The following is a 54517-nucleotide window of genomic DNA, read 5'->3' on the forward strand; positions in this document are numbered from 1 at the left end:
ATCTTATTATTTCTGGACTATGGCTTGAAAAGATGACATAAACCCCATTTTCAGATAAAGTTTTAAGTATATCTATCAATTTAAATCTCAATGAAGGGTGAAGATGAACTTCAGGTTCTTCAATGATAAGAAGTGAGTTTTGTGAGATGAAGTTTCTTTCTATTAGAAGCTGAAATAAACCGAAGAGTTTAATTCCTGAAGCAACAAGATTTATGTGAAACTTGTATTTGCCTTTGCGAAAAATAAGTCCTTCTTTCTGGTCATATTCAAAACTTCCTCCTATTAGGTTCTTTATCATTTCGTATATATTTTCAAGTTCTATTGTATCAGCGACTCCAACATTTTTTATATCGTGCAGTATATCCCAGTAAATGTCAGGGATTCCATAATTATTAGGATACATTGATCTGTAAAGAGAAATTCCTTTTTCTATATCTAAAATTATTGGTGTCGCTATAAAATTTGAGAATCTTATGGTTATATCTGGTAAAATTTCCTCATCCGAGTAGGTTATTTTTCTTTTAAATGTTGGTAAAATAGTGATTGAGCACTTCCTTTTTGAAGATATTACCTCTATAATAGCCCTTTTCTTCTCCGAGCACTTGTTAACTAAATTTCCTAAATTCTGCTGAAATATCCATCTGAATTTTTGCTCTACATTTTTTAATGATATGCCTCCAACTGTAAACTTACCATAAGTAAGATTTTTATCTCCAACCTTATGATAAGCTGAGAAAATTCCATAAAGAGCCCGTAATATAAAGGATTTGCCAGTTTCGTTCTTTCCTGCAACAACCGTAAAAGGTTTTATCTCAAGCTCAGCTTCCTTAATAGGGCCGAAGTTGGTGAACCTAAATTTCATAATTTAACTATCCTAATCTGATTTGATTGATAAATTGATGTAATATTAACAAATCTATCTTGTCTTTCAAGAGCTATACGTTCCTTGCTTTTTTGAGGCGGTTTTGGACGAGTTCGGCAACTGCGTAGTAAACTTCTTTCCTTTCTTCTTCGGTTAGGCCGAGGGAGTCAAAAACTATGTCGTCAAGGGCTTTCCTGTCTGGGAGAGGATTCGGTTCCTGTTCTCTTATCGGTTTATCCGGGTCAAAGCCGAGCTCAGTGAAGATGGAGTAAATAGGTCTATATAAAATATCAAGTTTCTTTGTAATTCCTTTTACCAGAAAAGTGAATTTGTTTCTAACATCTTCTACAGGCAATTCAATTATTGTTATAGCTCCTGTCATTTCTCGTGCCATAGTTTCTATAAATATTCTATCAAGTGTAGCGTTTAGAGAAACGACAAAATCAAGGTCTGCAATCTGAGTGTTAGTTAACTCAATATAATAGTTTCTCTGGTCTGTAGGATAATTGTTGATATTCCAAAAGAAAGCGTATCTTTCGCCAATACTCTTCCACCATAAAAATTTCATGTTGTTTTTTTCGTTTAATTGATACCAAAATTCTCGGGTTTTACAAGTTGGCCTATTATGAAACCCCTGTTTTTCTCCCCATTTTATATAGTCAATTGCAAAGGTTCCCGAAAGTTCACTTCTGTTCTTGTTGCACATGAAAACTCTATACTTCAGGTCTTCTTCCCGAACGATTATTGTTTTAAGTTCTCTGGGGCTTTTTATTACGGGCTTTAGGAACTCCTTTTCTACTAAAAAGAGTTTGTAGTCCCTTGCGTTCTTCCCCCATTTGCTGGGTTTTATAACTCTAAGGCCTGCTTTTTTTGTCTCTTCAATTGATTTAAAACCTCTAAGATTTTCTACTCTCTCAAGTTCTGTGTTGTCAATTCTGTCGGTTACGTCTTCAACGTAGAAGAACTCGTTGGCTCCGGTTGTAAAACCTCTTTTAACTTCAGCAATATCCCCAAGCCTTACGAGTTTCCCTTTTCCCTTTTTGAGGATTGTAAAGAAGATGTCGGGAGCTCTTAAAAACTTCCCTCCCCACTTGTTGGCCTCGTATTTGCCGTCTCTCGTTCCGTCTCTTAAAAGGTCTTTCTGTTTCACAGGGAAGACTCTAAAGTTTTCGGTGTTTATGACGTTCTCTGCAAGCTCTGTAAGGTCTTTGTCCTCAACCTTTGCCTCTGCCTTTTCTATAAACCAGATAAGGTTTTTAAACTCATTGGCGTTTACAACCTGCTCAAAGGGGATTTTCCACATTACGAACTTTGCGGTGTTTTCAAGGTTTTCTCTCTCTTTTTTCCTGTCTGTTGGAGCAGATGTAAAGACAATTACGGTGTTAACGTCTGCCTCTTTGAAACTCCTCTTGCTCTGGTTGTCGTTTATTGAGTGAATCTTTGTTCTCCTTAAGAGGAACTCCTGCAGTGATTTTCCAAAGCCGACGTCAAGCCATGAGTTTGAGGTTATAAAGGAGAGGGTTCCTTTATCGTTTAGTAGGCTCAGGGCTTTAAAGTAGAAGTAAACGTAGAGGTCTGCCTTGCCGTCGGGCTTGAACTCCTCTCCGTAGAGGTTTACAACCATTTTCTGAAGTTTCTCTTTGTATTCTTTTTTGAGCTTTTTCCACTCTGAATCTTTATAGTCTTCCTCGTTTTCCGTCGGCGGGGCTATCTTCTCCTGCCTTACGTAAGGCGGATTTCCTATAACGATGTCAAACCCCTTTTTGTCTTTATCGTAAAAGACCTCAACAAAGTCAATGTCGTATATAAAAGGCCTTTTTCCTTTGTTTAGGGCCTCTTTAACCTTTTTCCACCTTTTGAGCTCCTCTTCATACTCTTTAATTTTCCTCTTCTTCTCTTTCTCAAATAGGTCTTTTTCTCTTTTTGATTCTTTTCCAAACAGGTCTTTATCGTAGTGGTAATTCTTTCCTTTTTCAGTAAGTATTTTCCTCTCAAGCTCTCTTATCTTTTCCTCTACTATCTCTCTGAACAGGTTGAGCTCCTCTTTTTCAATTTCATCTTTTTTAGGAGCTCCCTTTTCGTTCTTTGCATACTTCAGCTTCTTCTCTTTCAGTTGGGTTATCTTCCTCTTTATTCCCGGCGATAGTGGAACGGATGAGCGGAGCTCCCTCCTTTTGCTCCTTAAGATTGAGAAATCTATCCCTCCAAACTCCTCTACAAGGCTATCTCCCGGCCTTACTTTGAATGAGAGGTTGGGCAAAAGAGGTTTTATGAGAACTTCCTGAGGTTTAAGGTCTGCTTCAACCAAGAGGAAGAGCCAGAGGCGGAGTTCTGCAATCCTAACGGCCCACTCCATTACGTCAACGCCGTAAATGTTGTTTTCTATTATCTGTTTTCTCAGAGCGTAGCTGCTCTTCCTGACTTTCGGGTCAAAACGGTAGAGCTTCTCGTAGAGTTTATAGATGGCGTCTACCATTCCTACTAAAAAGGCTCCGCTACCGCAGGCAGGGTCAAGGACTTTTAGACTGTTGAGAGCTCTCTCTAAGACCTCAAAAGTTTCCCTGTTCTCAGGTGTAAAGTCCTCGTCAAAGATGAAACTGTAAACGGTCTCTTCGGGGAGCTCCGTGTTTTTAAGCAGATAGTAGAGGAGAGATTGGGTTACCATAAACCTGATTTCAGGTTCTTTTGTATAAACGATACCTTTAAGAACTCCCTCTGCATCTATCTCCTTTTCAGGGTTATTCAGGGCGCTTGAGGAATCTATATGAACAAGCTTCTCATAAACTGTTCCTATGAATTCAGGGTTAACTGCAACGTCTCTGTCGTCTTCTAAATCCTCAACGATTGTAAAGTTGTAGCTGTTAAGAAATGGAATAACTCCCTCATTTTCTCTTCCGAAAGGGTCTTCTTTCAGGAAAAAGTCATCCGGTACTTCAAACTCAAGCTCGTCAAGTTCGTTTTCCTCAAAGAGGCCACCGTTGAGGTAGGGAGCTTGAAGTAAAACTTCTCTTACTCTCTGTGGTAGGTAGCTGTACTTTGAGTTTATTTCCCCCTTTTTACCGCTAAATGCAGAGAAAAAGAGAGGTTTCAGCCACTCTGAATAAAAAGTTCCCTCTTTTTCTGGGTTTTCAGAAACGAAATCTTTATACTCCCTTACTAAGAAGTCAATCAAGGTTTCATCGCCGAGTGGTTTGAACCACTCTTTTTTCTTCTGGATAAAGTATACAAAAGTTAACCTGTTTAGGAGCTGATGGGCAGCCTCTTTTGATTTCCTCTCCGGCTTTTCAGTTTTACCCTTTATCTGTTCGTATATTTTTGCCCAGAGTTTCCTGAAGTGTTTTAGGTACTGGGAGAAAAACTCCTCATTAAGTTTTTCAACGCTGAAGATTTCAAGGAGCTCTTTGAACGTTGGATTTTTAGAGTTGTAGAGCCTGAAAAGTTGGTTAAGAACTGTTTTAGAGGCTTCTCCTTTTCCGAGCAGAAATGAAAATCGCTTTGGAGAGGAGAGGAGCTCCTTTAGGCCGTCGCTATCGTAGATGTAGCTCTTTGCTACAAGTGACAGTTTCCAGACTTCAGATTCAGGAACGTAAAAGGCAACCAGCCCGGCATCTGAGCCGTATTCGTCTAAAACTCTTGCTACAAAATCTCTCTGTGTTTTCCTCGCCCTTTCAAGGCTTGACTCTTTTTTGAGCTCAACTGTTATGAAAAGAATTCCGTTCTGGTCGCTGTCTCTGTAAATTCCAAGAACTTCAGCACTTTCAATTATTTCTCTAAACCTTTCAGGGTATTCTTCTATAGAGATTGCAAAGTTTTTTGTAAAGTCTGCCGATTCAAAAACAGTTTTTAAGAATGACTCAAAGTTTTCTTTGTCAAAAGAATTCTCTATTAGCTCTTTAATTCTCTCGTTAAAAATCTCTGTAGACATTCTTTCTCTTCCCCACTCTCAGTATTAGAATTACAAGCTGTCTGTCATTAATTTCAAAGATGGCTCTTATCTTTCTGGCTATAATAAATCTATAAAACTTATCGCTTCCTTTAAGTTTTCTTACTTTCTTTGTTTTCTTCAAAAGCTCAAAGTTTTCTGAAAGATATTTTAACTTTTCGGCAATGAAAACCCTCTCATCAGGTGCAAATTTTTCTAAATCCTTCCTTGCAACTTCTGATAAGAGGAGTTTATACATCTATTCCAAGCTCCCTGAAGACCTCTTCAGCGTCATAGACTTTCATTTTCCCCTCCTCTACTTCTCGGCTTATCTTTTCTGCAACTTTCAGGTCTAAATAGTCAAAGTAGAAGTCAAGTGCTTTCTCTACAATTTCACTCTGGGAAATCCCAAGGAGCTTTGAAAGTGTGGAGAGCTCCTCTGCCAGCTCTCTGTCCATGCTTATGAGTTTTTTAGTTGTTGCCATAAGTCCTCCGTCAATTCCTGTTTGATATATCTGATTATATATCCTCTACTGCGGCTAAACAGTAATTTCTCATCCAAAATACTGGGATAGGATAACCTCTATGTGAGAACTTTCCTCAGCAGGCGCTTCCATACTTTTAGAGTTTTCTAAGTCAAAATTCCCTAAAAACTCTTTTACGGCTTTAAGCTTGGCCTCTATAGTTTTCGCACTTTTAACATTTTTAGATAAAGTCTTGAGGACTTTCCTGGGGAAAGTTCCCTCGTTTATCCGTTCCATCAGGTTTACAACCGCTTCCCTTTCCTCTCTGTCCTTTATGGTGTTCTTTAAGGCTTTTAACTCCTTAAGTAGCGCTTTTTCATCCCTTGATAGGGTTTTTCGTGATGCCTCTTCGGCTTTCTGCCTCTGGAGAGCTCCCTCAAAGGCTCTCCTGTTCTTATAGTACAGCTCGTAGAACCTATCGACCGGAACTTTTATTCTTTTCTCGTTCCTATCGGTTTCAAGGAGCTCCACTGCACTTAAGAAGTCAATTTCTTTAGCAGGTTCATCCCCGTAGGAAATAAAGATTTTTTTAAGTTCGCCTTTTTTAAAGAGAGTTATGAGGAATTCTCTTTTAAACTCCCTTCCTGAGCGGGCTTTTTTTGGAAGTTTTTTGATTTTCTCAAAGAGCTCAGGTTCCTCTTTCTTTATTCTTCTCAGCTCCTCTACGTACTTGAGGATTGAGCCCTCCTCTTCCTCCTCTTTAGGGTTGTTTATCCTGTTAAAGAGACCGTGGGCGTCAACCTCTTCTTCTTCAGTTAGGTATTTTGCGTCCTCTCCAAGTGCCTGGTGAAAGGCCTGGAGCTTTGCAACTGCAGCTGCCTCAAGTCCTAACTCTCTTTCGGCTACTCCTACGGGGAAAAAGTTGTAGATGTGTATCTCCTTAAACTCTGTTCCTACTCTGTTAATCCTTCCGACCCTCTGTAGAACTCTCGTTGGATTCCAGGGGATGTCGTAGTTAACTATAACGTTGGCCCTGTGGAGGTTTATACCCTCTGCAAGGACGTCTGTTGTTATCAATACTCTTATATCGTCTTCCATAACAGGTGCGTTGGGGTCAAAGTTTGCAATGATTTTCTTCCTTACGGGAGCTCCCGATTTTGAAGAGTAAACCAAAACAGAGTTTCCAAAAACGTTGCGGAGCTCCTTTCCAAGGTATTCGGCAGTTTCAGAGGATTCAGTAAATATCAGAATCTTTTTGGCTTTAGATAGAACGGGGTCTTTTCCCGTTAGGAACTCCAAGAACCTGTTAAGCTTTGGGTCTTCTTTAACCTTTTCCCACTCCTCTTTAAGGACTCTTATAGTTTCTGTATCCTCTTTAAGGTTTTTGTAGAAGTTCGGAGAAAGTTCTTCCCGTTTATACCTCTTTACCTTTCCACTCTCTACAAGCTCCATCAGTTCATCAATTGAGTCCTCCTCAAGGAGCTCGTAAACGTCCACCTCTTTACTGACGTAAACCTCTCTCCTCTCCTCAAATATACTTAAGAACTTTTCGTGGGAGTCTAAGAACCTCTCAAGGCTTTTCCTGAACGCTTCAAAACTGCTCTCAAGCCTCTTTAAGAGGAGCGTTTTCATAAGGCCGGCAAGGTTTTTTTGTGATAGAAATTCTGGGTCGTTCTCCTTTAATTTCTCCTTTAGGTAGAAAGAGGGTGTATACCTTGCGTAAGAAAGGTTGCCAATTGCTTTTATTGTTCTGTCGTAGAGATTGTCTAACTTACTATCTAGCTTATAGTATACCCTTTTAGGAGACTTTACTTTGGGAAAAGAGACTCCTTGGGTTTTCAGGTCTTCTCCGTAGAACTTCTCAACCTCTCCTCTTGTTCTCCTCACCATTACGTATTTGAGTATTTTGTCCCTTATCTCTTTTCCACAATCCTTTAAAACTTCCCTGTACTTGTGTGGATTTTTCCTCCTGTCTACTTTTTTTATCCTGTTTTCAAGATTTTTGAAGAATTCCTCAAGGTTTGTAACGCCGGGTATTGTTGATCTGTACCTGTTCTGAAAGAGGAGAAGCTGGTTCTTTATGTCTGAGGGCCTGTTGTTGTAGGGAGTGGCCGTTATCAGGATTACTTTCTTACCCTGACATATTGAGTGGAGATTAATGTAAGCTTTTGTCCAATCGTTCCTGAACCTGTGGGCTTCGTCTACAACAACAACCGGATAGTTTTTAAACTCTGAAAGCTCGCTTTTCTCTTTCCTGCTGAGGATTCCTGATGAGACGACTTTTGCAGGAACTCTGAACTCTCTCAGGATATCCTCCCAGTAGTCTGTAAGGTGGGGAGGAGCAAAGACTAAAACCTTTTTCCTGAGTTTTGAGCAGAGCATTGCAGCAATAAAGGTCTTTCCGAGTCCAACAACGTCTGAAAGGAAAACGCCGTTATGTCTTCTCAGTTTCGATTCAGCGTCTGCAACGGCTTCAAGCTGATACTTCAGTTTTTTAAATCCTGGAGGCAGAAAGATGAAATCCTCTTCTTTATCGTAATCAATCTGGTCGGAGAGGAACTCGTAGAGAAACTTTAAGTAGAGCTCGTAAGGAGAAAGAGTATCGTTAAGCCACGTTCTCTCCTTAACAGTTTTAACAACGTCTTCCGATATCTCTACAGACTCATTCCAGAGGGCTTCAAACCTTTCAATAGCAAACTCAACGTCGGCTCTGTTTTTAAGCTCTACGTTGAACTCTAAATTTTCCTTAAGTCCTGAAATTGTAAAGTTGGAGGAGCCTGTTATCACCCTTCCAACGTCTATTCCGCTCTTGCTCCTAAAGATGTAGAGCTTTGCGTGGAGAGGAGAGTGGGGGTAGTACTTAATCTCAACTTTGCCGCTCTGAACCCACTCTAAAAACTTCCTGATTGCTCTTTCTCTTTCTTCAGAGTCTTCGTAGCTTCCGCTGGAGAGCTCCCTTACTACTTCCTCTAAATACTCCTCTTTAGCCTCTTTGAGGTTTTTGGCTCTGTCTAAGAGCTCGTAAACTCTCCTCTCAACTTCCATTCCAACGATAATTCTTATCTTATCTACCTTTTCAAGCTCTTCGTAGAGTTGGTATATACCGGAAAGGTAGAAGTAACCGACTATTATGTTTAACTCTTTTGTATCCCTGAAGAGGGTTTTGAAGCGGTCTATCAGCTTTCTGCCTTTCTCGTTTGTGAAAAAGGTCAGGTCGTTAACTGCTGCAGTCAAACTGCCTCCCTGTTTTAAATCTTTCTTCCTATCTCGAGGAGCTCCCTTGAGTGAAGGGATAGGTAAGTATCTTCTCTAAATTTAAGTTCTCTGAGAGTTTCAAGTTTAAACGCTTTATCTATTGAACCGAAAGAACCTCTGAAAGCAGAAATTCCGTCCTCTCCAAGGATTTTTGGAGCGTAGAAGAGTGTCAGTTTGTCAACAAGGTTCTCAGAAAGAAGAGACCAGGAGAGGAGAGCTCCCCCTTCGCAGAGAACGGAGTAGATGCCAAACTCCTCTTTTAAGGCGGTTAGAGCCTCTTTCAGATCTAACTTTCCGCCAAGGTCAAAGACGGGTAGGAGCTTCACCCCAAGGTCTTTCAGGATTCCGGCCTTGTAGGAAAAGAGTGATTCCTGAGCTGTGATAACTATCAGCTCTTTTGCTCGCTCTTTCACAAGGTAGCAGTTTGTCGGGATTTTCAGTTGTCTGTCAACAACCACTGCAAAGGGTTGCTTCTCAACGGGAAATTCTCTAACGGTTAGCTTAGGGTTGTCCTTTAAGACTGTTCCTATTCCAACCATTACGGCGTTGTGCCAGCTCCTCAGTTTCTGGACGAACCTCCTTGAGGCCTCTCCCGTTATCCACTTTGAGTTTCCATGCCTGTCTGCAATTTTCCCGTCTAAAGTGAGGGCAAGTTTTAAGTTCAGAAAAGCTCTCTTTTTCAGCGTATTTACAACGAAATCCTCTATCAGCTCAAAACACCTCTTCTTTAAAACTCCGGTTTTTACTTTTATTCCGGCAGACCTTAACCTCTCAACTCCTCCGGCTGCAACTGGGTTTGGATCTCTTACACCGATTACGACCTCTTTTATTCCGGCCTTTATTATTTTCTCTGTGCAGGGTGGGGTTCTCCCGTAGTGGTTGCAGGGCTCTAAGGTTACGTAGAGGGTTGCTCCCTTTGCCTTTTCTCCTGCCTTTGTGAGTGCAACGGCCTCTGCGTGGGGAAGTCCCGCCCTTTCGTGGTAGCCTGTAGCGATAACTTTTCCGTTTTTTACTACTACTGCTCCAACTGCAGGGTTTGGAAGTGTTTTTCCCTTTGATTTGTAGGCTTCCCTTATTGCAAGGTTCATAAACCGGATGTCTTCAAGGGTAATCCTTTCCATCAGACGTTCCTGTGGAGAACGTAGAAGATGAGGAGCCCGATAAGGAAGATGAGAATCCCTATCTGGGCTCTGATTTTCTTTTTAGAGTTCAATTCCTACTCCGTGAGGAAGTTCATTGCCTTTCTAACCTCTTCCATCGTTTGAGAGGCTATCTCTTTTGCTCTTTTAGAGCCCTCTCTGAAGATGTCTATGAGGTCATCTCTCTTTGAGAGGAGCTCCGCCCTTTTACTCCTTATGGGCTCTAAGAACTGGTTTAGGTTCTTTGCGAGCTCCCTCTTACACTGAACGCAGCCAATCTCTCCCTTCCTGCAGGATTCCTCTATCTCTTTAACCCTCTCTGCCGGTGTGAAGATTTTGTGGTATGAGAAGACCGAGCAGACTTCAGGGTGGCCGGGGTCTGTTTTCCTTACCCTTGCCGGGTCTGTAACCATAGACATCACCTTTTTGTTTACTTCCTCTTCTGTGTCTGAGAGGTAGATGCAGTTCCCGTAAGATTTGCTCATCTTCCTTCCGTCTAAGCCTGGAAGCTTTGGAGCCTCTGAGAGGTATGGCCTTGGCTCCGGGAAAATATTGCCGAAGAATCTGTTAAAGCGCCTCGTTATCTCACGGGAGAGCTCTAAGTGGGGAAGCTGGTCTATTCCAACTGGAACCGTGTCTGCCTTGTAGAGGACTATGTCTGCAGTCTGGAGGACCGGGTAGCCTAAGAAACCGTATGTTGCAAGCTCTCTGTCTTTAAGGTTCTCCATCATCTCTTTGTAGGTTGGGTTCCTCTCAAGCCACCGAACGGGTGTAACCATTGAGAGGAGGAGGTGGAGCTCCGCGTGTTCCTTCACCCACGACTGAACGAAGAGGGTGCTCTTTTCAGGGTTTAGGCCTGAGGCCAGCCAGTCGGCCATCATCTCAACGGTGTTCTCGGATAGTTTGCTCGTGTCGTGGTAAGAGGTGGTTATTGCGTGCCAATCGGCTATGAAGAAGAAGCTTTCAGCTTTATCCTGGAGTTTCAGCCAGGTTTTGAGAGCTCCGAAGTAGTTTCCAAGGTGGAGCTTTCCCGTTGGCCTCATTCCGGAGAGAACTTTCTTTATATCCTTTGGCTCTTCGTACTTCTCAAAGGCAATCTTCATCTCTTTGTCAACGTTGCTTATAAGGAGCTCCCTCTCCACTCCTACTCCTCCACTTTCCCGTATTTTTCCATGATTCTCCTGTAAACTTCCCTGTAGCTCTCAACAACTTTACCCATGTCTTTCCTGAACCTGTCCTTATCAAGGACTTCTCCGGAGGACTTATCCCAGAGCCTGCAGGAATCTGGAGTTATCTCGTCTGCAAGGAGTATCTCTCCGTTGTGCCTTCCAAATTCTAATTTAAAGTCAACGAGTTCAATATCTATCTCGTCAAAGAACTTCTTTAAAAGCTCGTTTACCTTAAGGGCAGTTTTTGTCATGTAGCCCAGCTCTTCCCTCGTTGCCCAGCCGAAGAGGTAGACGTGGTTGGGGCAGACCATAGGGTCGTGGAGCTCGTCGCTCTTGTAGAAATACTCAACTAAAGGCTCTTTTAAAGATGTTCCCTCTGGAACTCCGTATCTTTTTGAGAAGCTCCCTGCGGCGATGTTCCTTACGACAACCTCAACGGGGATAATCTCGCACTTTTTGACAAGGAGCTCCCTGGGAGAGAGCCTCTCAACTAAGTGAGTTTTAATTCCATGTTTTTCAAGGTATTCAAAGATTGCCGTTGTTATTGCGCAGTTTATGACTCCCTTATCCTCAAGAACCTCTTTTTTGGTTCCGTCAAAGGCGGTTGTATCGTCTTTGAAGTAGGTTATTACAAGGTTATCGCTATCTGTGGCGTATACGATTTTTGCCTTTCCTTCGTAGAGTTTTTCTCTTTTCTCCATTTTTCCTCCAAGTAATGTTTCCCTAATTATAAGCTATTGATAGGTGTATAATAGTTTGCTCCACAACCTTTAGAGAGAGGAGATATGAAGGAGTTCTGCGGAATCTTTGGCATATACAACAACCCCAACGCTGCTTACTACACCTATTTAGGCCTTTACGCCCTTCAACACAGAGGACAGGAGAGTGCCGGGATTGCCGTAACAAACGGTGAGAGGATAACCTACTACAGAGACTTTGGTCTTGTCTCCTCGGTTTTTACAGATGAAAGTTTGAAAAAACTTACGGGCCACGTTGCAGTTGGACATAACAGATATTCAACTTCTGGTGCTTCAGACTCTCCCGATAACATCCAGCCGATAGTTGTTTCCTACAAACACGGTCAAATGGCAATAGCACACAATGGAAACCTTGTTAACGCCTTAGAGCTCCGCGAACAGTTAGAGGAAGAAGGTTCAATCTTCAGAGGGACTTCAGATTCAGAAGTAATCGTCCACCTGATAGTTAAGTCTAAAAAGAAGAAATTTTTAGAGAGGCTCATGGACGCCCTTTCAAAGCTGAAAGGCGCCTACTCTCTTTTAGTTATGACAAACAAAAAGCTCATTGCCATTAGAGACCTGTGGGGATTCAGACCTTTATGTATGGGGGAGCTTGACGGAAGCCCTGTTTTTGCTTCAGAAACCTGTGCCTTTGACCTTATAGGAGCCCGTTACATAAGAGATGTTGAACCGGGAGAGGTAATTCTTATAGAAAACGGCCAGATGAAAAGCTACAGAATACCAGGAAGCGAAGGTGCAAGACGTTCCCAGTGCATCTTTGAGTTTGTCTACTTTGCCCGTCCCGACAGTAAGATTTTCGGAAAGAGCGTTTACGAGGTAAGGAAGGAGTTTGGAAGGCTCCTTGCAAGGGAAAACCCCGTTGAGGCAGATATAGTCATTCCCGTTCCAGATTCAGGCGTTGTTCCGGCTCTGGGGTACTCTCAGGAGAGCGGGATTCCCTTTGAGATGGGACTTATCAGGAACCACTACGTTGGAAGGACTTTCATAAAACCCCAGCAGAAAATGAGAGATATTGGAGTTAAGGTGAAACTCAACCCGGTGCCGGAGCTCCTTAAAGGAAAAAAGGTTGTCGTTATAGACGACTCCATCGTTCGTGGAACTACCAGCCGTAAGATAGTAAGAATGCTTAGAGAGGCTGGGGCAAAAGAGGTTCACATGAGGATAAGCTCTCCGCCAACCAGGTGGCCTTGCTACTTCGGAATAGATACGCCAACCAGGGACCAGCTTATAGCCTCAAGCCATTCAGTTGAGGAAATTTGCAGATATATTGAGGCCGACTCTTTGGGATACCTTTCCCTTGAGGGAATGATAAACGCGGCCGGTGGAGATGGAATGGGCTACTGTACGGCCTGCTTCAACGGAGACTACCCTATAGAAGTTCCAGAGAGAATAGTTGAACAGGCAAAGAAGGAGTAGTGGTGCGCCTGGCGGGACTCGAACCCGCGACACCAGGATCCGGAGTCCTGGGCTCTATCCAGCTGAGCTACAGGCGCCTTTTGTTGAGAAATAATATAGTAGTGTAAGAGAGTTATGAGAAGTCTTCTTAGTGGTTTTTGCTTAATGGCTTATGTTGTATCTATATCGGTTTTCACTGTTTTTATCGTGAAGATAATTGATGTTCGTTCAAAATGTACAAAGGAAAAGGCAGTTATTTCAAGGCTTATTTCTGAAATAAAGGGTTTTAAGGATGAAAATAATAGATTACTTGTGAAATTCTACAAAGATGTTCGTCCAAAATTGGTGGATAAGAAAACTAAAGATTTGAAAATCCTCCACGAGAATGAGGTTAAGTACCTTAAATGAGAGCTCTTTTCGTTCTTAGAAATTTTATACAGAAGTTTTATAAATTTATAAAACCCTTTAAAGACGAGCGCTTAAATCTTTTCTTCTTAATGTCTATTTTGTTAGTTCTTATTTATGGATACAGAATTCTTGATTTATCCTACTTTAAAGGAAATTATTGGATAGAGAAAGTTAAAAACCAGTTCTATGGTGTTATAAAACTCGCCCCGCCCCGTGGTTCTATTCTGGATAGAAACGGGACAGTTCTTGCAGTTAGTGAAAAAGTTATCTCTTTTTACATAAGGCCTTCCGAGGTAAAAGATTGGAATCTTTTGAAAGAGATAATTCTCAGGAAAGACTCTGTACTGAACCAGTATTCGGCTCAGAAGAAGATTCCTTTTGAGAGGTTGAGGGAGCTCCTCTCTCCTTTTTCAGAAATTACCGAAAAAGATCTTGAAAGCGCCTATAAGAAGAAGTTTACAGTTCTTAAGAAAAACGGTAGAGTGATAAAGATTCCCTTTGTTTGGTTGAAAAAGAGGCTTCCTTTAAGTGTAGAAGAGAGTGCACGGGCTGTGAGGGTAGCTTTGAGGATCTACTATACCCTATCTGGTGAAAACAGGTTCCGTAAAGAGTATCCAGATCTTTTAGGTTTTACAACTGAGTACAAAAGAGTTTATCCCTATGAGATAGGTTCAACGGTTGTCGGTATAACCAGTCCCTTTGGAGAAGGGCTTACCGGTCTTGAGAGGTTCCTGGAAAAGAGGAACTTGATAACCGGTAAGATTCTGGAGCTCTCTGGTAGCAAAGACGCCAGAGGGAGGGTTTACCTTGGAACAGATGCAACAGTTTTCATTACGAAAGAGAAGGGTAATAACGTTGAACTGACAATAGACGGGAACCTTCAGTATATAGTTGAGAAGGTTATATCTGAGTACGGAGAGAAGTGGCATCCTCTCTTTATAAACGCTGTTCTTATGGATCCGAACACAGGAGAGATACTTGCAGCTGCTTCCTGGCCTTTCTTTAACTATGAGGATCCGAAAAAGGGTGGTCCTTTAACTCCTCGTTATGCCGTTACACCCTACGAGCCCGGTTCTGTCATGAAGCCTCTGGTTCTTGCTGCCGCCCTTAACGAGGGACTGATAACTCCAAACACAATTTTCTACTGTCCTGCCCGCTATAAAGTGGGGGATAAAGTCTTTAAAAATGAGTTCCACGGAAGGAACGTTAAACTCAGGGCCTGGGAGATTATCCAGTATTCGGACAACGTTGGAATCATCCAGGTGGCCCAGCTTCTTGGAAAGGAAAAGCTCTACAAGTATTATAGGGCTTTCGGTTTTGGGAAAAAAACAGGGGTGGAGCTCCCCGGAGAGAGCCCTGGAATCCTGAGAAACTGGAAGAAGTGGAGAGATGTTGACTTTGCTACTCTCGCCTTTGGCCACAACATATCGGTTACAACACTTCAGCTTGCAGCTGCCTACTCTGCCCTTGTAAACGGTGGAATTTACTACAAACCAACTTTTTTAAAGGCTGTTTTGGACGATAAAGGAAGAGTAATTAAAGAGTTTAAGCCCGTTGCAGAGAGAAAGGTCCTTTCTGAAAAGGTTTCCAAAGAGATGAGGAGAGTTCTCACAATGGTTGTTGAGGGAGGAACGGGAACTGCAACGAAATTTGTGAACTTCTACGTAGGTGGAAAGACGGGAACAGCTCTCAGGTACAACCCAAAGATTCACGGCTACGATAAAACGAAGATAAACGCTACTTTTGCTGGAGCCTTTCCAATGACAAACCCAAAGTACGTTCTGGTTGTTAGTGTTGTTGAGCCGAAAGTTCCAAAGAACATGCTCTGGGCAAGCAAGATTGCCGTTCCAATATTCAGGGATATTGCAGAGAGAGTTCTTCTTTATGAAAGAGTAGCTCCGGATAAAAAGTTGTATTTCATTGATAACAGCGGATGCATAGAGTCAAAAGATATAAACCAGAATTTTGTGTTTAAGAACGGTCTTCAGCAGAAGAAAAAGTAGTAGAATACGGCAGAAATTAAGGTGTGGAGAGGTTGTAAATGGTTGTCATAGAACTTCCCGACGGAAGCAGGCTAGAGTTTGAAAGGGAAACAAATGTAAAGGAGATAGCATCAAGGATTTCAAAGAGTTTAGAGAAAAACGCCGTTGGAGCTCTCTTCAACGGAGAGCTGATAGACGTCCACACTCCCATAAGGGAGAGCGGGAGGATAAAGATAGTTACCCCGAAAGACCCAGAATCCCTTGAAATACTCAGGCACAGCGCTGCCCACATCCTTGCAAAGGCCGTTAAGAACATCTACGGGAAAGACAAGGTAAAGCTTGGAATAGGACCTGCAACAGAAGAAGGTTTCTACTACGATTTTGATCTCCCAGTCTCCATCTCAGAAGAAGACCTGCCGAAAATTGAGAAGGAGATGGAGAGAATCGTTAAAGCCAAAGAGCCATTTAAAAGACAAGAAGTAACGAGGGAAGAGGCGAGAGAGCTCTTCAAGGATGACCCGTATAAGATAGAGCTCCTTGAGTCAATTCCGGAAAACGAGCAAATAACAATTTACTGGTTGGGAGAGGACTTCTTTGACCTCTGTAAGGGGCCCCACGTGGAGCACTCCGGAATGGTTAAGGCCTTTAAGCTCTTATCTGTTGCCGGTGCCTACTGGAGAGGAGATTCAAGGAACAAGATGCTCCAGAGGATTTACGGAACCGCCTTCTGGAAGAAGAAAGACCTTGACGAGTATCTCCACAGGCTTGAAGAGGCTAAGAAGAGAGACCACAGAGTTCTCGGGAAACAGCTTGACCTCTTCTCCATATACGAGGAGGCGGGTCCCGGCCTTGTCTTCTGGCACCCGAACGGAGCAATCATCCGGCAGGAGATAGAGAAGTGGGCTGAGGAGGAGCACAGGAAGAGGGGATACCAGAGGATATACACGCCTCACATAATGAAGGCAGACCTTTGGAAGACTTCCGGCCACTACAACTTCTACAGGGAAAACATGTTCTTCGTTCCTGTTGTTGAACACGACGAAGAAGAGAGGTTAGGAAACGACGAGGTCCCTTTAACCTGTGAAGAGATAGAGGAAGCACACTGGTATGCCGTTAAGCCGATGAACTGCCCCGGCCACATACTCATATACAAATCTCAGGTGAGGAGTTACAGGGATTTACCCTTAAGGTTCTTTGAGTTTGGAACCGTTTACAGGTATGAAAAGAGCGGTTCCCTACACGGTCTTTTAAGGGTTCGCGGTTTCACTCAAGACGACGGCCACATCTTCTGCCGCCCCGACCAGCTTAAAGAGGAGATTCAGGGAGTTCTTGACTACGTGATGGAGCTCCTTTCAACATTCAAACTTGACTACGTGATAAACATTGGAACGAAACCGGAAAAATATATCGGAAGTGATGAGGCCTGGGAACACGCAACGCAGGCTCTAATAGATGCCCTTACAGAAAGAGGATTTGACTACAACATAGTTGAGGGAGACGGAGCCTTCTACGGCCCTAAGATTGACATAGCCGTTTTAGACGCCATTGGCCGTAAGTGGGACGGCCCAACGATTCAGGTTGACTTCAACCTTCCAGAGCGGTTTGACCTTACTTATGTAGACAGAGACGGCCAGAAAAAGCGCCCTGTTATGGTTCACAGGGCCATAATGGGAAGCATAGAGAGGTTTATCGGCCTTCTCATAGAGCACTACGCAGGCCTCTTTCCAACCTGGCTTGCTCCAACGCAGGTTGTAATAATTCCCGTAAGCGACAAATTCTTAGACTATGCCGACGAAGTTTACAGGAAACTTAAAGAGACCGGAATAAGGGTTAAGTTAGACGATGAAAGCGCTAAAGTTGGCTACAAAATACGTAAGGCTGAAACGATGAAAATACCCTACATGCTCATAGTTGGTCAGAAAGAGCAGGAGAGTGGAACGGTCTCTGTTCGCTCTAAGCGGGAAGGAGACCTTGGAGCTATGGAAGTTTCCCAATTTTTAGATAAAATCCTGACTGAAATTAGAGAAAAACTTTAAACCGATTGAGGAGGAGGTTAGCCATCAGTAAGAAGCTTAACGAAACAAGGGTAAACGAGAGAATAAGGGCAAGAGAAGTTCTCGTAATTGATGAAGACGGAACAAAGCTGGGGGTAATGTCAACCAGAGAAGCCCTCAACATTGCAAGAGAGAAAGGCCTGGATCTTGTAGAGGTTTCTCCTAATGCCAATCCGCCTGTCTGCCGGATAATGGACTACGGCAAGTATAAGTACCAGATGCAGAAGAAGATGCACGAGGCCAAGAAGAAGCAGAAAACCGTTGAGGTTAAAACTGTTAAAGTTCGCCCAAGGACAGATGAACACGACATGCAGGTTAGGATTAAGCAGGCCAGAAAGTTCCTTGAGAAAGGGAACAAGGTTAAGGCTGTTGTTATGTTTAGAGGAAGGGAACAGGCACACGTTGATATAGGTGAAGCACAGCTAATGAAAATTTACGAGGCTGTTAAAGATATTGCAGAAATAGAGAAGAAGCCCAAGAAAGAGGGCAGAGACATGATAATGATACTTGCTCCGAAGAAGAAATAGGCCTATAATTCCAGCCTGTTTAAAAACTTTAGGAGGCTTGAGGATGCCAAAGATAAAAACCCGCAGGTCTGCAGCCAAGAGGGTGAAAGTAACGGCTACAGGTAAGATCAAGCACTGGTCTCCCGGAAAGAGCCACATCCTTACAAAGAAGAGCCGTAAGAGGAAGAGAAGGCTCAGGAAGGCTAAATACCTTGAAGGAGCCCAGGCTGCAAACTACAAACAGCTAATTATCTACATGTAATCCAGATGCTGCGCAGGCAGAAAGACCCTGAAAGGGCGCCTGCAGCTCACTAAAGGAGGAGTGAAATGAGAGTAAAGTACAGCCCGAGGAGAAAAAGAAGGAAGAAGCTGAAGAAACTGACAAAAGGTTACTTCGGCGGCCGTTCAAGGCTCTACAGGACAATGAAAATTGCCGTAATGAAGTCCCTCTTTTACGCCTACCAGCACAGAAGGACGAAGAAGAGGGATTTCAGGAGGCTCTGGATTGCCCGTATTAACGCAGCTGTTAGGCCTTTTGGTATCAACTACAGCAGGTTTATCAACGGCCTTAAGAAGGCTGGAATTGAACTTGACAGGAAAGTTCTCGCAGACATTGCTGTAAGAGACCCAGAGGCTTTCAAGGTAATAGTTGAAAAAGCTAAAGCTGCACTTCAATAAAATTCATACTAATGATATTTTAGATAGCCCGCATCTTGCGGGCTTTTTTAGTCTACGCAACCGTTTAGATACTACCAGTTCAGGTGAAACGTAGTCAAAGAAATTCCATTGGCACAATAACAAAATTTAAATTCTATTAACTAATACAGATAAAAGGCTTCTGAAAAGACATAAAAAGTTTTGCCTAGTTCAGATAAAACTACAGAAGTAGCCAGAGTTCTCAACTGCTCAAAATCTAGTTTAAATCCCACTAGTCCCACTAGTTCAGATAAAACCACTTTATAGTCCTGCACAGCTTTTGAGAAAATCATGTTTAAATCCCACTAGTTCAGATAAAACATCATTATCAAAGATATGCAAAATTATATAATCATTAGTTTAAATCCCACTAGTTCAGATAAAACCAGTTGTAAATCATATCTAAAGTAGTAACTTCATCGTTTAAATCCCACTAGTTCAGATAAAACCGTGTTCGCTCATCGTTTCTTGAGTGCTTTGAACAGCGTTTAAATCCCACTAGTTCAGATAAAACGCCCGATTTAGCTTATTCTAATAGTCAAAGAGCTACAGTGCCTAACTCCAAGTATATAGAATGGTGGAGGGACGGTCAAGTGCAGCAAATCGTCTATGAGTTTTTTATGAAAATCTAACAAATTTTGAGAAATTATTTGAGTTGCAAGGTTTTAAGCAACTTTCTTCAAATTTGTAGCTCGCCGCAGAGTTAGGTTATGCTAACAACTGAGGAAATAAAAAACCCCCGCTTCTGCGGGGGGTAAACGGTTTATTTCATAAGGCAGGTTACTTGTTGTCTTCCTTGTTATCCTCTTCCTTCTTTTCAGACTCCTCAGCAGTCTTTATCTCTGCCTGTTTGGGTGGGAGCTCCTCCTTCTCAACGTTAAACGTAAACTCTCCCTTCTCTTTGTCGTAGTCAACAACTACTGTATCTCCTTCTTTGACAGAACCTTCAAGTATCTTCACAGAGAGAGGAGTCTCTATCTCCCTCTGAATTGTTCTCCTGAGAGGCCTTGCTCCAAACTCTGGAACATATCCTCTCTTAGCAAGCTCGCTCTTGGCAGCATCTGTAAGCTTAACTTTAATACCCCTTTCCTCAAGGCGTTTATTGAGCTTGGAGATAAGAAGATCAACAATCTTCTTAATCTCTTCCTCACTGAGAGGATGGAAGATGATTATCTCATCTATCCTGTTAAGGAACTCAGGCCTGAAGCGTTTTTTAAGCTCGTTCATTATTTGCTCTTTAATCTTGTCGTAGTTCTTCTCAAACTCCTCTTTGGAAAGGTGCATCAGGTATTCAGAACCCACGTTGCTGGTCATGATTATTACAGTGTTACTGAAGTCTACAGTTCTACCTTTAGCATCTGTAAGTCTTCCATCATCAAGTATTTGAAGCAGGATGTTGAAGACGTCTGGGTGAGCTTTCTCTATCTCATCCAGTAAGATTACACTGTAAGGCTTCCTTCTAACAGCTTCTGTAAGCTGGCCGCCTTCCTCGTAACCTACGTATCCTGGAGGTGCACCGATAAGCTTGGAAACGGCATGCTTCTCCATGTACTCAGACATGTCAAGTCTGATAATGGCACTCTCATCACCGAACAGGTATTCAGCAAGGGTCTTAGCGAGTTCTGTTTTACCTACACCTGTAGGTCCTAAGAAGAGAAAACTACCGAGGGGCCTGTTGGGGGGCTGAAGGCCTGCTCTTGCACGTCTGATGGCTTCGGAGATGGCCTTGATGGCTCTCTCCTGACCGATAACCCTCTTGTGGAGCTCCTCTTCCATCCTGAGGAGTTTCTGAATCTCCTCCTCCTGGAGCTTGGAAGCAGGAATACCTGTCATTTCAGAAATAACCTCTGCAACGTCTTCGGCCGTAACAACAGGTTTCTCCTCGCCCTGCTCTTTGGCCTTCTCCATCTTCTCCTCAAGTTCTTTTATCCTCTCCTCAATCTCTTTAATCTCCTTCTTGAGCTTGGCTGCCCTGTCAAACTCTTCGTTCTTAACAGCCTCGTCAAGTTCTGCCCTTAAGGAGTGGAGCTTCTCTTTAAGTTCAGAGAGTTCTGGTGAGCTGTAAGTAGCCTCTATTTTCTTGCGGGCACAAGCTTCGTCAAGAACGTCAATAGCCTTGTCCGGCAGGTATCTTCCTTGAATGTACTTCTTGGAGAGCTTAACGGCAGCTTCAATGGCGTCGTCTGTGATTTTAACGCCATGGTGCTCTTCAAGTTTTGGCCTTAAACCCTTGAGCATGAGAATAGCAGTTTCTATGTCTGGCTCGTCAACCCATACGGGAGCGAAACGCCTTTCAAGTGCCGGGTCTTTCTCAATGTACTTCCTGAACTCGTCAACAGTTGTAGCACCGATAACTCTTATCTCTCCACGGGCAAGGGCAGGCTTCATTATGTTTGCAGCGTCCATTGAGCCTTCAGCGGCACCGGCACCAACAACGGTGTGGAGTTCATCAATAAAGAGGATGATGTTTCCTTCCTCTTTAACTGCGTCAAGAACCTGTTTGAGCCTCTCCTCAAATTCACCACGGTATTTAGTTCCAGCAACAAGGGCTGCCATGTCTAAGGCAACAATCCTCTTATCCTTAAGGTTGTCTGGAACTTCACCGTTTGCAATCTTCTGAGCAACACCTTCAACGATGGCAGTTTTACCTACACCTGCAGGTCCAACCAAAACGGGGTTGTTCTTAGTTCTACGGGAGAGTATCTGAATAACCCTCTTAATCTCGGTTTCACGGTCAATAACAGGATCAAGCTTGCCTTCTTCAGCAAGGCCTGTAAGGTCAATACCGAACTTCCTGAGAACTTCAGGAAGTTGCCTGCCACCTTTTCCAGCTTTAGCACCAATCTCACGGGAAACTTTAGTCCTGCCTTCCCTGTATTTCTTAACAGCTTTAAGGGCTTCGTCTTTTTCAAGGCCGAGCTTAAGGAGTATTCTGTAGGCCATTCCTTCAGGAACTTCGTAGAAGGCAAGGAACAGGTGCTCAAGATCTACGCTGCGGGCTTTCATCTGACGGGCTATGTCTAAGGCAGCGTCAAAGACTTTCTTTAAAGTTGGAGTGATGTATATCTCTTCGTAACCAGTGTAACTTCCGCTTGGAAGTCCTAAACGTCCTAATCTATCAACCTGCTCCCTTATGAACTTCTTGGCTCTAACAGGGTCGTAACCTGCAAGTGTAAAAATGTCAAGAATTGGTGAACCGGGAAGTTCCACCATTGCAAGGAGCAGATGTTCTGTATCTACATACCTTTCACCAAGCTGTCTTGCAATTTCCTGAGAAAGCAGAATTGCATCTTTTGCTCTGCCGCTTAAAACGTCCCAGATGTTCATCTCTCTCCTCCTCTTATCTGTTTAGTATCTGTATGAGTTTTTCTCGGTTAAGTTCGTCAAACTGGAGCTCTGAGAGGAGCTCCACAAGCACAGCTCTGGCTTCCTGGTCAAGTTTTTCGGCCAGAGCTTCAAAAAGGCGTTCAATGTCGTCTTCCATCTTCAGGATTATGCTCGTTCCAGCTACGTTAACTCCCCTCTCTCTGGTGAGAGAGACAATCCGTTTAATTCTAATTAAGTCTCTTTCAGAGTAAAGGCGAGTTTTTCCCTCCGTTCGCGAGGGTTTTATTAGTCCCTCACTTTCGTAGAATCTAAGGGTTTGAGGGTGAACTCCAGCAATTTTTGCTACGATGCTTATCATATAGACCGGAGTGTCTTTGTCAATCACCGCCCGTTCCTCCTATTCTCTTATCATAAGAATTTAGTAATCTTTAAACGGTATGTCAACTATCTTAAAAAGTTATTTTAAGTTTGGAACGGGCAGTAAAACCTCAGTAGGGTAATTTCTCCCAGTCAACGTTCTCTTTTATCCAGTTTACGTAGAGAGGAATACCCTCCTCTATCTGAACCTGGGGATACCAGCCTAAAATTTCCCTAGTTTCTGCAAGGTCTGCCTCCGTGTAGTTCTGGTAGAAGTCGTAAGGGTTGTCAAAGTATTCGGTTTCTATGTCAACCCCTAACGTTTTCTTAATTATTTCAACAACCTCGTTAAATGTTCTTGCTCTGCCGGTTCCAACGTTTACAACACCGCTTCTTTCAGCAAAAAGCCCTTTTATGTTGGCCTCTACACAGTCCATAACATAAACAAAGTCTCTCTTCTGCTCTCCCCACTTAAAGAGCCTTGGCCTTTTGCCCTTTAGAATCTGAACTGTAAGCTGGAGAACCATGCTTGCCATCTTTCCCTTGTGTGACTCCCTTGGGCCGTAGACGTTAAAGTAACGGAGGCCGATAACGGGAATTTTCGGGTTTTCTGCCATAAACCGGTAGGCGTACCTGTCCATCGCAAGCTTTGAGTAGCCGTATACGTTCTCAGGCTTTAAACCGCTGTGAACTTTCATCGGTGGTGGAGTGTTCCCGTAAACTGCGGCAGAGGAAGCGTAAACCATCCTTCCCTTTGACTCTCTCACAATTTCAAGTAGGTCTTTAAAGGCCTCGCAGTTTACCTCCATCATACGGCGCTGATTCATGTCTGTAGTGTCAACGTTTGCAGCTTGGTGGAGAATTGCATCAAAGTTGTACTTTCTCAAGTTCTCCAGGGTTTCGGGTTCGGTAATTGAACCTGTTATGACCTCTCCCTCAAAGTCTATTAAGTTTTTAAAGGTTCCTTTGGAGAAGTCGTCTAAAACGAAGATTTCCCAGTCTGGATACCGTTTTTGAAGCTCTAAAGTTAGGTTTGAACCGATAAATCCTGCTCCTCCAGTAACAAGGACTCTCATTCTCCAAGCTCCCCTTTAAGGTGTGTTTCGTATCCCTTGCTCTTAAAAAACTCCTTTAGGGCGCTGCCGTACTTTTTTGCAAGGTTCCAGCTGTGAAAGACTCCGTAAGTTGCAGCTTCTTCAAGCTCATCTCCGTTGAAACGGACTACGGAAACTCCCCACTCAAACTTCTTTAAGCTATCGTCTAAATAAACTCTTTGAACGAACACGTCGCAGATTTTCTGGTTTTCTCCTAAGTAATCTGAGAGCTCCTCAGGAGACTTTCCTAATGCATCGGCCATTAGTTCTCTGAAAAATTCGTCCATACCTCCCTCCTACTTCTCAACTATCGTCTCTTTTACCTTCATTCCAAAGTGTCTTCCAGGTTCTTCTGTGTATACCAGAACTTCGTCTCCCTCTTTCAGGTCAACAACAGAGATAGGCTCTCCTTTGGGAGATGTAAGGCGAATGGTCTCTGCGTTTTGAAGTATTGCAGACACTTTTTTGCCATCTTTTGTTTTGGCTTCTATGAGAAGCATCGGCCGTCTTTCAACTTTTGCCCTTCCAACGTAGGCTACTCTTCCCTCACCTTTGTAGTTGTAAATCATCACCTCGTCGCCGCTCTCTATCTCTGATAGGTATTTAGTTTTGCCACCGGGAAGGCGGACGTACATGTGAACGGCTCCGGCGTTTACCCTGAAAGGCCTTGCAGCAACGTAAGGGTTTGATTCTGTTTCTGCGTGGACTAAGAACATCCCGGCAGAGGAGTTTCCAACGAGAGCTCCCTCACCGCGGGTCATGTTTGAGCAGGTGTCTATGCAGACCCTGTCGCACATTCCTATGGGTTTAACCCTTGTTATTTTGGCTACTTCAAGCTGAACTTTCTCTCCTGCAAGGTTTATGGCCTCTCCTGCAGCTTTTATTTCGTTAACGTCTTCTGTGTCAAGAACTACACCTTTAACGCCCTTTTCAAGAATCGTTATTGCCGTTTCTGCCTCTTCAGCGTTCCTGACCCAGACGTAAACGTCATCTCCTTGAGCCAAAAGGTTTTCTAACGGAATAATTGTCCAATCGGTTGTTTTCACGATAACTTTCTTGCCCTTTTTGAGGAGCTCCGCAGCCCTCTCCTCATCTTCCTTCCCTTTTATCTCAACGATAACGTAGTCTTCACCTAACTTATAGTCTCCGTCTGGTGCAATCGTTTTTACCTTTGCAAGCCTTTTAACTTTTTCGCTCTCAGGCTTTTCTAAGAGAAGCGCAGAGACTCCAGATTCAAGGGCAGCAGTAACAACTTTTTTGTTCTTCGGGTCTTTAACGTAAACGATCAGTTCCTTTTTCATTCCTTCCCTCCAACATCTGCAGTTTCATAGTCTTTCAGTATCAGCGAGTAATTAAAAACCGTATCTATCCCTACTTTTTTTGAAGCGTTCAAAATCTCTATACCAACAATCCTGCCATCTCTGGTAACGTCAAGGTTAACATCTCTTTCAACTTCAACTGCACCTTCAGGTTCCAAATCGTTGAACTTAATGTAAAGAGCATCCACTTCACTATCGTAAAAAACCTTCATAGCTCTCCTCTCTTTAAACGTTTCAACGGATAGTTAGTAATAACTACAATTTGGTTTGTCTTAACATCAAACACAATTTTCACAGGTAATTCAACTCCTGGTAAATTAACTATCAACTCGTTTCTTCCTTCTTTCCATATTCTGTTAGATAGCAGTTTTTCAATATAAGGAAGTGGTAGTTTGTAAAGTTTCGCCCTCCTTTTCGCATGGCGAGAGAATTTCACGTTCACTTTAACCTCGGGCCGAAGAGCACCGTTCCTATTCTTACAATTGTAGCCCCTTCTTCAACTGCAACGGGAAAGTCGTGGGACATTCCCATGGAGAGCTCCGGGAATTTCCTGTTAAAAACTTCTTCCATTCTATCTCTAATCTGGCGGAGCTCCCTGAAGTATGGCCGAACTTCCTCAGGGTTTTCAAGGTAAGGAGGAACGGTCATGAAACCCAAAACGTTTAGCTGTGGGAACTGAAGGGTGTAGGAAAGGAGCTCCTCTACTCTCTCTGGTGGGCATCCGTGCTTTGACTCTTCAGGAGAGAGCTTTACCTCAATTAGGAGGTCTATTTCTTTAATGCTCTTTCTCTCCATTCTCTTTAAGAGTTCGTCTACAAGCTCTTTCCTGTCTAAGGTCTCTATGCAGTTGAAGAGCTCAACGGCGTATTTCACTTTGTTTGTTTGGAGGTGGCCAATCATGTGCCACTGTGCACCTGTTAGGTCTTTCAGCTGAGGAATCTTCTCCCTCGCTTCCTGAACCCTGTTCTCCCCGAAAAGCCTTACTCCAGCCTCGTAGGCTTCCCTTATCTCATCTGGGGTTCTGGTTTTTGTGGCGGCAAGGAGTTTAACCTCATCGGTTTGCCTTCCAGCTCTCAGGCAGGCCTTCTCTATCTCTTCCATTATCCGTTTGTAGTTCTCCCTAATCATTTTCTAACCTCTCGTAAACTTCATCTGCAAAGAACCAGAGGTCGTCGCTTAAGTTAGACTCGGAGTTCTCCAGAAATGACTTCCAGTTCTTTAGATAACCCAGTTTGTAGAGGTGGTAGCTGGAGTCAACAAAACCACAGTCTTCAAACGAATCCTTACCGTTAAACCTGTAAATTCTCAGGTCAACAAACTTGTCAACTCCAGATTTAAAAAACTCCTCTGAAAGTCTCCGCCAGAATTCGTAGTTAGATTCTTTCAGAAAGAGCCTCGTTTTCCTGTCGGTTATGGGCTTTCCGTTTTTTAAGAAGAATTTGTACTTAAGGTTTACAACTACGCCAATTCCCCCGTCATCGGTTTTAACTACTTCCAAGTCTGAATCTTTAACGGGAAGGGTTTTAACGTAGTATCCCAGCCTGTCGGCAAGGGGAGATGAGAGCTTTGCGCTGTTAAAGATATCTATAAGCCTGTTGGTCTTTTTAAGAATAGAATCTACGTCTAAATCGGCGTTCTTTTTCACAGGTTCAAGGGAAGTGTAGTAGTGGTTCCTGTAAAAGTATCCGCCATTTCCTTTAAGAAGGGCTGTCCCTGGCTTAATAGCAATGGAGTTTACGCCGTCTGACAGTATGGCTCTTCTGTTTATAACCACAACCGAGAAATTTCCAGACTCAACGTTTAAGTCTTTTTTGGGAACCAAGAAAGCCCTGTTTCTAAAAATGCAAACGGCTTTCCCATCTTTAACCTTTGCAACGTAAAGAACGTCATTTTCTTTCAGGTCAAGACCGTTAAGGTTTTCCGGAGAAGTTATGAGGACAAACTTTAGGGGGAGCTCCCCCATAACTTTTTCAAGGGGAAAGTTAAAACTTGTGTAGTCAAGGTTGACCCAGCCGTTTTCTGTCTTTCCCCAGAATGTAAAGAGGGATGTGAGGAGAGCTCTCTCCCCCTTATTCAAGGTCTTTTCTATCTGACCCATTGGAGTCTGTCTTACTGAAACGGCACTTGCTACAACGTTAAATTCCTGAGAGTGTGAAACAGCAGGAAGCAGGAGTAAAAGAGACAACAGAAACTTCCTCATTCTTTCCTCTCCTTAAAGACGAACATCAGTGCCTCAGCCTCTGCAACCTTTTCGCCTGAAACTTTCTTCATAACCGCTTTAGTTATCTTAAATCTTCTCCTCTCTTCTTCCACCCAGGCCTCAACTTCAACCTCTTCGCCAACGTAAAGGGGAGAGTGGAACCTAACAGCTATCTTCCCGGTGAGGAACCGCTCCTCAATCTCCTGCAGGTATGCCATAGACTCGTCTAAGATGAGTGAAATTATCCCGCCGTGGATAACGTTATTGTAGCCTTGGTAGTATTTAGGAAGGGAAAAACGGCTGTAGACTCTGTCATCCTTCCTTTCAAACTTCAGGTGCATACCCTTTGGGTTTTCCTCACCGCAGACGAAACAGTAGTTGTCCCTTCTCAGCTTTTTTCCACTCATAGCAAATGAATTATAGGTTATAAATAGAAATAGGGAGGTAGAGATGAAGAACAAAGAGCTGGCAGACATATTTGACAAGTGGGCAGATATACTGGAGTTTATGGGAGATAACCCTTACCACATAAGGGCTTACAGGAATGCTGCAAGGCTGATAAGAGATCTTTCTGAAGATATAGAAGTGCTTGCAAAAGAGGGGAAACTCTCTCAGCTTCCGGGAATAGGCCAGAGGCTTCAGGCAAAGATATTAGAGTTTCTGAGAACCGGAAAGATTGAGGAGTTTGAAAAATTAAAGCAGCAGGTTCCAGATACAATCTTCACACTTTTAGATATTCCCGGTGTAGGGCCTAAAACCGTTAAGCTCCTCTACGATGAGCTGGGTATAAGGAGCATTGAAGACCTTAAAAGGGCAATTGAGAGGGGAGATCTTTTAAAGCTTCCCGGTTTCGGCCTCAAAAAGGTTGAGAAGATAAAGAAGGGGATAGAGCTCTTTGAAAAGAGCGGCGGAAGGATACTTTTAGGCGTTGCAGTGTTCATAGCCGACAGGATAGTGAACCAGCTGAAGGAACACTCTGCCGTTGAAAGGATATCTGTCTGCGGTTCAACAAGGAGGATGAAGGAAACAGTTGGAGATATAGACATACTGGCAACCGGGAAGAACAACCTTGAGATAATTGAGGCCTTCGTCAACCTACCGAACGTTAAGGAAATTCTCTGGAAGGGGACAAAGAAGGCTACAGTAATTGTTGAAGAAGGGGAACAGGTTGATTTAAGGGTAATTGAGCCGGAGTCTTACGGAGCGGCACTCCAGTATTTCACGGGATCTAAAGCCCACAACATTCACCTTAGAACAATATGCCTCAAGCTGGGCTACAAGCTCAACGAATACGGCCTCTTCAAGGGAGATGAAAGGATTGCCGGAAGAACCGAAGAGGAGATATACAGCGCCCTTGGAATGGACACTCCGCCCCCGGAGATAAGGGAGGATACAGGAGAAATTGAAGCGGCTCTGGAACACAGGCTTCCCAAACTGGTTGGATACGATGAGATAAAGGGAGACCTCCACATCCACTCAAACTGGTCAGACGGTGCATCAACCATTGAGGAGATAGCGAAAAAAGCTATAGAGATGGGCTATAGGTATGTTGCTATAACAGACCACTCAAAGAGTTTAAAGGTTGCAAACGGCCTTTCAGAAGAGGACTTAGAGAGGAGAAACTACGAGATAGACAGACTCAACGAGAAGTTTAAAGGGAAGATTAAGATACTGAAAGGGGCAGAGGTTGACATACTGCCCGACGGAAGCCTTGACTACCCCGACGAGATACTAAAAGAGCTTGACTTCGTTGTTGCCGCAGTCCACTCAAGGTTTACTCAGGACAACACGGAGAGGATTTTGAAGGCGATAAACAACCCCTACGTAAACGTTATAGCCCACCCAACGGGAAGGGTTATCGGCCAGAGGGAAGGGTACCCCTTAGACTTAGAGAAGGTAATGAAAGCTGCAGCTGAAACGGGAACGGCCTTAGAGGTTAACTCTTACTACAACAGGCTGGATCTGAGGGACGCCCACTGCAGGATGGCTATTAAGTTCGGGGTGAAGCTGGTCATAAGCACGGACTCCCACCACGTAGACCACATGTGGATGATGAAGTTGGGAGTTGGAACGGCCAGAAGGGGCTGGGTGGAGACGAAAGATGTTGTGAATGCCGGGGGTTTGAGGGAGCTCCGCCGGTTCGTAAAGGAGAAGAGAAAAAAGTTTGGCGTCAAGTAGTTGACTTTGAAAAAAGCAGGTTTAAATTTAAAATAGGATTTTAAGTTAGCTAAAACCAGATTTTAAGGAGGGAGAGATGTTTGGAGGATTCTTCGGAAGAGGATTTGGAAGAGGAAGAAGAGGGTTTGACCCCTTTGAGGATATGTTCAGGCAGTTTCAGGAAATAGAGAGAATGATGGCTGAAATGATGAGGGGGTTTGGTGGACTTGGAAGGGAGCTCCCCGGCTTTGAAGCAGGCTTTGAACCGAGGATTGAGATGTATGAAACCCCCGACGAGATAGTTGTAAGGGCCGAAATGCCAGGCCTTGATAAAGACAGCATAGACGTTAAGGTTCGCGGAAACTACCTGATAATAAGAGGTGTTAAGAAGCAGGAGCAGAAGGAGGAGAAGGACAACGTCTTCTTCAGCGAGACCTTCTACGGAGAGTTCCAGAGGGTAATTCCTCTGCCTGTAGAGGTTAAAGAAGAAGGGATAGAGGCATACTACGACAGGGGAGTTCTTGAGATAAGGTTACCCAAGGCCGAAACCGCAAGGAAAGAGGTTAAGATTATCGTCAAAGAGCCTGAGGAGAAAGACAAAGGCAAGGAAGATAAAGGTAAAGAGGAGAAGTAGACCGTTTGGTTACAGACTTTCCGAGAAATTTGATGGTGGCCGCCCGAAAGGGCGGCTTTTTATTTTGACAGAAGGAATTTCACAGCCGATATTTAATGAGAACGATTTTCAATTAGGTAAAGGAGGTTTATGTCTGAACTTGTTGTTATAAACGAGTGCAGCCACTTACAGCTTAACCCGAACGACCTGAAGGTTCTTCTGGTCTATCCGGGAGAGGAGAAGGTAGGTTTATCAAGCCTTGCAGTTCACAGAGTTTACTCCCTTTTGAACCAGATAGAGGGAGTGAGCTGTGACCTGATATTTGAAGGGCTTGAGAACTCCTACTTTTTAGGTCTCCATCCTAAAGAGTTTGATGTTATTGCCTTTTCCATAACCTACGAGAACCACATCTTTAAGGCCGCAGAGCTCCTCTCAGGGTGGGGAATAGAGCCCTTAAGGGAGAGAAGAAAAGACTCTCCCTTGGTCATTGGAGGGGGAATAGGCCTCTACTACAACCCGGCGCCTTTCCTTCCGCTGTTTGACGCAGTTTACCTTGGAGAGGCAGAGGGGAGAATTGAGGAGGTTTTTGGGGCTCTGCGGCAGAACCCTACCCTTGAAGTTCTATCAGAGTTTGACAACGTAATAGTCAGCAGGGACTACAGCTACAGATACAACGGCCTGCTGATTGAAGAGATAATCGGAGAGAGAAAAAGAATATACAGGTCAAAGGTTTTCCCCCAAACTCCGTCCCACTCCTGTTTTCTCACAGGAGATACGGCCTTTAAAGACATGTTCCTCATAGAGCTCAACAGGGGCTGTATAGAGAAGTGTCGGTTCTGCGTTGCAACCTACATGGGGCTTCCCTACAGGGAAAAGAGCTTGGAAGTTGTTGAAAAAGAGATAGCCCTTGCGTCTAAATACGTTGATAGAGTGGGATTGATAGGTGCAGGGGTAACCGATTACTCAAAGATGGAGGAACTTCACCAAATTCTCAAGAAATACGGGGTTAAAGCCTCATTCTCTTCCCTGAAGGCCTCTTCCCCTTCTCCAGAAATCTTTGAGATTATCAGGGAATCGGGGCAGAAAACGGTTACGATAGCTCCCGAGGCTGGAAGTGAAGAGCTCCGCTTCGCAATAAATAAAAAAGTTCCAGATGAAAAGTACTTCTCCTTTGCAGAAAAAGCCCTTGAAAGCGGAGCGGAGAACATAAAACTCTACTTCTTGATAGGCCTTCCAGGTGAAACAGATGAGGATATTAAGGCCATAGCGGAAATGGCAAGGAAATTCACCGAAATCGGCCGGAAATACTGGAAGGAGAGGAGAGTTAAAGGGGAAGTTCACCTGAGCGTTAACCCGGTAATAGCAAAACCCTTTACTCCTTTCCAGTGGTATGGGTTGAACCCTAAGTCGGCAGTAGAGAAGAAACTGAGGCTGCTTCAAAGGGAGCTCCGAAAAGTAAAAGGTATGAAGCTGACTCACGAAAACGTAAGGGATGCAGTTCTTCAGGCCATAATTTCAAGGGGAGATACGAGGGTAGGAGAGGCAGCAGTAATAAGCGCAGTTAAAAGGATTCCATTTAGAAAAGTTCTCAAAGAGATGGGGCTTCCCTTTGAGGAACTCTACACCAGAGAGAGGGAAAAAGAGGAGATTTTCCCTTGGGATATAGTGGAGAGCGGTATAAACAGGGAATACCTGTGGAGGGAATACCAGTTTACCTATCATAGGAGGTCAACTCCCACCTGCTTTCCCGGCTGTAAAGTTTGCGGCCTCTGTGGAACCGTTGAGGAGAAAGAGATTGTTAAGGTTTAATTGCAAATTTGCACTTTTCTCTATTGTAGGACGGGAAAACCAACGGATATTCAGAATATAATTCCGCTGTGAGTAAAAACTGAACAGGAGAGTCAATGCAAGTTTACCAGAGAACCCTTGCAAAAGAGGTCTCCTTTAGCGGTATAGGGCTCCACACCGGAAAGAAGGTAAACGTTCGGCTTGTTCCCGCACCGGCAGATACGGGAATCGTCTTCATAAGAACGGACATCAAAGGCTCTCCTTCTATAAAAGCCTCTCCGGAACACCTGAGCAGGCTCTTTTACGCAACAAACCTATCAGATGGAAACATAAGTGTTCAAACGGTTGAACACCTTATGGCAGCCCTTTCTGCCTTTGGAATAGACAACCTCTTTGTCTACTTAGATTCAGAGGAACTGCCGATTCTTGACGGGAGCTCCGCCCCCTACATCTACCTGTTTGAGGAGACGGGTGTTAGAGAGCTCTCCAAAAAGAGGAAGTACGCAGTTCTGAAAAAGGAAGTTTTGGTTGAGTTTGAAGGGAAGAGGATTCTAGCAGAACCCTCAGACAGGCTTGAGATAGACAACACAATCTCGTTCAACCACACCTACAAAAAGGTTCGCCATCAGAGGATAGTATATATCCATACTCTTAAAAATTTTAAAGAGATAGCAAAAGCCAGAACTTTTTGCTTTTACCAGGAAGTTGAAGCCTTAAGAGCTGCAGGCCTTGCAAGGGGTGGAAGTTTAGAAAATGCTATAGTTATAGACGACTACGGAATTTTAAACGAAGGAGGCTTAAGGCTTGAGAACGAGTTTGTAGCCCACAAAACCCTTGACCTCATCGGAGACCTCTACATTCTGGGTTATCCGCTCCTTGCAAAAGTAACGGCCTTTAGAACAGGCCACGCACTGAACGCAGCCCTCGTTAAGAGGATTTACGGCGAAAAACTCTACGAGCTTGTTGAGTTTGGAGAGGGAGCAGTAGAAGGAATAGAAGGAGTAGCCTTTGGAGAAGAGGGAGCTCCCTCAGTTAATTGAGAAATACATCCTTCAGATATCAATTTCAATATTCTTCATAATCTTAATTGCCCAAGCTCCCCTTTTATACTACAGCGTCCTTCCAAACATTCAGTTCAAAATTCTAACGGTAAGGTGTTTAACTCTAAACCTGCTCTCCGCATTTCTCTTCTTCTGGTTTAAGGATGGAAGGTTCAGGGAGCTCCTTCCGTTTCCTATCTTAGGGGTTTTAATATCTCTACTCTACCTAAAAACAGGGAAATTCTTACTTCTTCCATTCTGTCTCTCTGCAACTGCAACGTCTGTGATAGACGTGGCTCTCGTTGCCTATCTTTCAATATCTGTCAGGTTTGAGAGGTAGTTTTAAAGAACCTTTCAGCAACGGTTCTTACAAAATTCTTCTCTCCTTCTGTTATCTTCTTTTCCCTTATATAAGTAAGCATTAGAGGTGGAAAAACTGAAAGAGGTGAACTCTGGAGCTTCTCTCTATACCTGTGGCAGAAGTAGAGAACGTTAAGCTTTGTTTCAAAGGGAAGATTCCAGTTAAAAGCTTTTTTAGAAAGCTCGTTCTCAACCTTTTTAAACAGGTGTTCTGGAATGTCAACCTGGCTAAGCCCGTATATGGCGGCATTAAGGTAGGCAATCTCAACTCTGTTCCTTGCAGAAACTCTCCTCATTATGGTCAAAAGCTCGTAGATGAAAGAGACAAGCTCTTTTTCGCTGAGATCTTTCTTAAGGAGCTCCTCTAAAACTTTAACCCCTTTTGGATCTCTCCTGTTGAAGTGGCTCCTGAGAGCTCTTATGGAAACCTCTTCAGCATCGGCGTCTAAGGGAAAAGCTCTTACAACTGTTCTATCAGCAGAAAAGACCTTTACGGGAACTCTGAACTTGCCGTTGACAGGCTGAAGGGAGACAAACTCCTCACCGGAAAACTCCTCAACGGGAACGGGAAAGATTTTTGATAGAGCTCTGACAAAAGGCCGTCTCAACCTTCCAACAACAACTACTCTGTCAAGTTTCAACCTTTCCCTGAAAGTCTCCTCGTAGTTGTAAAGGGCAAAAACGACAGATGAGGAGAAGTCTGAAGGTGAGGTGATAAGCTCTCCAAAAGCTGCACTTCCTATAACAGGTGTAAGGGCAAGGTTTAGCTCATACTCTGGAACTGCCCTGCTGTAGCTAAAGAGTGGAATCTCTACTCTGTCCGTCCTTCCAAAGAGAAGACGGGCAGCAGAACTCCTGCACAGGTCCAAGACTTCTCCTCTGATTCCCTCTTTTCTTAAAGTGGCGTTTGATACTCCAGACTCCCCGATAAACCTGTTAAAGAGGTAGTTCCCAAGTGTATCTACAAGGTGAAACTCACCGAAGGGAAGTTTAAAGAGGAGCTCCCCGCCTAAAGAGAGGGAGGTCTGGGTGTACCCAACGTTGATGACTACGGTTCTTTTACTGAAGAAGTTGAAATCGTAGAAAACAGAAATTCTCTTTCCAAAGGAGTTCTTAAAGAGGTTCCTTATGAGGAACGTTGACTTCCCGTAGACGTATCCGGGCAGAACAACTTCCTCAAACGTGTGGGGCTCTAAAGGGTAGAGTGCAAATTCAAGAACGTCTATGCCGTCGTAGAAAACGTCTCTTATGAAGAGGTAGTCCTTTTTATCAAGTTTCTCAAGGAGAGAGAGGAGCTTTTTCTTCACCTCAACGGGAATAGAAGAGTAGTCAACGTTTATCTCCGAGAGGAAGTTATCCTTCAGCTTAAAGCTCCCATCACGGCTGTAAGAAAGTGGATATCCGAAGTAAACCCTCAAAACCTCACAACCTCTCTGTTAAAGGCGTGGTTTTTCTGCTTTTCTGGAGGCGGGTAGCCGTGGACAAAAACGGTCTTTTCAGGGGTTAGTGTATCAAGAATTTCCTCAAGCTCTCTCCTGTCTGAGTGGGCAGAGAGGTGGTGTTTCTCTATCTGGCACCTGAAGGCCGAAAGGAGCTCCCTGCTTGAAAGGAGCCTGTAGCCGAAGCTCTCCTCAGCCATGTATCCGCTGAAGATTATGGAACTCCTGCTGTCTTTAGCAAGGAGCTTGCTGTAGATGTAAGAGGGAGTCCCCTCAACCAGCATTCCAGAGGTTGAGAGTATGCAGTCAGCTTCCCTCAGGTTCTCCCTGCAGGCCTCCTCAAAGGAAAGACCCTGATAAGAGGGAGCCGGCTGGACGTAGTAGTTAAATAGGTTCCTGTTCAGCAGGTTCTCATATATGGTTGAAACGTCCCTTGCCAGGCCGTCAACGTAAACGGTAATGGGTGGAATAGCCCCGTTTCTCATCCCTTCTGAAAGGAGAAGGAGTATCTCCTGAGCCCTTCCAAGGGCAAAAGCAGGAATAAGAACCTTTCCACCCCTCTCAACAGTTTTCCTTACGGTCTCAAGGAGCTCCCTCTCGTCCTCACCCCTTTTGAAACGCCTGTCTGAGTAGTAGTAGGTGCTCTCAAGGGTTAATAGGGAAGCCTTTTCAGGGGGGAGCTCCGCACTTCCAACTGTCCTCTGAAAAGAGAGTGAAATGTCTCCAGAGTGGAAAACCATTGAACCGTCTCCGTAGTAGATAGCAACAGATGAAGCCCCCAAAACGTGGCCCGCCGGGTAGAGGACTATCTCAACATCTCCTAAAGTTATCCTGTCGTAGAACTCCCTCCTCTCAACCCTTGATAGGGCTTCATCAAGGAGCCTGTATTCCTTCCACTCCTCGTTTGAGTTCCTGTCTGTTATGTGGCGAACCTTTATGGCATCCTCAACCATAAGGGCAAGAAGTTGAGCCGTTTCGTGGGTTGTGTAAATAGGAGTATCGGGATAAAGGCTTGAGAGGAGGTGAACGCTCCCACAGTGGTCAACGTGGGCGTGAGTGATAACTACTGCGTCAAGCTCAGGGGCTAAGGCTTTTAAGAAGTCAAAGTCGGGATAGGGCTCCCTGTTGGAGAACCTAATCCCCGAGTCAACTAAAATCCGCTTTCCGGAAACTATGTAGAGGTAACAGCTTGCTCCTATCTCGTTCCCGCCGCCTACGGGTATAAACAGGTTTTCCATAGGCAGTGAATTTATTACCTGCCGTAAAGTCCTACAAGCTCGTCCTGTGCCAGTATATGCCCCTCAATAGCTCTAAGGAACTGTGGTTTCCTGATTCCAGGGGGAAGATTTATAGACGGAACATCCAGGGCGAACAAGAGGAAGAAGTACCTGTGGGGATTACCGGGTGGGGGACAGGGCCCTCCATAACCAACCCTTCCAAAGTCGTTTAGTCCCTGCTTTATGCCATACTCAAGCTCTGGAACCGGTGGAACGTCCTCAGGCAATCCTTCAAACGTTACCGGTATATCGTAGATAATCCAGTGGGTAAAAATTCCACCTGGAGCGTCGGGGTCATCAACCAAAAGAGCAAAACTCTGGGTCTCCTCTGGAGGATCCAAAAAGAGAAGGGGTGGTGAGATATCTTCTCCGTCGCAGGTATATTTAATGGGGATAAACTCTCCGTTCCCAAAAGCCGGGCTGAAAACTCTCATCTCTCCCTCCTACACGGTTCTCTTTTAGTTTATCACTTTATCAGAAAACAAAATCAACAGGCCTTCCACACCTTGGGCACTTCCCATCTGGAGTAAAAAGAACTTCAACGTTGTAGCCGGCCCGCTTCACAAGGAGCTCCCCACACTGCGGGCAGTAGGTAGACTCCCTCTCGGGCTCAATTACATTCCCAACGTAAACATACCATAGGTACTCCTTGCTGACGTCGTAGGCCATATCTATAACTTCAACAGGGGTTGGGGGAGTATCCATCAGCTTGTAGGCTGGGAAGAAGCGGGAGTAGTGGAGTGGAACGTCTTTTCCAAGGTTCTCTGCCACCCACTTCGCGTAGCGCTCAAAGTTTTCAGGGGTAAACTCTTCAAATCCAGGAACTATGAGTTTGGTGAGTTCAAGGTGCTTGTTGGCCTTCTTTATCTCTTCACACACCTGCCAGACGTTGGGGTTGGGAAAGGAAGAGAACTTCAGGTAGTAGTCCCTGTCCATTCCTTTAAGGTCAACGTTGAAAGCGTCTATGAGTGGAAGGAGCTCCCTAAGGGCATCAATATTTATATTCCCGTTTGTAACCATAACGTTCTTAAGCCCGGCCTCTTTTATCTTTTCTGCCGTGTCTTTGACGTACTCAAACCAGATGATTGGGTCGTTGTAGGTGTAGGCTATTCCTATTGAACCGTAGCGTTTTGCGTACTCAACAGCCATCTCCGGAGTGAAAACCTGTCTGAGGTGAGGAGTATCCCTCCTTGAGATTTCCCAGTTCTGACACGACTTACAGTCAAGGTTACAGCCGTTAGTACCAATTGAGAAGATTACAGAGCCAGGATAGAAATGGTACAGGGGTTTTTTCTCAATGGGGTCATAGTTGGCAGAGGTGATTTCGGAGTAGATGGTCGTGTAAAGGGTTCCACCTTCATTAACTCTTACCAGACAGAACCCTCTTCCGCCGTTGGGAATTACACATCCCCTCGGACATAAAACACACTTTACTTTACTTTCCTCTAAAGGCTTCCAGTACTCAGCAACTGTTTTCGGCATCTCTCCCTCCTGATAAAATTCAGTTATGTTAATCCTGTTCTTTAATTCAATTTAAGCCAGTATGGAAAAGTAGCTGTAAAATTGCGTAAAAAAAGGAGATAAGATGGGGGAAAGCAGGAACCTTTTTAACATACCTGCGTACATTAAGGTTGGGGACAAGCGACTCAAAGTAATAAAGTGGGGGATTGCAGGGGCAATTATAGAGAACGTCCCTTTTTTAGAATCTGAAGAAAATATTACGGCCGACTTTGTTTTCCCCTACGATGCTTACAACGAACTGGTGATCCCTGAGGTAAAGCTCCGTTGTGCTCCGGAGAACGGTACCCTTTTCTGTAGATTTGAGAACCTGTCAAAGGAGCAGGAGAGACTTCTCAAGTTCCTCGTAAGAGAATACTTGTGGAGAAGGATAATTTCAATTCCCAGTGAATTTATGAACTACACTCAGGACAGCGAAGTAAGGAGGGAGCTCCTCTCATTTAAGAGGAACCTTACCTTAAAAAAGAGGCTTAAAAGAGTAACCTACCTTGTTGGGTTTGTCGGTTTAGCTGGAATTTTCTTATTAGGTGCTAGAACTCTGTTCTACAAGGAAAATACAGGACTTACAGTGAAATACTCCGAAACAAGTAGAATCAAGAAAACTCAGGCCAACGGGGTGAAACTGGCTATTAGAGAAGGTGAAAACGATAAAAAGGGTGGAAATAGCAACTTTCTAAAAGCACCTTATCCAAAAATTAAAGCTAAGATGGAGAAAAAAACGGACAAAGGGAAAGTAAATACAAAAGGGAAAGCTACTACAATTAATAGCTTGATTAAAAAATCAAAAACTGTAGAAACTTCCAATAAAGAAAGAGCTACCGAGAAAAAAGAACTCCTTAGAACTGGAAAATACTACTGCGTTCAGGTGGCAACAGATGTATCTGCACAAAGGCTTATAAAATTGGCCGAGGAGCTTAAGGGTTTCCCTTACGTAAGGGTAGAGAAGATTGGGAACTTTTACACCCTGAGGGTCGGTTTTGATCAAACCTACAGAGAAGATAAAAAACTCGCTGAGGAAATAAAGAGAAGAATTCACAGAAAAGTCTTTCCAAGAGTTTGCGCCTATAAGCCAGAAAGGTGGATCTACCCACAGATAGAGGTTAAATAGTTCTCAACAGTAGAAACAGCTTCATCTAAAGTTTCTACTTTGAAGGGTTTAACCTCTGAAGGTGTTGATCTGGCGTAGAGCTTGTCGTAGTAGTTAACCATCAGCTCCGAAACGGCTTCAGGGTATTTTTTCTCCTCTATAAGTTTTCTTATCTCCCTGTACTTCTCATCTCCTAAAATTTTTCTTATTCTTGAAAGAGCTTCTAAGTAAACCTCTGGAGAGAACCTATCCACTCCGTAGTCCTCCATAGAGATACGAACCCTCTCTTTTAAAGGAAGTTCAATGTAAATCTTATCTCCCTCCTGCATTGCTTTCCAGAAGGGCTCCGGTATAAATAGCTTTCCTATTTTCCTGCTTTCTCCCTCAACTAAAATACAGGGAGAGTCTTTTAGCCTTTCAAGTTCCTGCCACAGGAAAGCATCAAACATTTTCTGAGAAGGTTGGTTTAGCCCAATCCCTCCGAAAACAGAACCTCTATGGCCTGCAAGTCCTTCAAGGTCTATAACCGGATAGCCTTTCTCCTTCAGAATCCTGATTATCCTTGTTTTACCGCATCCTGTAGGGCCATAGAGAACCAAGAGTTTTTTTCCTTTAAGGATTTCGGCCATCCTCTCCAGTATGTATCGGCGGAAGGCTCTATAGCCTCCAATGAGCCTTGGAACGTTAACACCGGCAAGGTTACAGATAGCTGCAACGGCAAGGCTTCTTAACCCTCCTCGCCAGCAGTAGACAACAACTTTTCCCTCTCTATCCTTTATCTCTTTAATATCCTTCACTATTTTATAGAGCTTCGGTCCCACCAATTCCAGGGCATAGAGCCTTGCCTCTTTTTCGCCTTTTTCGTAGTAAACCTTAGATACCTTCTTCCTTTCTTCAGCAGTAAATAGAGGAACGTTGTAAGCTCCCGGAATGTGGAAATCCTCAAACTCTTCAGCCGTTCTGGTGTCTATAAACCTGTATCCCTTTTTAAGAGCTTCTTCTACAGTTATCTCTCTTACTAACTCCATTTTTCACCTTAAATAAGACAACTCCAAAAGCTCCAAAGGGCGAGTTAAAGCCCAGCTCTCTTTCCCACTCTTCCTTAATAAAAGTGCCGAGGCTTAAATTAAGCGTAGTCAGGAACTTTTCCAGTTTTAACCTCTTCCTACCTGCCTCGTTAACGTACCGAGCAAGCTTTTCAAGTTCGCTCTTCGTTATAAAGGTAGAGAGTGAATAGACGGAGCTCCCGAAATTAGATTTAAACCACCTGTACAGGTTTAAGAGGGAGTATCTGTTTAGAAAGGCAACAAGGATTCCCTTTCTTGAAACCCTTGCCGCCTCAAGGAGAGCTCTTTTCCTATCGGTGATAAACTCAAGACTTGTCACAAAGTAGGTAAGGTCAAAAGAGTCGTCTGGAAAGGGAAGTTTCAGAGCTGTTCCGTTTACGAGCTTTTTCAACCCCTTTTTCTTCGCCTGAAGGAGCATATCCATTGAGAGGTCAAGACCTACAGGTTCGGTAAATCCGTTCTTCTTCAGGAATTCCATCCAGACACCGGTTCCACAGCCCACTTCAAGGAGATCTCCTCCCCTAAACGGAGAAAGAACCTTTAAAAGGAGCTCTCCCTCTAACTTTTTTACAGTAGCTCCAAAGGAGGTTTCAAAAAATCGGTCGTATTCCCAGGCAGCCTTACCGGTAAAGGGATTACTCACCTAACGGTTCCCTCCCGGTAATCCCTTTCAGTTTTAAGATCCTTATGACTTCTTCAATGTCTTCCGAGGTTATTTTTACACTTTTGTGAACCTCAACAAGTGGGTAAGGGTAACCGGAAACAGAGTAGAAATTCAGGTATCCCAAAACTTCCTCAAAACTTCCGTTCCTTTCCGGAAGTTCCAGAACTTCAACCTTGTTAACCTGATCTTTTAGCTTTACGAAGGAAACTGTAAATTCAAAAGTCCTTAGCAAATCGTCAAACTTTCCAGGGTACTTAAACTTCTTCTCCTCGTCTACCCTCTTCCCGTATTTAGGCTCAATGTATCCTGGGGGAAGGTTTAGAAAATTTAGAACAGCAGCATCGGGAAGAAGAGTATCAAGGAAGTGAAGCCTAGAATCGGACTTTTTGGATACAGCCACCAGGCACTTTCCCTTTTCCCTAACCTCTTTCAGAAGGAGATAAATGGTGTAGAGGTACTCCAAATACTCAAGGAACCCTGCTGCAACAGCGTAATCCCTGCCGGAGAACTTCTCCTGAATCTCGTTGTAGAAATCTTTGGCGTTTATCCGGTCTGTTGAGTAAATTCTCTCCAGTTCCTGAAAGAGTTTCCACATTCTCTCTCTTATTTCGCCGTTACTGGAAACTTCATGGTAGAAGGAAGGTGGTCTTATAAGGGCTCCGATTACAGAGCCATCAAGCATTAAGAGGGAAACTTTTGGAAGAATAGAGAGAGCTCTCTTAAACTCCAATATACCCATCAGTATTCTGAGTCTTGAATCTGAATACTCTGAGGGTTTTAAAAGATCAACATCCGCATCTATTTCAATTCCTGAAGGTTTACCGCCGTTAAACGTCACAGATGCAGCACCAACTGCGTAAACAACGTATCCTGAAAACTCTTTCCTGTTCCTGCTGCCGTCAACTGCTCCAACAGAACCGGGAGAAGTAGATGGGGGGAGCTCCCGCCACACCCCCTTAACCTTCTCTAAAATCCTGTCAAGTCCGTTGGGAGAGATGGAAACTTTCCCCAACCTTCTGTAGGCCGCCTCTATAAGAACCCCTCTAATAGTCAAGCTGAACCTCCTGTAATAGTGCATATATTATATGCTGCAGCGGAGGAAGTATGAAAAGAAGGTTTAAGCTTTTTACCGTTCCGGTATTTTCAGCACTGCTTTTCCTTTTACTTGCAAGTTTTATCAACGCCATTATCCTGCCGCAGAAAGAGAAACTTGAAAACGCAGAGGCGAAAATTGAAGAAACAAATGAAGAACAGAAACCGGAACTTGTGAAGGAACTTGAAAACGACTTCAAACTTCAATACCAGCTTTTTGAGAAGGCGGAAATTGAAGGAAACAGATTTGTATACAACACTGGGAATTACAAAATCATTTTCACAGTAGACCCTCAGTTCCAGAAAATTGTTGAAAGGGAGTTTAAGAGATTCAAAGTAAAGTATGGTGCCTATGTGGCCTTAGACCCAAAAACTGGCTCAGTTGTAGCTGCAGTTTCAAGTCTTAAATATCCAAACCTTCTCTTTAAACGCTCATTTCCAACAGCCTCAACCTTCAAAATTGTAACAGCAGCTGCGGCTTTAGATACAGGGATTGCTACTCCAAAAACAGAGCTAAACTGTGGAGGGTTAGGGGACTCCTGTTCTCCCTCGGTCTGGCTCAACAGCTCCTATAGAGTTGAAAGGATCTTCTCTCAGTCTTTCGCCACTTCTGCCAACCCGTTTTTTGGGAACCTTGGAAGGCTTATAGGAAAGAAAAGGCTCATGGAGTATGCCTACCGGTTCGGATTTAACAGGAAAGGTTACGACTTCCCGTGGGGAATTTTAAGGGAACCCCTTGACGATTACGAATTAGCCCTTACGGCAGCCGGACTCGGCGATACTGTAACCAGCCCCTTCCACGAAGCACTCATTGCCCAGACGATAGTAAACGGCGGAGTGATGGTCAAACCCCACATAGTAGAGAAGGTCATAGACCTTAAAACGGGAAAGGAGTACGACTTTAAACCTGTTAACATGGGACGAGTGGTAAAAGAAAAAACGGCAGATGAGATAAAAAAAATGATGGTTTTAACCGTAAAGATTGGAACGGTAGCAAATAGAAAGTACTTCAGGCTTCTCAGAAAGTACAGCGGTCTTACAGTCGGCGGAAAAACGGGAACTCTTACGGAGCGAAGTTATCCTGAGGGAAGGTGTGAGTGGTTTACCGGGTTTATGAGCTACCGAGGTAAAACCCTTGCTGTTTCGTCTGTAGCGGTTAACAACTGGCTTTACTATCTATCAGGATATGAGATATCGGCAGTTGCAGCTGCAGACTTTGTTAAACTACAGGAGAGATACGCAAAAGGAGGGGAAAGATGTGCGTCTTCTGTAAGATAGTAAAGGGTGAAATACCTGCAAAGGTCGTTTACGAGGACGAAAAGGTTATGGCCTTCCACGACATCAATCCCCAGGCACCGGTTCACGTTCTTGTGATTCCAAAGGAGCACATCCCTACGGTTAACGATTTAAAAGAGGAACGCAAAGAACTTATAGGCCACATATTTACGGTTATCAAAGAGATAGCAAAAGAGCTGGGAATAGCCGAAAGCGGCTACCGGGTTCTGGTTAACTGTAACAGGGATGGAGGTCAGGAGATATACCACCTCCACTTCCACCTGCTGGGAGGAGCTCCCTTAGGGCCGATGGTCTGCCGTTAACCGGAGAACTTATTTAGGTACATCATCTTGTCTGCCCTATCAAGGGCTTCCTCAAAGGGCTCTTCAGGGGAGCTCCACAAACTCCAACCTGCAGAGAAGGAGATGGGGACGGGGAGCTCCCCATCTCTGTTAACATTTTCCGTGTTTAAAACAATTCTCCGAACTATTCTGTTTAGAACTCTCTCATTTGCCTTAGGGACAAGAATTAAAAACTCATCTCCTCCTACTCTGAAAACGAAATCTCCCTTCCTTACAGACGACCGGAGTATAGATGCAAACTGCTGAATGTAAAGGTCTCCAATCTTATGGCCGTAGATATCGTTAACCTTTTTTAGGTTATTCAGGTCTAAGTAGATAATTCCGACAGGAAAGTTCTCTCTGTTCCTTGAAAGAAAGTGGAGCTGTTCCTGAAGAAAGTGGCGGTTGAAAACTTCCGTTAGGGGATCTCTGAAGGCGTAGTAAACAATCCTTTTGGGGAGTGTTCTCTTTGCAAGAAACTCAAAAGAATCAACTAAATCGTTGAGGGCGTCAAGAAGAGGTTGGGCAAGAACACTCTCATCGCTGTAGATCCGCTTTACAAAGTTCCAGCCTATAACCTCCTCAATCCGGTTTAGAACCTTTAAAAGCTCCCTTGGGTAGTTTTCTGGCAGTTTTAAGCGTCTCAGAAAAGCCCTCTGGAACATTTCACACTGGAAAAGCAGGGCACTTTTCCTGCCCACTTTCGGGATGGGAAATCCCAACCGTTGACAGCCAAACTGATAGTCCTCTTCTGCCAGCCTTAAGAGAAGACCTCTATCAATACCTATCTCGTCGGCAAGTTTCTTTATTTTCTCTATCTCCCGCCGGGAGAGTTTCTCTAAACCCTGTCAGCCACCGGCAACGCCTATAAAGAACTCGTCCTTCCCTGAGTAGAACTTCAGGGGAATCACAAAGTTTAGCTTTCCGGCAAAGCAGGTGTGGAGAAACGGTTTCTTTCGCCTCTTCGCTTTTTCAAACCGTTCTCTTCTGTCTGCTTCACACCTTTCTGGAACTCTTGAACTGATGACCTCACAGTAAGGAGGCATAAAATCCACAAACCTGAGATTGCCACTTTCGTCAAATATTCCAACAGAGGCCCCAAGGTAGGAAACAAAGTTCTGTAAAAGCCTCCCTAACTCTTCTGGATTAAAGTATTTGTCTAACCTGTCTATTCTCACTACTTCATCCGCCTCTTTAACTCCTCGGCTATCTCATCGTAGGTTATACCGCTGTTTACAAGGGCAACTGTTAAGTGGTAGAGAAGGTCGGAAACCTCATAAACGGCATCTCCTCTATTTCCAGACTTAAGGGCCAGTATTGTCTCTATTGCTTCTTCTCCAACTTTCTGAAGGATTCTGTCTTCGCCAGCCTTAAAAAGGGATGCGGTGTAGGAATTTTCTGGGAGCTCCCTCTTTCTCTTCTCAACAACCCTGTAGAGCTCCTCTAAAATTTCACCTATTTTCATTTTTCCTCCGCTACTTTCCTGAAGAAACAGCTGTATTCTCCTGTGTGGCAGGCAACTCCTTTCTGGTCAACTAAGTAAAGGAGAGTGTCGCCGTCGCAGTCAAGTAAAACTTCTTTAACTTTCTGAACGTTTCCAGAAGTTTCACCCTTTTTCCAGAGCTTCCCCCTTGAACGGGAGTAGTAGTGGGCATAACCGGTTTTAAGGGTTTTCTCAAGTGCTTCTCTGTTTGCGTAGGCAACCATGAGAACCTTTTTCGTGTTGACATCCTGAACCACAACGGGAACTAAGCCGTTACTTTTATCAAAATCTATCTGGCTCAAAAGTTCTGTGTTTACCTTCAAGGTTCTTCTCCTGAATTCGTAGTCCATTATTCTACCAGCTGAGTTTAAACCGAAGCCCTGTATAGTTGATTGAGGAGCTCCCCACACCTCCAAGGAGTTCCAAACTGCACCTTTTTCCCGGTTTCAGAATAATTCCAAGACCGAACTCCTGAGCAATGTATTCTCCAGAGAACCTGTAGAGTCTGTCGTAGATTAGCCGGATTTTTGTTGAGAACCTGGGAAACTTCCAGAAGTTTAAAGGTCTTTCTAAAGAAGCTGTAGCGTAGCGGATTCCCCTCTCTCCCGGTCTCAGTGCAAGGCCAACGTCCCTGTAAAACTCCTTCAAGTTAAAGGTTGAAAAGGAGTTTGAAAAGACCCTGTATTCCACAGAAATTCCCGTTCCAAAGAGAGAACCCCTTATGCCGAAAACAGCTCCCCAGTCTCCTCTGTGGCCGTGTCCCCACTCTTTTACGCCGCCAACGGAGAAGTTCTCCCGTCTCAGGAAGAGTGAGAGGGCCGACTGGGTGGAGCTCCCGTTGAAAACCGCTACGTAAGAAAGGTTTTTGTAGGAAAGAATGGAAACTCCGTGGTCCTGACTTCCTCTCCCACTGTCAAGCCTGTGGTAAAAGAGAGAGGCTATCAAACCGTTAACCTTGTAGGAAACACCGGGAAGGTAATCTGAAAAGAGTGGTTCAACTGTAACCGGCTGAAGACCGACACTGTAGTTTCTCCCGAATGTATAGAGCTCCTCAAGGTGCCACAGTTTCCCGTGGCTCCTCTGGTAGAGGAAGTTGTCTGAAGTATTTCCCCAGACGACGTAGTCAAACTTTGAGTTCTTTCCCGTTGAAACCTTGAAACGGAAGTTGTCTGTATAGGCAGTCAGCTTATAGGCTGAGTGCCAGAACCCTACGTGCTTATACTCAGCCCAGCCCTCATACTCAAGCTGTGCGGGGTAGGGCTTACCTGGAAAGTCTGCGTATTCGCCGATAACATCAAAGTAGTTTTTCAGCTTAATGCTTAAATTCCCGTAACTCTCTGGAAGTTTCACTCCCCATCTGTAACCGCCGAAAAATGCGTAGGTTCCATCGCTGCCAAGAGCACCCTTTAAAAAGAGAGCTCCCCCCTTTACCGGGTAGTCAACCTCTCCTCCCGCCTCGTTTCCTATCAGTCTGCCAGAAGCAGTCTCAAACCTTGCAGCATAAAGGTTAATCGGCAGATTCCGGTAGCTGAAAGAGTATGAAACTTTCCCGAAGCGCAAATTTCCCAAAGTTGGCCTGAAAATGAGACCTTCACCTTTCAGGTCTTCCCTGTAACCATAAGTAGTTATCCCCTTCTGCCAGTAACCACCGGTAAATTTCAGAGAGCCCAGAGAGAGCTCCCCCCAACCGCCGTAGTTTCCGTTCTGAGAGACTACTGAAACTGTGTAGTTTTTCCCGTTTAATTTCAGGAACAGGCCGTTTTTAAATACAGCTGGAGAAGGTCCCTTAGCATCCATAATCCTGTAGCCACCAAAAGTTAAACTACCTTTTTCAACTCCAAAAACGGCTATATCAACGTCATCCTCATTCTTCCTCTCAGGTAGCAGGAACTTCCCCTCGTAACCTGCAATCTGGTTCCAGAAGAGTGAATAGCCTTTGAAGGAATAGTCAAAGCTCGCTCCCCAGAGGCTGTCTCTAAAAAGGGCAGGAATTTCAAAGGTCTGTTTACCAAGTTTCAGGTTGAGGTTTTTAAAGAGGAAACCTTTTTTACTCAGGTAGAGTTCCCCAACGTTAAAGGTTTTACCCCCTCCCGAAAAGAGAGAATCACCGTTTGATGTGAAGATGTTAACGCAGGGAACTTTAGTCGTTCCGGAGGTTACAGAGAACTTGAAGACTGTTCCCCTGCTCAGATAAAAAGTTTTACCGATGTTTAAACGGTAGTAATAACCGGTCTTCCTTCCCCTCCACTTCTCAAGACCCAGCTCCCGTCTGTAGTCTCCCTTAAGATGAACCCCGTAAAACCCGGTTTCACCGGAAATTTGGAACCCAAAAGCGGGAAGAGGAAGAAGGGAAAGGAGTAGAAGGGCGGCCGTAGTTGATTTCACTTTCCCTCCAGATTAGTTTAATTTAAACAATTCAGATTTTACGATAAAGGAATGACTATGAAACTTGTTGCCCACGTTTCTGGAAAGGAGATACTGAAAAACCCCCAGCTGATAGAACGGTTTGTAAAAGCTGGTTTGGGGGTGGAGCTCCAGCTAACTGCAGAAGTGTTAGATTCCCTCACACTCAAAGATTTCGGTAAGCTGAGAAGGCTTGCAGGGGGAGCTCCCATAACAGTCCACGCCCCGTTTATAGACCTCAACCCGGGAGCTCTTGACTCCTACGTCTTAAGGGCTACAAGAGATAGATTCTTTGAAACTGTAACAGCAGCGAGGGTTTTAAACGCCGAAGTTATCGTTTTCCACACAGGCTACCACCCCCAGAAAGTTGACCCTTTTTACAACAGCTGGTTTGAGAGAGCTCTTGAGACCTTCAAAGAGGTTACAGAAGAATGGAACGGAAAAATAGCCCTTGAGAACGTTTTTGATAGAAATCCCAAGAACCTAAAAAATTTTATAAAAAACCTTCCCGAAAACGCAGGAGTCTGTTTAGACGTTGGCCACATGAACCTGTTTTCAGAAGTTCCCGTTTCACTGTGGTTTGAGATGTTGGGAAACAGAATCTACGAGTTCCACCTCCACGACAACTTAGGACTCCAGGACAACCACTTTCCCATGGGAACGGGAACGGTGAACTACCCTGAAGTGTTCACCCAGATGGAAAAGCTGAAACAGGAGTATATTTTAAACCTTGAAAACAAAACCTATGAAGACGTTTTAAAGAGTCTGGAAATTTTAAGGAGGAACGTTAAATGGAGAGAGATATCGTTATTTACCCAAACGAAATATTAAAGACAAAGGCAGAGGAAGTTAAAGAGTTCAACGAGAAGATAATAAACCTTGTAAATGATATGTTTGAAACCATGTACAAAAGGGGTGGAGTGGGACTTGCTGCAAATCAGGTAGGCGTTCTAAAGCAGGTCGTTGTTATAGACCTCCACTCAAGGACCGAAAAGCAGGGGAAAGAACAGATAGTTTTAATAAACCCTGAAATAGTAGCCCAGGAGGGAGAGATCGTAAAAGAGGAAGGTTGCCTTTCACTTCCGGGGCTCTACAGGAAGGTTAAGAGGGCTGCCTACGTAAAGGTGAAGGCACAGAATTTAAACGGAGAGGATTTTGAGATTGAAGGAGAAGACCTCCTTGCAAGGGCTCTTCAGCACGAGATAGACCATCTGAACGGTGTTGTTTTCATAGACAGACTTTCTCCGCTTCAGAAAAGGTTAGCACTTGAGAAGTACAAGAAACTAAAGAGGAAGTACGAAAGAGAAATGGCACAGAAAAGGTAACCTGAGGAGGGAGAGATGAGGCTCTTAAAGGCCGGAGAGATGGCACAGATAGACAGGGAAACGATAGAAACCGTTGGCATTCCCGGAATTGTTTTAATGGAGAACGCCTCAAGGGGAGTTGCAGAAGTTGTCTACAGGTATGTTAAGGGGAGCTCCGTCCTCGTCGTCTGCGGAAAAGGGAACAACGGAGGAGACGGACTTGCAGCTGCAAGGCACCTCTACAACTTAGGGTACGAAGTAACAGTTGTATTAACCACTCAACCTGAAAACCTTAAAGGAGATGCCAGACAGAACTACGAGATAATCTCAAAACTTCCGGTTCCCGTTCACGTTATAGATACGTCGGAAAGACTGATAGAGCTCTACGAGCTCCTGAAGGAGTCTGAAATAGTTATAGACGCCCTTTTCGGAACCGGCCTTTCAAAACCTTTACAAGGGTTCTACGCCGACGTTGTTGACCTGATAAACAGGTCAAACAGAACGGTTGTTTCTGTAGATATACCTTCCGGCCTTTCGGCAGACACAGGGAAAGTTATAGGAAAACATGTTGTTGCAGACTACACTGTAACCTTCGCCTACCCAAAAATTGCTCACGTATTTCCACCGGCCTGTGAAAGCTGCGGAAAAGTTTTCGTTACAGACATCTCAATTCCTGAAGATGTCCCGTTCCTCTTAGGCCCCGAAAGGTATCTCTTAACAGCAGATGAGGTCCTCTTTACACTTCCACCCCGAGAGATAATGGACCACAAGTACACCTTTGGCCACGTTGCAGTAATAGGAGGTTCTGTCGGGAAAACGGGAGCTCCCTCAATGGCCGCAGAGGCTGTTTTAAGAACAGGAGCAGGCCTCTCAACTGTAATAGTTCCGGAGTCTCTCAACCAGATATTTGAGACAAAACTGACAGAGGTCATGTCAATTCCCATAAAGGACGATGGGAAGGGATACTTTGGAATCGGCGAATTGGAACCTGTTTTAGAGACGGTAGAGAATGGCAAGTTCTCGGCAGTTGTCATAGGAATGGGGCTCGGCAACAACCCCGACACCTACGAGTTCGTCAGAGAGTTTGTAAAAGAGTGCAACCTACCCATGGTTATTGACGCAGACGGAATAAACGCCCTCTCAGAGAGCCCTGAAATTTTAAAGCTAAAGGAAGTTCCAACGATCCTTACTCCCCACATCGGAGAGTTCTCAAGGATATCCAAAAAGAGCAAAGAGGAGATCCTGTCAGCTCCCTGTGAGGTTGCCCTTGAGTTCTCACAGCACTTTGGAGTAACTTTAGTCCTTAAAAGCGGAAGAACTGTAGTTGCAACAAAAGAGGGGAAAACCTACGTAAATGTTATAGGAAACCCGGGAATGGCAACGGCAGGAACAGGAGACGTTCTCTCTGGAGTGGTGGGAGCTCTCCTCGGAATGGGAATTGAAGAAGAAGATGCAGCAAAGTTCGGCGTATTCCTCCACTCCCTTGCAGGAGACATAGCGGCGGAAGAACTAACTCAAGAGAGCCTTAAAGCCTGCGACCTGATAGAGAAACTCCCTAAAGCTATTAAAAAAATAAAAGAACTTGAGAGGAACCCTAAGAAATCTGCCTCTCCCTTTGTAACGGAATTGAGAGAGATTGTGGGTGTATAAGAAGTTAGCCTTAGCTTTCCTTCTACTTGCTGGAATATTTATCGTTGGCTACTTCGGGGTCTCCGCCCTCTCCTCTTTTTCCGGAGAGTTCTACCTGAACAATCCTCTGTTTCACGTCCTCATGGCCTTAATCCTTATAGTTATAACTATCCTTTTTATACTGTTTGTCAGAAACCTCGCCCTCTTTTTCTTTCCCCACTTTAAAACCAACCTGCGGGTAAAAATATTCACAGCCTTTCTCCTCTTGGTTTTAGGGCCGGCACTCTTCTCAATATTCCTGGCTTCAGGCGTAATAAATCAGGGACTTGACAGGCTCCTGAGAATTCAGGTTAAGAGGATCGTTGAAACCTCTTACGAAACGACAGAGAACTTCTTAAGGTTCATAGAGTCTGACCTTGAGAGAAAAGAGAAACAGCTTGCCTACAGGAAAGTTTACCCGTATACGCTGAAAGCTTACGGTATAGACGGTTTTTTCAGGGAAAGTGGAAAGAGGAACGAGGAATTAGGGAACTTTCCCCTTTCTGAAGACGAAATAAAACAGATTAAAAAACTTAAATATTATGCCTTTTTTGATAAAACATCAGGTCAGGTAGTTGTATGCAAAAGGTTTGGCCACAATTTCGTCTGCGTATCCAAAAAGCTTCCCGAAAATTTAAAAAAAGAGGTTGCTCAGATAGAGGAACTCCACTCAAACTACCAGACATTAGTTGCCTTCAAAACCCCAATAAAAGCGGTCTACACCTTTACTTTCGGAGTAATGGGAATTGCAGTTCTGTTTGGAGCTCTCTGGTTCGCCCGCTACTTTGAAAGGAGAATTTCCATTCCCATTGAAGCCCTCTACAGAGCAACCGAGAAGATATCAACAGGAGACCTTTCGGTCAAAATACCGGAAGATGAAGCAACAGACGAGCTGAAACACGTAATTCACGCTTTCAACTCAATGGTAGAACAGCTCAAGCTCCTCCAGAAAAACCTTGAAGAGAACAGAAAATACCTTGAGGACGTCCTGAACGCCATCTCTCCTGCAATCATTACCTTTGACTTCTCCGGCAGGGTAATATCCTGCAACAAAGAGGCTAAAAAGCTTTTTAAACTCTCAGAGGAGTCAAAAGGAAAGTCTATATGGGACATCCTCTCAAGGTATCCAAACTTTAAAAAAGTTGTAGAAAACCTGATAGAGAACAACAAAAGCCGTGGAGAGGTAAGAGAGGAGATAGACGGAAGAGAAAAGTTCCTTACAGTTGAAGTTATAACCTCTCCGGAAGTGGGAGACAGAATCTTAATAGTTGAAGACGTTACAGAACTGGTAAGGGCAAAAAAGTCGGAAGCCTGGAGAGAAGTAGCCCAGAGAATCGCCCACGAGATTAAAAATCCACTAACTCCAATCACGCTAAACGCCGATAGGATAAAAAGGTTGTTTTCAAAGGGTAAGCTTAACGACGAAAACCTCTCAAGAGCTGTAGATTCAATTTTAGAAGAAGTTGAAGTGATAAAAAGGCTCATAGATGAGTTCAGAAAGTTTGCAAGACTACCCCTACCGGAAAAGAGACTTACAGACCTGAACGACCTGATTAAAAGCACTTTGGAGCCCTACGAGAACAGGATAAAGATCAAGTATGAGTTTGAGGAGATACCGAAAATCCCCGTAGACAGGAGCCTGATAAGGGAAGTTCTGATAAACCTTATAGACAACAGCATCTCTGCCGGAGCAACAGAAGTAAAAGTCTCAACAACAGAAAAAGACGGAAAAGTTTACATGGTCTTCAGAGATAACGGCCCCGGCATTCCGGAAGAGATAGCCGATAAACTTTTCTCTCCCTACGTCTCAACAAAAGAGGAAGGCTGGGGATTAGGCCTTTCAATCGTTAAGAAGATCGTAGAAGACCACGGCGGAAAAATCTACACGGTAGATAGAAATACCTTCGTCGTGGAGCTCCCCCTATAACCTAAACTCCTCTCAGGTTCAGTGATCTTTCCTGTTCTTTCTGTGGAGCTCCTCAAAGTTCAGAATATCCGTATACTCCCACTCCCTGTAAGCCATTCCGTAAATACCTTCTTTTGTTAGCTGGTTGAGGAGCTCCCTTTTTATGCTAAAAGTACCAAGGATTAATATCAGCTCTTTATCACTGTACTCAGGAAAAAGTTCTTTAAACCTCTCCGCTTTCTCCTTTACCTGACCTATATGCTCCTGCCTGAGAGTACTCTTAACTTCAATCAGAAAAACCTTATCCTCACAAACAACCATCACATCAAATTCCTCTCTTCTACCGTCCCTCTTCCTCTCAACATTCATCATCAAGTCAACTGGATCACAATCAAAATACTTCCTTACCACAGGCCTCGTAGCAGGGAAAATAATATCCCCAACAATTGCTCCCATCTCATTAGCGAGTTCACCCCATTGCTTATTCATACGTTTAACTTCCTTATCCATTCTATCCTTAAACTCCTTCATTTCATCCTTAAACTCTTTCATTTCTCTTTTGAGACTCTGTATTTCCATCTCTGTCTTATGCTGAACGTGACATCCTCCTACCACTAAAGTGATAGGCTTCCTGCTTCACCGTGGGATAACTTCCACTCCACAGGCGTTACTTCCCCGCAGTCCACGGGTAGGGTTTTTAGGAGTTTTCCTTCTCCCTTAAGTTTCTCTATCGCTACCTTGAGTATGTTCCTCGCAGAATTAACGTCTCTGTCTATCTCTCTACCACATTTTTGACACTTAAATGTCCTTTCTGAAAGTCTTACCCTCTGCCTATGTCCACAGAAAGAACAGGTTTGAGTGGTAGGTTCATATCTATCTACAAAGAACACAGGAATAAGAGTCGCAAGACGTTTCAGCCTTGCAGTTATTCCTCCTATCCCTGTGTTCTGAACCTGCTTTCCAAATAATCCTTCGTGCCAGCTCTTTATGTAGTCGTCTTGAACTGCTATGAGGGAGAACCTTTTGAGGTAGCTGATTACTTTGTTCTGTGTATCTTTTCTCCTGTTCTGGATATACTCCCACTCTTTCTGGAGTTTCTGCTTGGTCTTAAGGTAGTTTCTGCTGCCTTTAACTTTCCTTGAAAGTTCTCTCTGGAGCTTTTTGAGTCTTTTGGTTTCAGGAACATACCAACTTATCTTCTCTCCTGTTGACAGCGTTAGCTGGTGTTTTATCCCAAGGTCTATCCCTACTGGTTGTTTAACTTGATTTTTTTTGATTTCCTCTAAAATCCTCTTTTTCGGCAGGTAGCAGGTGATATAAAGGTAGTATCCTGAGGGTTTCTTCACAAGCAGTCCGTTTGCTATTTCACACTCTTTAGGTAGCTGGTGGAGTCCTAAGACCCTGATTTTCTTCTTTATTCCCTGTATCTTTACTCTGTTCCTGTCTCCAGAAATCTTGTAGGTTATTCCATACTGCTTTAGCGGTATACTCCTAACATCACTTTTAAATTGAAGTTTCCCTACTTTTTTCCCTTTTTCTTTAGCTCTTTTAAGCGAGATGAGGGAGTGTTTTATCCTCTCAACTATTCCCTGTCTCATCTGAGAAGAGAGGGTTTTAATCTCTCTCTTTTCAAAACCTTCTGAAGTTTTGATTTCAACTTCTTTTAGTTTCCAAGTATTTCCGTTTAGTCGGTTTTCAATGTCTGCTACAACGTAGTTATAGAGCCACTTGGCTTCAAGGAAGAGTCTGTTGAGCTTTTCTATATCAGACCTTGAAAGGTTCTGGAGTTTTAACTGATAGACACGGGCTACTTGGTGTTTCCTTTTTTCTCTGGTTTCTTTAAGTGTTTGTCTTATCTTTGCCTGTTTGAGTTCGTTCATAGTTTAAATTTAACTCTCAGAGTATTTGGTTTCAACGGCTTATGCCGTGCGATTCATCCCTGCTTTGAAGGGGAGATCGTTCTCGCTTTTTTATCGTAAACAAGCTCCATAATAGCCTTTTCCAGCCTATCTACCCTATCCGTTAAATCAGGCATCTAACGTCCTCCGGGGAAAACCAGTTACTCAACCTGAATCTATTTTCCAAATAAAGAGACCACAACAATCAGATATTCTATTCTCAGAACCTTCTATTTAACTCCCAGTTCCATGCAGTCTTAACAATATACTCAAGGTCATCAAACTTAGGTTCCCAGCCAAGTTTAGATTTAAGTTTAGAGCTATCTGCTACCAAAATGGCCGGGTCTCCGGGCCTTCTATCAGCCTCTTCAACCTTAAAATCTACACCAGTTACTCTCTTTGCCGTTTCTATAACTTCTTTAACAGAGTATCCATGACCATAACCACAGTTAAAAATTTCACTTTCTCCATCGTCTAAAAGATACTTTAAAGCCAAAACATGAGCCTCTGCCAGATCATCCACATGTATGTAATCCCTTATACAGGTTCCGTCAGGAGTAGGATAATCCGTCCCGAAAATTTTGATACTTTCCCTTTCCCCCTTAGCTGTTTTCAAAATCAGTGGAATCAAATGAGTTTCAGGATTATGACTTTCTCCTATTCTCCCTTCAGGATTAGCACCAGCAGCGTTGAAATACCTTAAAGAAACAAATTTTAAACCGTAAGCCTTACTGTAATCAGACAAAATTTTCTCAATACAGGCCTTTGACTGACCGTAAGGGTTAATAGGTTTCACAGTTTCCGTTTCCGGAATGGGAACTTTTTCAGGATTTCCATAAACAGCAGCAGTTGAGGAAAAAATGAAATTCTTTACATCATGCTCAAGCATTGCATCAAGTAAGGACAAAGTTTTAACAGTGTTATTCTCATAGTACTTTCTCGGATTTTCTACAGACTCTCCTACCTCTATAAATGCCGCAAAGTGCATAACAGCATCAGGTTTAAACTGCTCCAGAACTTCCGATATAAGATCTTTATCACCAACATCCAGAACTTCTAACTTCCCGAACAAAACAGCTTCCCTATGCCCTTTTATTAAACTATCAACAACCAGAACTTCATGTCCTAATTCACCTAAAGCTTTAACAATATGACTTCCAATAAACCCTGCTCCTCCTGTAACAAGAACTTTCAATATTTCCTCCTTAATAGGCTCCCTTACCTTTAATC

Annotated in this window: 51 protein-coding genes and 1 tRNA gene; 19 read left to right on the plus strand and 33 right to left on the minus strand. The window is 43.9% G+C overall.

Annotated elements, in window-relative coordinates; genetic code table 11:
• The 8 genes from F8H35_RS01720 to purC all read right to left on the minus strand — a co-directional run.
• A partial coding sequence (locus tag F8H35_RS01720) for an AAA family ATPase (protein WP_472571847.1) occupies window positions 1–862 on the minus strand: 862 nt, incomplete at its 3' end.
• Window positions 863–935: 73 nt separating this feature from the next.
• The gene (locus F8H35_RS01725; RefSeq protein WP_472571848.1) at window positions 936–4787 is read right to left on the minus strand and encodes an Eco57I restriction-modification methylase domain-containing protein; all 3852 of its coding nucleotides are present in this window, start codon (window positions 4785–4787) and stop codon (window positions 936–938) included.
• The gene (locus F8H35_RS01730) at window positions 4768–5043 is read right to left on the minus strand and encodes a type II toxin-antitoxin system RelE family toxin (RefSeq protein WP_472571849.1); all 276 of its coding nucleotides are present in this window, start codon (window positions 5041–5043) and stop codon (window positions 4768–4770) included. Before F8H35_RS01730 ends, F8H35_RS01725 begins: the two co-directional genes overlap by 20 nt.
• Window positions 5036–5269, minus strand: coding sequence for a ribbon-helix-helix domain-containing protein (locus tag F8H35_RS01735; protein WP_472571850.1), 234 nt, complete (start codon window positions 5267–5269; stop codon window positions 5036–5038). Before F8H35_RS01735 ends, F8H35_RS01730 begins: the two co-directional genes overlap by 8 nt.
• Window positions 5270–5338: 69 nt before the next feature.
• The gene (locus F8H35_RS01740; protein ID WP_472571851.1) at window positions 5339–8482 is read right to left on the minus strand and encodes a helicase-related protein; all 3144 of its coding nucleotides are present in this window, start codon (window positions 8480–8482) and stop codon (window positions 5339–5341) included.
• Between the two features lie 14 nt (window positions 8483–8496).
• The gene (gene ribD, locus F8H35_RS01745) at window positions 8497–9624 is read right to left on the minus strand and encodes a bifunctional diaminohydroxyphosphoribosylaminopyrimidine deaminase/5-amino-6-(5-phosphoribosylamino)uracil reductase RibD (RefSeq protein ID WP_472571852.1); all 1128 of its coding nucleotides are present in this window, start codon (window positions 9622–9624) and stop codon (window positions 8497–8499) included.
• Window positions 9625–9719: 95 nt separating this feature from the next.
• A complete protein-coding gene (gene trpS / locus F8H35_RS01750) occupies window positions 9720–10706 on the minus strand; it encodes a tryptophan--tRNA ligase (RefSeq protein WP_472571895.1) in 987 nt (328 codons plus the stop codon).
• A gap of 80 nt (window positions 10707–10786) precedes the next feature.
• Window positions 10787–11512, minus strand: coding sequence for a phosphoribosylaminoimidazolesuccinocarboxamide synthase (gene purC, locus F8H35_RS01755; RefSeq protein ID WP_472571853.1), 726 nt, complete (start codon window positions 11510–11512; stop codon window positions 10787–10789).
• Window positions 11513–11596: 84 nt separating this feature from the next.
• Here purC and purF point away from each other — a divergent pair, with 84 nt between their 5' ends.
• Window positions 11597–12985 (plus strand): amidophosphoribosyltransferase, encoded by a 1389-nt coding sequence (gene purF / locus F8H35_RS01760; RefSeq protein ID WP_472571854.1) that lies wholly within the window; start codon window positions 11597–11599, stop codon window positions 12983–12985.
• On the opposite strand, the gene F8H35_RS01765 is transcribed toward purF, so the two are convergent.
• Window positions 12986–13062: transfer RNA gene (locus tag F8H35_RS01765), tRNA-Arg, on the minus strand.
• A 109-nt stretch (window positions 13063–13171) separates the two neighbouring features.
• On the opposite strand from F8H35_RS01765, the gene F8H35_RS01770 reads away from it, so the two are divergent.
• From F8H35_RS01770 to rplT, 6 genes are all read left to right on the plus strand, one after another.
• Window positions 13172–13372: a hypothetical protein gene (locus F8H35_RS01770; RefSeq protein WP_472571855.1), complete on the plus strand. Its 201-nt coding sequence runs from the start codon at window positions 13172–13174 to the stop codon at window positions 13370–13372.
• 89 nt (window positions 13373–13461) lie between these two features.
• On the plus strand, window positions 13462–15375 hold the full coding sequence (locus tag F8H35_RS01775) for a peptidoglycan D,D-transpeptidase FtsI family protein (RefSeq protein ID WP_472571856.1): 1914 nt from the start codon (window positions 13462–13464) through the stop codon (window positions 15373–15375).
• A 38-nt stretch (window positions 15376–15413) separates the two neighbouring features.
• Window positions 15414–17390, plus strand: coding sequence for a threonine--tRNA ligase (thrS, locus tag F8H35_RS01780; RefSeq protein WP_472571857.1), 1977 nt, complete (start codon window positions 15414–15416; stop codon window positions 17388–17390).
• Between the two features lie 5 nt (window positions 17391–17395).
• Window positions 17396–17935: a translation initiation factor IF-3 gene (gene infC, locus F8H35_RS01785; RefSeq protein WP_472571858.1), complete on the plus strand. Its 540-nt coding sequence runs from the start codon at window positions 17396–17398 to the stop codon at window positions 17933–17935.
• A gap of 43 nt (window positions 17936–17978) precedes the next feature.
• Window positions 17979–18176, plus strand: a complete 198-nt coding sequence (gene rpmI / locus F8H35_RS01790; protein WP_472571859.1) for a 50S ribosomal protein L35 — start codon at window positions 17979–17981, stop codon at window positions 18174–18176.
• A gap of 65 nt (window positions 18177–18241) precedes the next feature.
• Entirely contained in the window at window positions 18242–18592 is a 351-nt protein-coding gene (gene rplT / locus F8H35_RS01795; protein WP_464904999.1) for a 50S ribosomal protein L20, read from the plus strand.
• A gap of 798 nt (window positions 18593–19390) precedes the next feature.
• Here the strand turns inward: rplT and F8H35_RS01800 are convergent.
• The 9 genes from F8H35_RS01800 to F8H35_RS01840 form a co-directional block, all read right to left on the minus strand.
• On the minus strand, window positions 19391–21937 hold the full coding sequence (locus F8H35_RS01800; protein WP_472571860.1) for an ATP-dependent Clp protease ATP-binding subunit: 2547 nt from the start codon (window positions 21935–21937) through the stop codon (window positions 19391–19393).
• Window positions 21938–21950: 13 nt separating this feature from the next.
• A complete protein-coding gene (locus F8H35_RS01805; protein WP_472571861.1) occupies window positions 21951–22322 on the minus strand; it encodes a MerR family transcriptional regulator in 372 nt (123 codons plus the stop codon).
• A 103-nt stretch (window positions 22323–22425) separates the two neighbouring features.
• Window positions 22426–23370, minus strand: a complete 945-nt coding sequence (gene rfaD / locus F8H35_RS01810) for an ADP-glyceromanno-heptose 6-epimerase (protein WP_472571862.1) — start codon at window positions 23368–23370, stop codon at window positions 22426–22428.
• Complete coding sequence (locus F8H35_RS01815) at window positions 23367–23675, minus strand: hypothetical protein (RefSeq protein ID WP_472571863.1); 309 nt, start codon at window positions 23673–23675, stop codon at window positions 23367–23369. Before F8H35_RS01815 ends, rfaD begins: the two co-directional genes overlap by 4 nt.
• 9 nt (window positions 23676–23684) lie before the next feature.
• The gene (locus F8H35_RS01820) at window positions 23685–24689 is read right to left on the minus strand and encodes a 3-dehydroquinate synthase II (RefSeq protein ID WP_472571864.1); all 1005 of its coding nucleotides are present in this window, start codon (window positions 24687–24689) and stop codon (window positions 23685–23687) included.
• Window positions 24686–24919, minus strand: a complete 234-nt coding sequence (locus F8H35_RS01825; RefSeq protein ID WP_472571865.1) for a DUF2283 domain-containing protein — start codon at window positions 24917–24919, stop codon at window positions 24686–24688. Before F8H35_RS01825 ends, F8H35_RS01820 begins: the two co-directional genes overlap by 4 nt.
• A gap of 226 nt (window positions 24920–25145) precedes the next feature.
• Window positions 25146–25835 carry a YggS family pyridoxal phosphate-dependent enzyme gene (locus F8H35_RS01830; protein ID WP_472571866.1) on the minus strand — a complete coding sequence of 230 codons (690 nt, stop codon included), beginning with the start codon at window positions 25833–25835 and terminating at the stop codon, window positions 25146–25148.
• A complete protein-coding gene (locus tag F8H35_RS01835; RefSeq protein ID WP_472571867.1) occupies window positions 25828–26907 on the minus strand; it encodes a hypothetical protein in 1080 nt (359 codons plus the stop codon). The genes F8H35_RS01830 and F8H35_RS01835 overlap by 8 nt, the downstream gene beginning before the upstream one ends.
• Window positions 26904–27314 carry a hotdog domain-containing protein gene (locus F8H35_RS01840; protein ID WP_472571868.1) on the minus strand — a complete coding sequence of 137 codons (411 nt, stop codon included), beginning with the start codon at window positions 27312–27314 and terminating at the stop codon, window positions 26904–26906. The genes F8H35_RS01835 and F8H35_RS01840 overlap by 4 nt, the downstream gene beginning before the upstream one ends.
• Before the next feature lie 43 nt (window positions 27315–27357).
• On the opposite strand from F8H35_RS01840, the gene polX reads away from it, so the two are divergent.
• The 5 genes from polX to F8H35_RS01865 all read left to right on the plus strand — a co-directional run bounded on the left by polX (window position 27358) and on the right by F8H35_RS01865 (window position 32845).
• The gene (polX, locus tag F8H35_RS01845; protein WP_472571869.1) at window positions 27358–29085 is read left to right on the plus strand and encodes a DNA polymerase/3'-5' exonuclease PolX; all 1728 of its coding nucleotides are present in this window, start codon (window positions 27358–27360) and stop codon (window positions 29083–29085) included.
• A 76-nt stretch (window positions 29086–29161) separates the two neighbouring features.
• Window positions 29162–29698, plus strand: coding sequence for an Hsp20/alpha crystallin family protein (locus F8H35_RS01850; protein ID WP_472571870.1), 537 nt, complete (start codon window positions 29162–29164; stop codon window positions 29696–29698).
• Window positions 29699–29827: 129 nt separating this feature from the next.
• Entirely contained in the window at window positions 29828–31486 is a 1659-nt protein-coding gene (locus F8H35_RS01855; RefSeq protein ID WP_472571871.1) for a radical SAM protein, read from the plus strand.
• A gap of 95 nt (window positions 31487–31581) precedes the next feature.
• A complete protein-coding gene (lpxC, locus tag F8H35_RS01860) occupies window positions 31582–32505 on the plus strand; it encodes a UDP-3-O-acyl-N-acetylglucosamine deacetylase (RefSeq protein ID WP_472571872.1) in 924 nt (307 codons plus the stop codon).
• Window positions 32474–32845 carry a hypothetical protein gene (locus tag F8H35_RS01865; protein ID WP_472571873.1) on the plus strand — a complete coding sequence of 124 codons (372 nt, stop codon included), beginning with the start codon at window positions 32474–32476 and terminating at the stop codon, window positions 32843–32845. The genes lpxC and F8H35_RS01865 overlap by 32 nt, the downstream gene beginning before the upstream one ends.
• Here F8H35_RS01865 and F8H35_RS01870 read toward each other — a convergent pair.
• From F8H35_RS01870 to amrS, 4 genes are read right to left on the minus strand one after another with little or no spacing between them, the layout of a single operon-like run.
• Entirely contained in the window at window positions 32829–34283 is a 1455-nt protein-coding gene (locus tag F8H35_RS01870; protein ID WP_472571874.1) for a hypothetical protein, read from the minus strand. The two genes, F8H35_RS01865 and F8H35_RS01870, sit on opposite strands and share 17 nt — an antisense overlap.
• The gene (locus F8H35_RS01875) at window positions 34280–35542 is read right to left on the minus strand and encodes an MBL fold metallo-hydrolase (protein WP_472571875.1); all 1263 of its coding nucleotides are present in this window, start codon (window positions 35540–35542) and stop codon (window positions 34280–34282) included. Before F8H35_RS01875 ends, F8H35_RS01870 begins: the two co-directional genes overlap by 4 nt.
• A 14-nt stretch (window positions 35543–35556) precedes the next feature.
• Entirely contained in the window at window positions 35557–36015 is a 459-nt protein-coding gene (locus tag F8H35_RS01880; protein ID WP_472571876.1) for a YbhB/YbcL family Raf kinase inhibitor-like protein, read from the minus strand.
• A gap of 40 nt (window positions 36016–36055) precedes the next feature.
• Window positions 36056–37063 carry an AmmeMemoRadiSam system radical SAM enzyme gene (gene amrS, locus F8H35_RS01885; protein WP_472571877.1) on the minus strand — a complete coding sequence of 336 codons (1008 nt, stop codon included), beginning with the start codon at window positions 37061–37063 and terminating at the stop codon, window positions 36056–36058.
• A gap of 103 nt (window positions 37064–37166) precedes the next feature.
• On the opposite strand from amrS, the gene F8H35_RS01890 reads away from it, so the two are divergent.
• On the plus strand, window positions 37167–38207 hold the full coding sequence (locus F8H35_RS01890; RefSeq protein WP_472571878.1) for an SPOR domain-containing protein: 1041 nt from the start codon (window positions 37167–37169) through the stop codon (window positions 38205–38207).
• Here F8H35_RS01890 and mnmH read toward each other — a convergent pair.
• From mnmH to F8H35_RS01905, 3 genes are read right to left on the minus strand one after another with little or no spacing between them, the layout of a single operon-like run.
• A complete protein-coding gene (gene mnmH / locus F8H35_RS01895) occupies window positions 38183–39214 on the minus strand; it encodes a tRNA 2-selenouridine(34) synthase MnmH (protein ID WP_472571879.1) in 1032 nt (343 codons plus the stop codon). The two genes, F8H35_RS01890 and mnmH, sit on opposite strands and share 25 nt — an antisense overlap.
• Window positions 39174–39896: a class I SAM-dependent methyltransferase gene (locus tag F8H35_RS01900; protein ID WP_472571880.1), complete on the minus strand. Its 723-nt coding sequence runs from the start codon at window positions 39894–39896 to the stop codon at window positions 39174–39176. The genes mnmH and F8H35_RS01900 overlap by 41 nt, the downstream gene beginning before the upstream one ends.
• Complete coding sequence (locus F8H35_RS01905; RefSeq protein WP_472571881.1) at window positions 39889–40971, minus strand: DNA double-strand break repair nuclease NurA; 1083 nt, start codon at window positions 40969–40971, stop codon at window positions 39889–39891. Before F8H35_RS01905 ends, F8H35_RS01900 begins: the two co-directional genes overlap by 8 nt.
• A 50-nt stretch (window positions 40972–41021) precedes the next feature.
• Here F8H35_RS01905 and F8H35_RS01910 point away from each other — a divergent pair, with 50 nt between their 5' ends.
• Both F8H35_RS01910 and F8H35_RS01915 read left to right on the plus strand, forming a co-directional pair.
• The gene (locus F8H35_RS01910) at window positions 41022–42287 is read left to right on the plus strand and encodes a penicillin-binding transpeptidase domain-containing protein (RefSeq protein ID WP_472571882.1); all 1266 of its coding nucleotides are present in this window, start codon (window positions 41022–41024) and stop codon (window positions 42285–42287) included.
• Window positions 42266–42607, plus strand: coding sequence for a histidine triad nucleotide-binding protein (locus F8H35_RS01915; protein WP_472571883.1), 342 nt, complete (start codon window positions 42266–42268; stop codon window positions 42605–42607). The genes F8H35_RS01910 and F8H35_RS01915 overlap by 22 nt, the downstream gene beginning before the upstream one ends.
• Here the strand turns inward: F8H35_RS01915 and F8H35_RS01920 are convergent.
• From F8H35_RS01920 to F8H35_RS01940, 5 genes are all read right to left on the minus strand, one after another.
• The gene (locus tag F8H35_RS01920) at window positions 42604–43326 is read right to left on the minus strand and encodes a GGDEF domain-containing protein (RefSeq protein WP_472571884.1); all 723 of its coding nucleotides are present in this window, start codon (window positions 43324–43326) and stop codon (window positions 42604–42606) included. The genes F8H35_RS01915 and F8H35_RS01920 overlap by 4 nt on opposite strands.
• Window positions 43327–43473: 147 nt before the next feature.
• Window positions 43474–43803, minus strand: a complete 330-nt coding sequence (locus F8H35_RS01925; RefSeq protein ID WP_472571885.1) for a PocR ligand-binding domain-containing protein — start codon at window positions 43801–43803, stop codon at window positions 43474–43476.
• Window positions 43803–44090 (minus strand): phosphoribosyl-ATP diphosphatase, encoded by a 288-nt coding sequence (hisE, locus tag F8H35_RS01930; RefSeq protein WP_472571886.1) that lies wholly within the window; start codon window positions 44088–44090, stop codon window positions 43803–43805. Before hisE ends, F8H35_RS01925 begins: the two co-directional genes overlap by 1 nt.
• Window positions 44087–44431: a phosphoribosyl-AMP cyclohydrolase gene (hisI, locus tag F8H35_RS01935; RefSeq protein WP_472571887.1), complete on the minus strand. Its 345-nt coding sequence runs from the start codon at window positions 44429–44431 to the stop codon at window positions 44087–44089. The genes hisE and hisI overlap by 4 nt, the downstream gene beginning before the upstream one ends.
• A gap of 31 nt (window positions 44432–44462) precedes the next feature.
• The gene (locus tag F8H35_RS01940) at window positions 44463–46493 is read right to left on the minus strand and encodes a hypothetical protein (protein ID WP_472571888.1); all 2031 of its coding nucleotides are present in this window, start codon (window positions 46491–46493) and stop codon (window positions 44463–44465) included.
• Between the two features lie 51 nt (window positions 46494–46544).
• On the opposite strand from F8H35_RS01940, the gene F8H35_RS01945 reads away from it, so the two are divergent.
• The 4 genes from F8H35_RS01945 to F8H35_RS01960 are packed head-to-tail and all read left to right on the plus strand — an operon-like array spanning window position 46545 to window position 51410.
• Window positions 46545–47342, plus strand: a complete 798-nt coding sequence (locus tag F8H35_RS01945; protein WP_472571889.1) for a sugar phosphate isomerase/epimerase family protein — start codon at window positions 46545–46547, stop codon at window positions 47340–47342.
• A complete protein-coding gene (def, locus tag F8H35_RS01950; RefSeq protein ID WP_472571890.1) occupies window positions 47303–47836 on the plus strand; it encodes a peptide deformylase in 534 nt (177 codons plus the stop codon). The genes F8H35_RS01945 and def overlap by 40 nt, the downstream gene beginning before the upstream one ends.
• 15 nt (window positions 47837–47851) lie before the next feature.
• Entirely contained in the window at window positions 47852–49465 is a 1614-nt protein-coding gene (locus tag F8H35_RS01955; protein WP_472571891.1) for an NAD(P)H-hydrate dehydratase, read from the plus strand.
• The gene (locus F8H35_RS01960; RefSeq protein WP_472571892.1) at window positions 49458–51410 is read left to right on the plus strand and encodes an ATP-binding protein; all 1953 of its coding nucleotides are present in this window, start codon (window positions 49458–49460) and stop codon (window positions 51408–51410) included. The genes F8H35_RS01955 and F8H35_RS01960 overlap by 8 nt, the downstream gene beginning before the upstream one ends.
• Window positions 51411–51428: 18 nt before the next feature.
• Here the strand turns inward: F8H35_RS01960 and F8H35_RS01965 are convergent, their stop codons facing one another.
• From F8H35_RS01965 to galE, 3 genes are all read right to left on the minus strand, one after another.
• Window positions 51429–51968 carry a DUF8196 domain-containing protein gene (locus F8H35_RS01965; RefSeq protein ID WP_472571893.1) on the minus strand — a complete coding sequence of 180 codons (540 nt, stop codon included), beginning with the start codon at window positions 51966–51968 and terminating at the stop codon, window positions 51429–51431.
• A gap of 35 nt (window positions 51969–52003) precedes the next feature.
• A complete protein-coding gene (locus tag F8H35_RS01970; RefSeq protein WP_472571894.1) occupies window positions 52004–53269 on the minus strand; it encodes an RNA-guided endonuclease InsQ/TnpB family protein in 1266 nt (421 codons plus the stop codon).
• 238 nt (window positions 53270–53507) lie between these two features.
• Window positions 53508–54482, minus strand: coding sequence for a UDP-glucose 4-epimerase GalE (gene galE / locus F8H35_RS01975; RefSeq protein ID WP_472571896.1), 975 nt, complete (start codon window positions 54480–54482; stop codon window positions 53508–53510).
• Window positions 54483–54517: the final 35 nt, after the last annotated feature.

The organism is Thermovibrio sp. (assembly GCA_015488335.1).
Taxonomy (GTDB): domain Bacteria; phylum Aquificota; class Aquificia; order Desulfurobacteriales; family Desulfurobacteriaceae; genus Balnearium.

Excerpts from the sequence above, each read along its gene's own strand:
- F8H35_RS01725 (WP_472571848.1), bottom strand. The coding sequence starts at position 4,787 with ATGTCTACAGAGATTTTTAACGAGAGAATTAAAGAGCTAATAGAGAAT.
- F8H35_RS01730 (WP_472571849.1), bottom strand. The coding sequence starts at position 5,043 with ATGTATAAACTCCTCTTATCAGAAGTTGCAAGGAAGGATTTAGAAAAA.
- F8H35_RS01735 (WP_472571850.1), bottom strand. The coding sequence starts at position 5,269 with ATGGCAACAACTAAAAAACTCATAAGCATGGACAGAGAGCTGGCAGAG.
- ribD (WP_472571852.1), bottom strand. The coding sequence starts at position 9,624 with ATGGAAAGGATTACCCTTGAAGACATCCGGTTTATGAACCTTGCAATA.
- purC (WP_472571853.1), bottom strand. The coding sequence starts at position 11,512 with ATGGAGAAAAGAGAAAAACTCTACGAAGGAAAGGCAAAAATCGTATAC.
- purF (WP_472571854.1), top strand. The coding sequence starts at position 11,597 with ATGAAGGAGTTCTGCGGAATCTTTGGCATATACAACAACCCCAACGCT.
- F8H35_RS01775 (WP_472571856.1), top strand. The coding sequence starts at position 13,462 with ATGTCTATTTTGTTAGTTCTTATTTATGGATACAGAATTCTTGATTTA.
- thrS (WP_472571857.1), top strand. The coding sequence starts at position 15,414 with ATGGTTGTCATAGAACTTCCCGACGGAAGCAGGCTAGAGTTTGAAAGG.
- rpmI (WP_472571859.1), top strand. The coding sequence starts at position 17,979 with ATGCCAAAGATAAAAACCCGCAGGTCTGCAGCCAAGAGGGTGAAAGTA.
- rplT (WP_464904999.1), top strand. The coding sequence starts at position 18,242 with ATGAGAGTAAAGTACAGCCCGAGGAGAAAAAGAAGGAAGAAGCTGAAG.
- F8H35_RS01800 (WP_472571860.1), bottom strand. The coding sequence starts at position 21,937 with ATGAACATCTGGGACGTTTTAAGCGGCAGAGCAAAAGATGCAATTCTG.
- rfaD (WP_472571862.1), bottom strand. The coding sequence starts at position 23,370 with ATGAGAGTCCTTGTTACTGGAGGAGCAGGATTTATCGGTTCAAACCTA.
- F8H35_RS01815 (WP_472571863.1), bottom strand. The coding sequence starts at position 23,675 with ATGGACGAATTTTTCAGAGAACTAATGGCCGATGCATTAGGAAAGTCT.
- F8H35_RS01820 (WP_472571864.1), bottom strand. The coding sequence starts at position 24,689 with ATGAAAAAGGAACTGATCGTTTACGTTAAAGACCCGAAGAACAAAAAA.
- F8H35_RS01825 (WP_472571865.1), bottom strand. The coding sequence starts at position 24,919 with ATGAAGGTTTTTTACGATAGTGAAGTGGATGCTCTTTACATTAAGTTC.
- F8H35_RS01830 (WP_472571866.1), bottom strand. The coding sequence starts at position 25,835 with ATGATTAGGGAGAACTACAAACGGATAATGGAAGAGATAGAGAAGGCC.
- F8H35_RS01835 (WP_472571867.1), bottom strand. The coding sequence starts at position 26,907 with ATGAGGAAGTTTCTGTTGTCTCTTTTACTCCTGCTTCCTGCTGTTTCA.
- F8H35_RS01840 (WP_472571868.1), bottom strand. The coding sequence starts at position 27,314 with ATGAGTGGAAAAAAGCTGAGAAGGGACAACTACTGTTTCGTCTGCGGT.
- polX (WP_472571869.1), top strand. The coding sequence starts at position 27,358 with ATGAAGAACAAAGAGCTGGCAGACATATTTGACAAGTGGGCAGATATA.
- F8H35_RS01850 (WP_472571870.1), top strand. The coding sequence starts at position 29,162 with ATGTTTGGAGGATTCTTCGGAAGAGGATTTGGAAGAGGAAGAAGAGGG.
- F8H35_RS01855 (WP_472571871.1), top strand. The coding sequence starts at position 29,828 with ATGTCTGAACTTGTTGTTATAAACGAGTGCAGCCACTTACAGCTTAAC.
- lpxC (WP_472571872.1), top strand. The coding sequence starts at position 31,582 with ATGCAAGTTTACCAGAGAACCCTTGCAAAAGAGGTCTCCTTTAGCGGT.
- F8H35_RS01875 (WP_472571875.1), bottom strand. The coding sequence starts at position 35,542 with ATGGAAAACCTGTTTATACCCGTAGGCGGCGGGAACGAGATAGGAGCA.
- F8H35_RS01880 (WP_472571876.1), bottom strand. The coding sequence starts at position 36,015 with ATGAGAGTTTTCAGCCCGGCTTTTGGGAACGGAGAGTTTATCCCCATT.
- amrS (WP_472571877.1), bottom strand. The coding sequence starts at position 37,063 with ATGCCGAAAACAGTTGCTGAGTACTGGAAGCCTTTAGAGGAAAGTAAA.
- F8H35_RS01890 (WP_472571878.1), top strand. The coding sequence starts at position 37,167 with ATGGGGGAAAGCAGGAACCTTTTTAACATACCTGCGTACATTAAGGTT.
- mnmH (WP_472571879.1), bottom strand. The coding sequence starts at position 39,214 with ATGGAGTTAGTAAGAGAGATAACTGTAGAAGAAGCTCTTAAAAAGGGA.
- F8H35_RS01910 (WP_472571882.1), top strand. The coding sequence starts at position 41,022 with ATGAAAAGAAGGTTTAAGCTTTTTACCGTTCCGGTATTTTCAGCACTG.
- F8H35_RS01915 (WP_472571883.1), top strand. The coding sequence starts at position 42,266 with ATGTGCGTCTTCTGTAAGATAGTAAAGGGTGAAATACCTGCAAAGGTC.
- hisE (WP_472571886.1), bottom strand. The coding sequence starts at position 44,090 with ATGAAAATAGGTGAAATTTTAGAGGAGCTCTACAGGGTTGTTGAGAAG.
- F8H35_RS01945 (WP_472571889.1), top strand. The coding sequence starts at position 46,545 with ATGACTATGAAACTTGTTGCCCACGTTTCTGGAAAGGAGATACTGAAA.
- def (WP_472571890.1), top strand. The coding sequence starts at position 47,303 with ATGGAGAGAGATATCGTTATTTACCCAAACGAAATATTAAAGACAAAG.
- F8H35_RS01955 (WP_472571891.1), top strand. The coding sequence starts at position 47,852 with ATGAGGCTCTTAAAGGCCGGAGAGATGGCACAGATAGACAGGGAAACG.
- F8H35_RS01965 (WP_472571893.1), bottom strand. The coding sequence starts at position 51,968 with ATGGAAATACAGAGTCTCAAAAGAGAAATGAAAGAGTTTAAGGATGAA.
- F8H35_RS01970 (WP_472571894.1), bottom strand. The coding sequence starts at position 53,269 with ATGAACGAACTCAAACAGGCAAAGATAAGACAAACACTTAAAGAAACC.